At 61.6% G+C, this 56275-nt stretch carries 60 protein-coding genes and 1 tRNA gene (2 of these 61 running past the window's edge); 52 read left to right on the forward strand and 9 right to left on the reverse strand.

Features of this window, described 5'->3' with window-relative positions:
* The 31 genes from ACUIAH_RS08010 to ACUIAH_RS08160 all read left to right on the forward strand — a co-directional run.
* Positions 1 to 56, forward strand: the 3' end of a protein-coding gene (locus ACUIAH_RS08010; protein WP_445340924.1) for an AbrB family transcriptional regulator. Its footprint begins 577 nt before the window's first position; the window shows 56 of its 633 coding nt (coding positions 578-633); its start codon lies beyond the left edge, outside the window; it ends in the stop codon at positions 54 to 56.
* Between the two features lie 203 nt (positions 57 to 259).
* Positions 260 to 709, forward strand: coding sequence for a 50S ribosomal protein L13 (rplM, locus tag ACUIAH_RS08015; RefSeq protein WP_024626794.1), 450 nt, complete (start codon positions 260 to 262; stop codon positions 707 to 709).
* Positions 710 to 729: 20 nt separating this feature from the next.
* A complete protein-coding gene (rpsI, locus tag ACUIAH_RS08020; protein ID WP_015022361.1) occupies positions 730 to 1221 on the forward strand; it encodes a 30S ribosomal protein S9 in 492 nt (163 codons plus the stop codon).
* A 337-nt stretch (positions 1222 to 1558) separates the two neighbouring features.
* On the forward strand, positions 1559 to 4324 hold the full coding sequence (gene adhE / locus ACUIAH_RS08025; RefSeq protein WP_445340925.1) for a bifunctional acetaldehyde-CoA/alcohol dehydrogenase: 2766 nt from the start codon (positions 1559 to 1561) through the stop codon (positions 4322 to 4324).
* A 286-nt stretch (positions 4325 to 4610) separates the two neighbouring features.
* Positions 4611 to 4919 carry a 30S ribosomal protein S10 gene (gene rpsJ, locus ACUIAH_RS08030; RefSeq protein WP_006295278.1) on the forward strand — a complete coding sequence of 103 codons (309 nt, stop codon included), beginning with the start codon at positions 4611 to 4613 and terminating at the stop codon, positions 4917 to 4919.
* Between the two features lie 16 nt (positions 4920 to 4935).
* Positions 4936 to 5589: a 50S ribosomal protein L3 gene (gene rplC, locus ACUIAH_RS08035; protein WP_015022359.1), complete on the forward strand. Its 654-nt coding sequence runs from the start codon at positions 4936 to 4938 to the stop codon at positions 5587 to 5589.
* Between the two features lie 4 nt (positions 5590 to 5593).
* Positions 5594 to 6268 (forward strand): 50S ribosomal protein L4, encoded by a 675-nt coding sequence (gene rplD / locus ACUIAH_RS08040; protein ID WP_015022358.1) that lies wholly within the window; start codon positions 5594 to 5596, stop codon positions 6266 to 6268.
* A gap of 5 nt (positions 6269 to 6273) precedes the next feature.
* Positions 6274 to 6576 (forward strand): 50S ribosomal protein L23, encoded by a 303-nt coding sequence (gene rplW, locus ACUIAH_RS08045; protein ID WP_015022357.1) that lies wholly within the window; start codon positions 6274 to 6276, stop codon positions 6574 to 6576.
* 35 nt (positions 6577 to 6611) lie between these two features.
* Positions 6612 to 7442 (forward strand): 50S ribosomal protein L2, encoded by an 831-nt coding sequence (gene rplB, locus ACUIAH_RS08050; RefSeq protein ID WP_015022356.1) that lies wholly within the window; start codon positions 6612 to 6614, stop codon positions 7440 to 7442.
* 15 nt (positions 7443 to 7457) lie between these two features.
* Entirely contained in the window at positions 7458 to 7736 is a 279-nt protein-coding gene (gene rpsS / locus ACUIAH_RS08055; RefSeq protein ID WP_015022355.1) for a 30S ribosomal protein S19, read from the forward strand.
* A gap of 21 nt (positions 7737 to 7757) precedes the next feature.
* Positions 7758 to 8117 carry a 50S ribosomal protein L22 gene (rplV, locus tag ACUIAH_RS08060; protein ID WP_045924817.1) on the forward strand — a complete coding sequence of 120 codons (360 nt, stop codon included), beginning with the start codon at positions 7758 to 7760 and terminating at the stop codon, positions 8115 to 8117.
* Complete coding sequence (gene rpsC, locus ACUIAH_RS08065; RefSeq protein ID WP_029678066.1) at positions 8117 to 8962, forward strand: 30S ribosomal protein S3; 846 nt, start codon at positions 8117 to 8119, stop codon at positions 8960 to 8962. Before rplV ends, rpsC begins: the two co-directional genes overlap by 1 nt.
* Positions 8963 to 8965: 3 nt before the next feature.
* Complete coding sequence (gene rplP / locus ACUIAH_RS08070) at positions 8966 to 9385, forward strand: 50S ribosomal protein L16 (RefSeq protein WP_015022352.1); 420 nt, start codon at positions 8966 to 8968, stop codon at positions 9383 to 9385.
* The gene (gene rpmC / locus ACUIAH_RS08075; protein ID WP_015022351.1) at positions 9385 to 9648 is read left to right on the forward strand and encodes a 50S ribosomal protein L29; all 264 of its coding nucleotides are present in this window, start codon (positions 9385 to 9387) and stop codon (positions 9646 to 9648) included. Before rplP ends, rpmC begins: the two co-directional genes overlap by 1 nt.
* Before the next feature lie 2 nt (positions 9649 to 9650).
* On the forward strand, positions 9651 to 9917 hold the full coding sequence (rpsQ, locus tag ACUIAH_RS08080) for a 30S ribosomal protein S17 (RefSeq protein WP_015022350.1): 267 nt from the start codon (positions 9651 to 9653) through the stop codon (positions 9915 to 9917).
* Positions 9918 to 9996: 79 nt separating this feature from the next.
* Positions 9997 to 10365, forward strand: a complete 369-nt coding sequence (gene rplN / locus ACUIAH_RS08085; RefSeq protein WP_015022349.1) for a 50S ribosomal protein L14 — start codon at positions 9997 to 9999, stop codon at positions 10363 to 10365.
* Between the two features lies 1 nt (position 10366).
* Positions 10367 to 10702, forward strand: a complete 336-nt coding sequence (rplX, locus tag ACUIAH_RS08090) for a 50S ribosomal protein L24 (protein ID WP_015022348.1) — start codon at positions 10367 to 10369, stop codon at positions 10700 to 10702.
* Complete coding sequence (rplE, locus tag ACUIAH_RS08095) at positions 10699 to 11271, forward strand: 50S ribosomal protein L5 (RefSeq protein WP_024626788.1); 573 nt, start codon at positions 10699 to 10701, stop codon at positions 11269 to 11271. Before rplX ends, rplE begins: the two co-directional genes overlap by 4 nt.
* 1 nt (position 11272) lies before the next feature.
* Positions 11273 to 11458, forward strand: a complete 186-nt coding sequence (locus tag ACUIAH_RS08100; protein WP_015022346.1) for a type Z 30S ribosomal protein S14 — start codon at positions 11273 to 11275, stop codon at positions 11456 to 11458.
* An 80-nt stretch (positions 11459 to 11538) separates the two neighbouring features.
* Positions 11539 to 11937, forward strand: coding sequence for a 30S ribosomal protein S8 (gene rpsH / locus ACUIAH_RS08105; protein ID WP_024626787.1), 399 nt, complete (start codon positions 11539 to 11541; stop codon positions 11935 to 11937).
* A 16-nt stretch (positions 11938 to 11953) separates the two neighbouring features.
* Positions 11954 to 12493, forward strand: coding sequence for a 50S ribosomal protein L6 (gene rplF / locus ACUIAH_RS08110; RefSeq protein ID WP_045924816.1), 540 nt, complete (start codon positions 11954 to 11956; stop codon positions 12491 to 12493).
* A 1-nt stretch (position 12494) separates the two neighbouring features.
* The gene (rplR, locus tag ACUIAH_RS08115) at positions 12495 to 12866 is read left to right on the forward strand and encodes a 50S ribosomal protein L18 (RefSeq protein ID WP_015022343.1); all 372 of its coding nucleotides are present in this window, start codon (positions 12495 to 12497) and stop codon (positions 12864 to 12866) included.
* Entirely contained in the window at positions 12863 to 13624 is a 762-nt protein-coding gene (gene rpsE / locus ACUIAH_RS08120) for a 30S ribosomal protein S5 (RefSeq protein WP_045924815.1), read from the forward strand. The genes rplR and rpsE overlap by 4 nt, the downstream gene beginning before the upstream one ends.
* A complete protein-coding gene (gene rpmD, locus ACUIAH_RS08125; RefSeq protein WP_024626784.1) occupies positions 13624 to 13809 on the forward strand; it encodes a 50S ribosomal protein L30 in 186 nt (61 codons plus the stop codon). Before rpsE ends, rpmD begins: the two co-directional genes overlap by 1 nt.
* Positions 13810 to 13811: 2 nt before the next feature.
* Positions 13812 to 14276, forward strand: coding sequence for a 50S ribosomal protein L15 (gene rplO, locus ACUIAH_RS08130; RefSeq protein WP_029676013.1), 465 nt, complete (start codon positions 13812 to 13814; stop codon positions 14274 to 14276).
* Between the two features lie 185 nt (positions 14277 to 14461).
* Complete coding sequence (secY, locus tag ACUIAH_RS08135; RefSeq protein ID WP_024626782.1) at positions 14462 to 15790, forward strand: preprotein translocase subunit SecY; 1329 nt, start codon at positions 14462 to 14464, stop codon at positions 15788 to 15790.
* 241 nt (positions 15791 to 16031) lie between these two features.
* Positions 16032 to 16604 (forward strand): adenylate kinase, encoded by a 573-nt coding sequence (locus tag ACUIAH_RS08140; RefSeq protein ID WP_445340926.1) that lies wholly within the window; start codon positions 16032 to 16034, stop codon positions 16602 to 16604.
* Positions 16605 to 16893: 289 nt separating this feature from the next.
* Positions 16894 to 18699 (forward strand): ABC transporter ATP-binding protein, encoded by a 1806-nt coding sequence (locus ACUIAH_RS08145; RefSeq protein ID WP_445340927.1) that lies wholly within the window; start codon positions 16894 to 16896, stop codon positions 18697 to 18699.
* Positions 18692 to 20704 (forward strand): ABC transporter ATP-binding protein, encoded by a 2013-nt coding sequence (locus ACUIAH_RS08150; protein WP_198199763.1) that lies wholly within the window; start codon positions 18692 to 18694, stop codon positions 20702 to 20704. The genes ACUIAH_RS08145 and ACUIAH_RS08150 overlap by 8 nt, the downstream gene beginning before the upstream one ends.
* A gap of 294 nt (positions 20705 to 20998) precedes the next feature.
* Complete coding sequence (locus ACUIAH_RS08155; RefSeq protein WP_445340928.1) at positions 20999 to 24358, forward strand: DUF5107 domain-containing protein; 3360 nt, start codon at positions 20999 to 21001, stop codon at positions 24356 to 24358.
* Entirely contained in the window at positions 24355 to 27033 is a 2679-nt protein-coding gene (locus ACUIAH_RS08160; RefSeq protein WP_445340929.1) for a hypothetical protein, read from the forward strand. The genes ACUIAH_RS08155 and ACUIAH_RS08160 overlap by 4 nt, the downstream gene beginning before the upstream one ends.
* 89 nt (positions 27034 to 27122) lie before the next feature.
* Here ACUIAH_RS08160 and gdhA read toward each other — a convergent pair whose 3' ends face one another.
* Entirely contained in the window at positions 27123 to 28469 is a 1347-nt protein-coding gene (gene gdhA, locus ACUIAH_RS08165) for an NADP-specific glutamate dehydrogenase (RefSeq protein ID WP_045924809.1), read from the reverse strand.
* 384 nt (positions 28470 to 28853) lie between these two features.
* Between gdhA and ACUIAH_RS08170 the strand changes: the two genes are divergently transcribed.
* The 14 genes from ACUIAH_RS08170 to yicI all read left to right on the forward strand — a co-directional run bounded on the left by ACUIAH_RS08170 (position 28854) and on the right by yicI (position 40925).
* Positions 28854 to 29315, forward strand: a complete 462-nt coding sequence (locus ACUIAH_RS08170; RefSeq protein WP_029678055.1) for an Hsp20/alpha crystallin family protein — start codon at positions 28854 to 28856, stop codon at positions 29313 to 29315.
* Between the two features lie 184 nt (positions 29316 to 29499).
* Positions 29500 to 29718, forward strand: coding sequence for a translation initiation factor IF-1 (gene infA, locus ACUIAH_RS08175; protein WP_015022331.1), 219 nt, complete (start codon positions 29500 to 29502; stop codon positions 29716 to 29718).
* 25 nt (positions 29719 to 29743) lie between these two features.
* Positions 29744 to 29857, forward strand: a complete 114-nt coding sequence (rpmJ, locus tag ACUIAH_RS08180; RefSeq protein ID WP_015022330.1) for a 50S ribosomal protein L36 — start codon at positions 29744 to 29746, stop codon at positions 29855 to 29857.
* A 132-nt stretch (positions 29858 to 29989) separates the two neighbouring features.
* Positions 29990 to 30367 carry a 30S ribosomal protein S13 gene (rpsM, locus tag ACUIAH_RS08185; protein WP_015022329.1) on the forward strand — a complete coding sequence of 126 codons (378 nt, stop codon included), beginning with the start codon at positions 29990 to 29992 and terminating at the stop codon, positions 30365 to 30367.
* An 80-nt stretch (positions 30368 to 30447) separates the two neighbouring features.
* Positions 30448 to 30846, forward strand: a complete 399-nt coding sequence (rpsK, locus tag ACUIAH_RS08190) for a 30S ribosomal protein S11 (protein ID WP_015022328.1) — start codon at positions 30448 to 30450, stop codon at positions 30844 to 30846.
* Between the two features lie 75 nt (positions 30847 to 30921).
* Positions 30922 to 31917, forward strand: coding sequence for a DNA-directed RNA polymerase subunit alpha (locus ACUIAH_RS08195; protein ID WP_445340930.1), 996 nt, complete (start codon positions 30922 to 30924; stop codon positions 31915 to 31917).
* 125 nt (positions 31918 to 32042) lie between these two features.
* Positions 32043 to 32687 carry a 50S ribosomal protein L17 gene (gene rplQ / locus ACUIAH_RS08200; RefSeq protein ID WP_045924807.1) on the forward strand — a complete coding sequence of 215 codons (645 nt, stop codon included), beginning with the start codon at positions 32043 to 32045 and terminating at the stop codon, positions 32685 to 32687.
* Between the two features lie 78 nt (positions 32688 to 32765).
* Positions 32766 to 33728 carry a tRNA pseudouridine synthase A gene (locus tag ACUIAH_RS08205; RefSeq protein ID WP_445340931.1) on the forward strand — a complete coding sequence of 321 codons (963 nt, stop codon included), beginning with the start codon at positions 32766 to 32768 and terminating at the stop codon, positions 33726 to 33728.
* Between the two features lie 108 nt (positions 33729 to 33836).
* Positions 33837 to 33922: transfer RNA gene (locus tag ACUIAH_RS08210), tRNA-Ser, on the forward strand.
* 111 nt (positions 33923 to 34033) lie between these two features.
* The gene (locus tag ACUIAH_RS08215; protein WP_445340932.1) at positions 34034 to 35062 is read left to right on the forward strand and encodes a LacI family DNA-binding transcriptional regulator; all 1029 of its coding nucleotides are present in this window, start codon (positions 34034 to 34036) and stop codon (positions 35060 to 35062) included.
* Between the two features lie 204 nt (positions 35063 to 35266).
* Positions 35267 to 36559 (forward strand): ABC transporter substrate-binding protein, encoded by a 1293-nt coding sequence (locus ACUIAH_RS08220; protein ID WP_257468522.1) that lies wholly within the window; start codon positions 35267 to 35269, stop codon positions 36557 to 36559.
* A gap of 113 nt (positions 36560 to 36672) precedes the next feature.
* Entirely contained in the window at positions 36673 to 37641 is a 969-nt protein-coding gene (locus ACUIAH_RS08225) for a carbohydrate ABC transporter permease (RefSeq protein ID WP_445340933.1), read from the forward strand.
* 4 nt (positions 37642 to 37645) lie between these two features.
* Complete coding sequence (locus ACUIAH_RS08230) at positions 37646 to 38503, forward strand: carbohydrate ABC transporter permease (RefSeq protein WP_045924802.1); 858 nt, start codon at positions 37646 to 37648, stop codon at positions 38501 to 38503.
* A gap of 1 nt (position 38504) precedes the next feature.
* Positions 38505 to 40925 carry an alpha-xylosidase gene (gene yicI / locus ACUIAH_RS08235; RefSeq protein WP_445340934.1) on the forward strand — a complete coding sequence of 807 codons (2421 nt, stop codon included), beginning with the start codon at positions 38505 to 38507 and terminating at the stop codon, positions 40923 to 40925.
* 431 nt (positions 40926 to 41356) lie between these two features.
* On the opposite strand, the gene ACUIAH_RS08240 is transcribed toward yicI, so the two are convergent.
* Positions 41357 to 42169, reverse strand: coding sequence for a hypothetical protein (locus ACUIAH_RS08240; protein WP_445340935.1), 813 nt, complete (start codon positions 42167 to 42169; stop codon positions 41357 to 41359).
* A gap of 140 nt (positions 42170 to 42309) precedes the next feature.
* Between ACUIAH_RS08240 and nusA the strand changes: the two genes are divergently transcribed.
* The 5 genes from nusA (at position 42310) to ribF (ending at position 49248) form a co-directional block, all read left to right on the forward strand.
* The gene (nusA, locus tag ACUIAH_RS08245) at positions 42310 to 43368 is read left to right on the forward strand and encodes a transcription termination factor NusA (protein WP_121914088.1); all 1059 of its coding nucleotides are present in this window, start codon (positions 42310 to 42312) and stop codon (positions 43366 to 43368) included.
* A 183-nt stretch (positions 43369 to 43551) separates the two neighbouring features.
* Entirely contained in the window at positions 43552 to 46320 is a 2769-nt protein-coding gene (infB, locus tag ACUIAH_RS08250) for a translation initiation factor IF-2 (protein ID WP_445340936.1), read from the forward strand.
* A gap of 129 nt (positions 46321 to 46449) precedes the next feature.
* On the forward strand, positions 46450 to 46953 hold the full coding sequence (rbfA, locus tag ACUIAH_RS08255; RefSeq protein ID WP_045925129.1) for a 30S ribosome-binding factor RbfA: 504 nt from the start codon (positions 46450 to 46452) through the stop codon (positions 46951 to 46953).
* Complete coding sequence (gene truB, locus ACUIAH_RS08260; RefSeq protein WP_445340937.1) at positions 46937 to 47995, forward strand: tRNA pseudouridine(55) synthase TruB; 1059 nt, start codon at positions 46937 to 46939, stop codon at positions 47993 to 47995. Before rbfA ends, truB begins: the two co-directional genes overlap by 17 nt.
* A 119-nt stretch (positions 47996 to 48114) precedes the next feature.
* On the forward strand, positions 48115 to 49248 hold the full coding sequence (gene ribF, locus ACUIAH_RS08265) for a bifunctional riboflavin kinase/FMN adenylyltransferase (RefSeq protein WP_445340938.1): 1134 nt from the start codon (positions 48115 to 48117) through the stop codon (positions 49246 to 49248).
* 21 nt (positions 49249 to 49269) lie between these two features.
* On the opposite strand, the gene ACUIAH_RS08270 is transcribed toward ribF, so the two are convergent.
* The 4 genes from ACUIAH_RS08270 to radA all read right to left on the reverse strand — a co-directional run bounded on the left by ACUIAH_RS08270 (position 49270) and on the right by radA (position 53310).
* Positions 49270 to 50037 (reverse strand): amino acid ABC transporter ATP-binding protein, encoded by a 768-nt coding sequence (locus ACUIAH_RS08270; protein ID WP_445340939.1) that lies wholly within the window; start codon positions 50035 to 50037, stop codon positions 49270 to 49272.
* Positions 50034 to 50891: an amino acid ABC transporter permease gene (locus ACUIAH_RS08275; protein WP_045924795.1), complete on the reverse strand. Its 858-nt coding sequence runs from the start codon at positions 50889 to 50891 to the stop codon at positions 50034 to 50036. Before ACUIAH_RS08275 ends, ACUIAH_RS08270 begins: the two co-directional genes overlap by 4 nt.
* A 25-nt stretch (positions 50892 to 50916) precedes the next feature.
* Positions 50917 to 51780: an ABC transporter substrate-binding protein gene (locus ACUIAH_RS08280; RefSeq protein WP_445340940.1), complete on the reverse strand. Its 864-nt coding sequence runs from the start codon at positions 51778 to 51780 to the stop codon at positions 50917 to 50919.
* A 123-nt stretch (positions 51781 to 51903) separates the two neighbouring features.
* A complete protein-coding gene (gene radA / locus ACUIAH_RS08285; RefSeq protein ID WP_445340941.1) occupies positions 51904 to 53310 on the reverse strand; it encodes a DNA repair protein RadA in 1407 nt (468 codons plus the stop codon).
* A 90-nt stretch (positions 53311 to 53400) separates the two neighbouring features.
* Here radA and ACUIAH_RS08290 point away from each other — a divergent pair, with 90 nt between their 5' ends.
* The gene (locus ACUIAH_RS08290) at positions 53401 to 54051 is read left to right on the forward strand and encodes a hypothetical protein (protein ID WP_045924792.1); all 651 of its coding nucleotides are present in this window, start codon (positions 53401 to 53403) and stop codon (positions 54049 to 54051) included.
* 67 nt (positions 54052 to 54118) lie between these two features.
* Positions 54119 to 54208, forward strand: coding sequence for a 30S ribosomal protein bS22 (locus ACUIAH_RS08295; protein ID WP_004268639.1), 90 nt, complete (start codon positions 54119 to 54121; stop codon positions 54206 to 54208).
* A gap of 86 nt (positions 54209 to 54294) precedes the next feature.
* Here ACUIAH_RS08295 and rpiA read toward each other — a convergent pair whose 3' ends face one another.
* From rpiA to pgm, 3 genes are all read right to left on the reverse strand, one after another.
* Positions 54295 to 54993, reverse strand: coding sequence for a ribose-5-phosphate isomerase RpiA (gene rpiA, locus ACUIAH_RS08300; protein WP_445340942.1), 699 nt, complete (start codon positions 54991 to 54993; stop codon positions 54295 to 54297).
* A 106-nt stretch (positions 54994 to 55099) separates the two neighbouring features.
* A complete protein-coding gene (locus tag ACUIAH_RS08305; RefSeq protein ID WP_445340943.1) occupies positions 55100 to 56143 on the reverse strand; it encodes a ribonuclease H family protein in 1044 nt (347 codons plus the stop codon).
* A 60-nt stretch (positions 56144 to 56203) separates the two neighbouring features.
* Positions 56204 to 56275: the 3' portion of a phosphoglucomutase (alpha-D-glucose-1,6-bisphosphate-dependent) gene (gene pgm / locus ACUIAH_RS08310; RefSeq protein WP_445340944.1), read on the reverse strand. It continues 1602 nt past the right edge of the window; 72 of the gene's 1674 nt are visible here — the last part of the coding sequence; its start codon lies off the right edge, out of view — the gene reads right to left on this strand; it ends in the stop codon at positions 56204 to 56206.

A 56275-nucleotide genomic window follows, 5' to 3' on the forward strand; every position in this document is an offset into this window, starting at 1 on the left:
AGGCCCTGCGCAAGGACCCGGACGGGCAGGTGGCACGGGCAGCCGCCTCGCGCTGAGACCGGTGCCGACGCGAATTTTGACGAACGGCCCACAGGCGTTACAATAATGGATTGTTGTGTTTCCCTAAGGGGTCCTCAAAGCGCTTTTCCCACTCGCCGTCTAGGACTTTCAGGGAGCCCACGGAATACATGGCTTTCGGCCAGCATGGCAGCATGCGGCGCGGAGAGCCCGAAACACAATGCAAGGAAAAGGTTGAATCGTGAAGACTTTCACCCCGAAACCAGCCGATCTGACACATGACTGGTATATCGTCGATGCCTCCGGTGTGGTGCTGGGGCGTCTGGCAGCCCAGGTGGCCGATCTGCTGCGCGGCAAGAACAAGCCCACCTATGCGCCATACGCCGACTCCGGCAACAACGTCATCGTCATCAACGCGTCCAAGATGGTGCTGACGGGCAACAAGAACGACAAGGTGCTCTACACCCACTCCGGCCGCCCTGGCGGTCTGCGTCGCGACTCCTACGGGCAGTTGATGGAGCACAACCCCGAGCGCATCATCACGACGGCGGTCAAGGGCATGCTGCCCAAGAACAAGCTGGCCAAGGTCCAGCTGACCAGGCTGCGGGTCTTCGCAGGCGAGGAGCATCCTCACACCTCGCAGCAGCCCATTGAGTACAAGATCCATCAGGTCGCCCAGCAGGCCAAGTAGGACCAGAGGAGATAATCACCATGGCTGACAACAACAACAGCTCCGCGGTTCTTGAGGCCGAGGAGACCAGCGCTTCCTACACTTCCGAGACCAACGCCGGCGCAGGCACCGGCACCTCCGCCATCGAGCCGGGCTACGGCACCGGCCGCCGCAAGGAGGCAGTCGCCCGCGTCCGTCTGATTCCGGGCTCTGGCAAGTGGAGCATCAACGGACACACCCTGGAGGAGTACTTCCCCAGCAAGCTGCACCAGCGCGAGGTCAACTCGCCTATCGTGCTGCTCAAGCTTGAGAACAAATTCGACGTGGTTGTGCGCGTCGAGGGCGGCGGTGTGACCGGCCAGGCCGGCGCAGTCCGTCTGGGCGTAGCACGCGCCCTGAACGCCATCGACCGGGACGCCAACCGTCCTGCCCTGAAGAAGGCCGGATTCCTGACCCGTGACGCCCGCGTGGTGGAGCGCAAGAAGGCCGGTCTGCACAAGGCCCGTCGCGCCCCGCAGTTCTCCAAGCGCTGACGTCTGCAGTTTCTTCCATCCCCGAGGTTCCCCCGGACCTTGGGGATTTTTCATGCCTGGATTCATGCCTGTTCATACCTGGACGGCCCAGTCTGAAGCGAACGGCAAAGTGCACGTTCGGGTGCGGAAAATGACCAGAAAAACCACGAATTCCCACACGACACGCTTCAAGCGAACGTTCGCTCATCCTGGGGCTCAATGGTGCCCCCTCTGGTCTATATTGTGACTTTCGTCACGTTATGACGGATGCCTTTCGTGGACCGGCGCGGTCTGAGACCGCCTCAGACTTTCTGCTGGCCCTCATCGGTATTCGCGGAACATGAGGAGGGCCAATATCTTGGCTGGAACGCAGAAGCAGAAGCATGACCATCAAGTGAAGGAGCCGGCAGCTGGCAGGGAAGGCGGCCAGCCCGACAGCAGTGAGCTGGCCCGCAGGGAGGTTGATGCCCTGGTCGTCCGCGCGCAGTCGGCTTTACGCGCCTTTGAAGAGCTCGACCAGGAGCATGTCGATCGGATCGTGGCCAAGGCCTCGATCGCGGCCCTGAACAAGCACCTTCCCCTGGCGCAGATGGCCGTGGAGGAGACCGGGCGCGGCCTGGTGGAGGACAAGGCCACCAAGAACATCTTCGCCTGCGAGCATGTGACCAATTACCTGGCCAAGCAGCGCACCGTGGGCATCATCAACGAAAACGACGTGGACGGCATCATCGAGGTGGCCGAGCCGGTGGGAGTCGTAGCCGGCGTGACCCCGGTGACCAATCCCACCTCGACTGCCATCTTCAAGTCGCTGCTGGCTTTGAAGACCCGCTGTCCCATCGTCTTCGGATTCCACCCATACGCCCAGCGCTGCTCGGTGGAGGCGGCCCGGATCGTCCGCGACGCAGCCATCGAGGCGGGCGCTCCGCACGATTGCATCCAGTGGATCGAGCACCCCTCAGTCGAGGCCACCGGCGCGCTCATGCAGCACCCCGGCGTGGCCACCATACTGGCCACCGGCGGTCCTGGCATGGTCAAGGCCGCCTACTCTTCGGGCAAGCCTGCCCTGGGTGTAGGAGCCGGCAATGCTCCGGCATATGTGGATCGCAGGGTCAACGTTCCCCGGGCCGTCAACGACCTGATCCTGTCCAAGCATTTCGACTACGGCATGATCTGCGCCACGGAGCAGGCCATCATCGCCCATCAGGATGTGCATGACCGGGTGATCGAGGAGATGAAGCGGCGCAAGGCTTACTTCGTCAATCCCGAGGAGAAGGCCAAGCTGGAGGAGTACATGTTCGGCGTGCGGGCCCATGCTGGTGACGACGCTCCCGCTCCCAGGCTCAACTCCGAGGTTCCGGGCAAGTCTCCACAGTTCATCGCCCGTCAAGCCGGGTTCGAGATCCCCGAGGACGCGACCATCCTGGCAGCCCAATGCGACCAGGTGGGCCCCGTGGAACCCCTGACCTTGGAGAAGCTGGCTCCGGTGCAGGCCGTGCTCAAGGCCCGCAACAAGGAAGAGGGCTTCGCCCTTTGCGAGCAGATGCTGCGCTACGGCGCCGGGCACACGGCAGCCATCCACACCGATGACGAGAGGCTGGTGCGCGAGTACGGGCAGCGCATGCACGCCTGCCGGATTGTCTGGAACCAGCCCAGCTCCCTGGGCGGCATCGGTGACATCTACAATGCCATCGCCCCCTCCCTGACCCTGGGCTGCGGTTCCTACGGCGGCAATTCCGTCTCGGGCAACGTCCAGGCGGTCAACCTGATCAACATCAAGCGGATCGCGCGGAGGAACAACAACATGCAGTGGTTCAAGGTGCCGGCCAAGACCTACTTCGAGCCCAACTCCGTCCGCTACCTGCGCGACATGTTCGGCATCCGCCGGGCCGTCATCGTATGCGACAAGGTCATGGAGCAGCTGGGGATCGTCGACAAGATCATCGATCAGCTGCGGGCCCGGCCCGAGCCGGTCACCTTCCGCATCATCGACTATGTAGAGCCCGAGCCCAGCGTTGAGACGGTGGAGCGCGGTGCGGCCATGATGCGCGAAGAGTTCGGCCCCGACACCATCATCGCCGTGGGCGGTGGCAGTCCCATGGACGCGGCCAAGATCATGTGGCTGCTCTATGAGCATCCGGAGATCTCCTTTGCCGATGTTCGCGAGAAGTTCTTCGACATCCGCAAGCGGGCCTTCAAGATTCCGCCCCTGGGCACCAAGGCCAGGCTGGTCTGCATTCCCACCTCCTCGGGCACGGGTTCGGAGGTCACCCCATTCGCGGTCATCACCGACCATAAGACCGGATACAAGTACCCCATCACCGACTACGCCCTGACCCCCAGCGTGGCCATCGTGGATCCGGTTCTGGCCCGCACCCAGCCCAAGCAGCTGGCCTGCGACTCGGGCTTCGATGCCCTGACCCACTGCATGGAGGCCTTCGTCTCGGTCTACGCCAATGACTACACCGACGCCATGGCCCTGCATGCGGCCAAGCTGATCTGGGACAACCTGGAGCCTGCCGTGGGCACCGCCGGCGGCGAGGCCAAGGTGCGGGCCCAGGAGAAGATGCACAATGCGGCGACCATGGCCGGCATGGCCTTCGGCTCGGCCTTCCTGGGCATGTGCCACGGCATGGCGCACACCATCGGAGCCCTCTGCCATGTGGCCCATGGGCGGGCCAACTCCATCCTCCTGCCCTATGTGATCCGCTACAACGGACGGGTCCCGGACGAGCCTACCAGCTGGCCCAAGTACAGCGAGTATGTGGCCCCGGAGCGCTACAGGCAGATGGCCCATGTGCTGGGCATCGAATCCGCTGCACCAGAGGAGGGCGTGGAGCTCCTGGCCCGTGCTGTGGAATCCTACAGGGACGAGCGCCTGGGCATGGATGCCTCCTTCCAGGCAGCCGGAGTGGACGAGGAGCTCTACTGGCAGTCCCTGGATCAGATCGGCATGCGCGCCTATGAGGACCAGTGCACGCCGGCCAACCCCCGCATTCCGCTGATTGAGGATATGAAGGACATCGCCGTGGCAGCCTACTACGGGGTCAGCCAGGAGGAGGGCCACCGGATGAGGGTTGCCCGCCAGGATGAGGATGTGGTCCAGGAGGCCTCCCAGCGGGCCTGACAGGGCCATAATCGAGTCGTGGGTTCCCCAGGAATCGGTGCGACACGCCCGGATTCTTCTAGGGGAACCCTCGTGCTTTAATAAGAAAGTTGCCTGTTTTGGGCTCGCATTTTGTCAATCACAATAGCGGGTGCAGCGAGGAGTCCCATCCCCACGGGATTCTCCACGGCTGCGCATGGATCCGGCTGAGGCCTGTCGGGAGGAATGTCTCCTTGCGGCCGTCGTTCCGTGCCCTCGAAACAGACTGGGTAATCAGTTCATAGATCGCTAGAAAGGGCGGACGGCAATGGCGGGACAGAAAATCCGCATCAGGCTAAAGTCCTATGACCATGAGGTCATCGACCAATCGGCGAAGAAGATCGTCGAGACGGTGACGAACGCGGGCGCAACTGTGGTTGGCCCCGTTCCGTTGCCGACTGAGAAGAACGTGTATGTCGTCATCCGTTCTCCTCATAAGTACAAGGACTCCCGCGAGCACTTCGAGATGCGCACCCACAAGCGCCTGATCGACATCGTGGATCCCACGCCCAAGGCTGTGGATTCGCTGATGCACATCGATCTGCCGGCGGACGTCAACATTGAGATCAAGCTGTAGGGGAGGAGGAAACCGCATGGCTGAAGAGCAGAGGAACCGCAAGGCTCTCCTGGGCCGCAAGCTGGGCATGTCCCAGGTCTGGGACGAGAACGGCTTCTTCGTCCCGGTGACCCTGGTGGACGTGTCCACCAACGTGGTGACCGCGGTCAAGAACCAGGAGAAGGACGGCTACCAGGCCATCCAGATCGGCTACGGGCAGATCGACCCCACCAAGGTGACCAAGCCGCTGGCTGGCCACTTCGCCAAGGCCGGAGTGACCCCGCGTCGTCACCTGGTCGAGGTCCGCACCGCCGATGCCGACAGCTACCAGCCCGGCCAGGAGCTGGGCTTGGACCTGTTGCCCGAGGGCAGCGAGGTCGATGTGACCGGCACCACCAAGGGCAAGGGCTTTGCCGGCACCATCAAGCGCTGGGGCTTCAAGTCCTACCGCCGCACCCACGGCTCGCACAAGAACGAGCGCCGCCCCGGTTCAGTGGGCGCCTGCGCAACGCCCAGCCGCATCCTTAAGGGCAAGCGGATGGCCGGCCGCATGGGTCATGACACCTCGACCGTCCAGAACCTGACCATCGTCTCCGCAGATGCCGAGAAGGGCGTCATCGCCATCAAGGGTGCCCTGCCCGGGCCCCGCGGCGCCATCGTCCTGGTTCGTTCGGCAGTGAAGGGAGCCTGAAACCATGGCTAAGTTGACTCTGAACATCACCGACGCCCAGGGCAAGAACACCGGGACCGTGGATGCGCCCGAGCAGATCTTCGGCATTGCCGAGGAGGATGTCCGCTCGCATGTGCCGCTGATCCATCAGGTGGTCGTCGCCCAGCTGGCTGCTGCCCGCCAGGGCACGCACTCGGTCAAGACCCGGTCCACCGTCTCCGGCGGCGGCCGCAAGCCTTGGAAGCAGAAGGGCACCGGTCGTGCTCGTCAGGGCTCCATCCGCGCTCCCCAGTGGACCGGTGGCGCCATTGTCCACGGCCCCCAGCCGCGCGACTACTCCCAGCGCACCCCCAAGAAGATGAAGGCCGCAGCCCTGCGCTACGTCCTGTCCGACCGGGTCAACGCCGGACGCGTGCACGTGGTCGATTTCGGCATTGGCGAGACCCCGTCCACCAAGGCCGCCAAGGCAGCCCTGCTGCCCCTGGTCGACAACAGATTCACCACCGTCGTGCTGTCCCGTGAGAACATCAACGAGTGGCTCTCCGTCAGGAACCTGCCCACCGTCCATGTCCTCTTCGCCGATCAGCTCAACACCTACGATGTGGTCACGGCCGAGGATGTCGTCTTCAGCAAGGATGGCTTCGACGCCTTCCTGGCTGTCAAGGGCGGCGCCAAGTCCGAGACCGTCAAGGAGGCCTGATTTTCATGGCAGCTATTCACAAGCCAGCGCACGACATCATTCTGCGTCCGGTCGTCTCCGAGAAGAGCTACGCCAACTCGGACCGCGGCCAGTACACATTCGTGGTGGATCCTGATGCCAACAAGGTCGCCATCAAGCAGGCCATCGAGCAGATCTTCAACGTGAAGGTCACATCGGTCAACACCCTCAATCGTCAGGGCAAGCGGACCCGGACCCGTACGGGCTGGGGTCGCCGCGCCGCCGAGAAGCGCGCCATCGTCAAGGTGGCCGAGGGCCAGTCGATCGATGTCTTCGGTACCAACAACTGAAGGCTAGCCGAGAAAAGTTAAGGAAGAACTAGATTATGGCTATCCGTACATACAAGCCGACGACCGCGGGCCGTCGCAACGCCTCGGTTTCGGACTTCGCCGAAATCACGCGCTCCAAGCCCGAGAAGTCGCTGGTTCGCAAGCTGAGCAAGACCGGCGGACGCAACTCCTATGGCCGCGTCACCAGCCGCCACCGCGGCGGCGGGCACAAGCGCCAGTACCGTCTCATCGACTTCCGCCGCTGGGACAAGGACGGCGTGCCAGCCAAGGTGGCTGAGATCGAATACGATCCCAACCGTTCGGCCCGCATTGCCCTTCTGCACTTCGCAGACGGCGAGAAGCGCTATATCATCGCCCCGCAGGGCATCAAGCAGGGTGACGTCATCGAGACCGGCCCCCAGGCCGATATCAAGCCTGGCAACAACCTGCCTCTGCGCAACATCCCGACCGGCACCATCGTCCACGCCATTGAGCTGCGGCCCCTGGGCGGCGCCAAGATCGCCCGCTCGGCTGGTGCTGCCGTCCAGCTGGTGGCCAAGGACGGGGCCTACGCCCAGCTGCGTATGCCCTCCGGCGAGATCCGCAACGTCGACTCCCGTTGCCGTGCAACCGTGGGCGAGGTCGGCAACAACGACCACGCCAACGTCCAGCTCGGCAAGGCAGGACGTGCCCGCTGGATGGGACGCAGGCCCATCACCCGCGGTGAATCCATGAACCCGGTCGACCACCCGCATGGCGGACGCACTCGTGGCGGCAAGCCGCCAGTGTCTCCCTGGGGCAAGGGCGAGGTCCGCACCCGCAGGCCCAAGAAGGCCTCCAACAAGATGATCGTGCGTCGTCGTCCAAATGGTAAGAACCGCAAGTAAGGGAGTGTCGGAAAGATGACTCGTAGCATCAAGAAGGGCCCATTCGTCGACGCCCACTTGCAGAAGAAAGTCGACGAGCAGAACGAGAAGGGCACCAAGAACGTCATCAAGACCTGGTCCCGTCGTTCCATGATCACCCCGGACTTCATCGGGCACACTTTCGCTGTGCACGATGGCCGCAAGCATGTCCCGGTCTTCGTCACCGAGGCCATGGTCGGCCATAAGCTCGGCGAATTCGCCCCCACCAGGACCTTCCGGGGTCACGTGAAGGACGACAAGAAAGCACGCCGCTGAGGCGAGGGAGAGTAGAGACACATGGAAGCTAAGGCAATTGCACGTCACGTTCGCGTGACGCCTCGCAAGGCTCGCCGCGTCGTCGACCTCATCCGAGGCAAGCAGGCGACCGAGGCCGTGACCATTCTGAAGTTCGCCCCCCAGGACGCGGCCGTTCCGGTCCGCAAGTGCCTGGAGAGCGCCATCGCCAACGCGCGTGTCAAGGCGGACAAGGCCAACCAGCCCTTCCGCGAGAACGAGCTGATGGTTCGTGAGACCTACGTGGACGAGGGCACCACCCTGAGGCGGTTCCGCGCCCGCGCCCAAGGTCGTGCGGCCCGCATCAACAAGCGGACCAGCCACATCACCGTCGTGGTGGCCGACAAGGAAGGAGCCCGATAATGGGGCAGAAGATCAACCCGTTTGGGTACCGACTCGGCATCACCGAGGAGCACCGCAGCAAGTGGTACTCCGACTCCAACAAGGCGGGGGAGCGTTACAGCGACTTCGTTCTTGAGGACGACAAGATCCGCAAGGAGATGAACAAGGATCTGGAACGCGCAGGCGTCTCCAAGATCGTCATCGAGCGGACCCGCGACCGTGTGCGCGTCGACATCCACACCGCCCGGCCGGGCATCGTCATCGGCCGTCGCGGCGCCGAGGCCGAGCGCGTGCGCGCCAAGCTGGAGAAGATCACCGGCAAGCAGGTCCAGCTGAACATCTTCGAGGTCAAGAACGCCTCCATCGATGCCCAGCTTGTTGCTCAGGGCATCGCCGAGCAGCTGACCAACCGCGTCACCTTCCGCCGGGCCATGCGCAAGGCTCAGCAGGATGCCATGCGGGCCGGCGCCAAGGGCATCAGGATCAAGCTGTCCGGCCGCCTGGGCGGAGCCGAGATGAGCCGTTCGGAGTTCTACCGCGAGGGTCGTGTGCCCCTGCAGACGCTCCGCGCCCTGATCGATTACGGCTTCTTCGAGGCCAGGACCACCTACGGCCGCATCGGCGTCAAGGTCTGGATCTACAAGGGCGACATGACCGAGCGTCAGTTCGAGGAGCAGCAGGCTCAGCAGAACAACCGCCCCGGTCGTCGTGGCGATCGTCGTCCCCGTCGTGGCGTCCGTCCCTCCGAGGGACGCACCCGCCGCGAGCAGGATGCAGCCAAGCAGAACAGCGGTGTGGCCGCGCCGCCGGCGGCGGCTCAGGAGCAGACCGCCTCGGCCCCCGTCGCAACCGAAGCAAAGGAGTGAGCCGTGCTTATCCCAAAGAGGACTAAATACCGCAAGCAGCATCGTCCGGGTCGTTCGGGCATGTCCAAGGGCGGCAACGAGATCGCTTTCGGCGATTACGGCATCCAGGCCCTGGCTCCGGCCTACCTGACCAACCGGCAGATCGAGGCGGCCCGTATCGCCATGACCCGGTACATCAAGCGTGGTGGCCGCGTCTGGATCACGGTCTTCCCGGATCGCCCCCTGACCAAGCACGCTCTGGGATCCCGAATGGGCTCCGGCAAGGGTGCGCCCGAGTTCTGGGTGGCCAACGTCCGTCCCGGCCGGGTGCTCTTCGAGATCGGCGGCGTGAGCGAGGATGTGGCCCGCGAGGCCCTTCGCCGCGCTACTGACAAGCTTCCCATGAAGTGCCGGATTATTGCACGTGAAGGCGGTGACATCTGATGTCAGTCGGAACAGCCGAATATTCCATCAAGAATCTGAATGAAAAGACCAATGCGGAGATCGAGGATTTCCTGAAGAAGTCCAAGGAAGAGCTGTTCAACCTGCGCTTCCAGTCGGCCACCGGTCAGCTGGAGAACACCTCCCGCCTCAAGGCCGTCAAGCACGACATCGCCAGGATGTACACCGTCCTGCGTGAGCGCGAGCTGGGCATCAGCCAGGAGCCCGCCGAAGCAAAGGCCGAGAGCAAAGCTGAGGAGAAGTAAGCATGGCTGACAAGCAGGAGCGCAACTTCCGCAAGGTTCGCAGCGGCTACGTCGTGTCCGACAAGATGGACAAGACCATCACCGTAGAGCTGGAGCAGCGTTCGACCCACCCCCTGTACGGCAAGGTCGTCCGCAGCAACCGCAAGGTCAAGGCCCATGATGAGAAGAACGAGGCCCATGTGGGCGACTTCGTGAGTATCATGGAGACCCGTCCTCTGAGCAAGACCAAGCGCTGGCGTCTCGACTCCATCGTCGAGCGCGCCAAGTAACAAGTTCGGCCAGGCTCCGCATTTCATCCCGCCCTGGTGCGGGGTGTCTGCGGAGAACCAGCGCGGCTAAGGAGAATCAATGATTCAGCAGGAATCGCGGCTTCAGGTCGCCGACAACACGGGTGCCAAGGAGATCCTGGCCATCCGCGTGCTCGGCGGGTCGAAGCGACGCTATGCCGGCATTGGCGATGTGATCGTCGCCACCGTCAAGGATGCCATTCCCGGCGGGTCGGTCAAGAAGGGCGAGGTCGTCAAGGCGGTCGTCGTCCGCACGGTCAAGGAGCACCGTCGTCATGACGGCTCTTACATCAAGTTCGACGAGAACGCGGCGGTCATCCTCGGCACCGGCCGTGAGCCCCGCGGCACTCGTATCTTCGGACCGGTCGGTCGTGAGCTGCGCGACAAGCGCTTCATGAAGATCGTGTCCCTGGCACCGGAGGTGATCTGAAGTGGTAGCCAAGATCAAGACAGGCGACCAGGTCAAGGTCATCCGCGGCAAGGATCGCGGCAAGGAGGGCAAGGTTCTGCGGATTCTGCCCAATGACCGTCTGATCGTCGAGGGTATTCAGATCGTCAAGAAGCATGTGCGCGCCACCCAGCAGGGTCAGGAGTCGGGCATCGTCCCGACCGAGGCGCCCATCCATCGCTCAAACGTGATGGTCATCGACCCGGAGACCAAGAAGCCGACTCGCATCGGCGTAAACATCAAGGAGGAGGCGCGTGACGGCAAGGTCAAGGTCGTGCGCACCCGCTTCGCCAAGAAGTCAGGCAAGGAGCTGTCATGAGCGATACCACCGTTGAAGCACCGGCAGTCCCTCGTTTGCTGCAGCAGTACCGCGAGAGCATCGTGCCCGAGCTGGAGAAGGAGTTCAAGTTCTCCAACCCCATGCAGGTGCCCAGGATCGAGAAGGTCGTGGTCTCCATGGGCGTGGGGGCCGCGGCACGCGACTCCAAGCTGATCGAGGGTGCGGTCAAGGACCTGACGGCCATCACCGGCCAGAAGCCCAAGATCACCAAGGCCAAGAAGTCCGTGGCGCAGTTCCACCTGCGCGAGGGACAGGCCATCGGCGCCTTCGCCACCCTGCGCGGCGTGCGCATGTGGGAGTTCCTGGATCGCCTGCTGACCCTGGCTCTGCCCCGCATCCGCGACTTCCGCGGCATCAGCGACCGTCAGTTCGACGGCCAGGGCAACTACAACTTCGGTCTCACGGAGCAGTCCATGTTCCACGAGATCGATCCTGATCAGATCGATCACCAGCGTGGTATGGATATCACCGTGGTGACCTCCACCAAGAACGATCAGGAGGCCCGGGCGCTGCTCAAGCAGCTGGGCTTCCCCTTCAAGGAGAACTGATATGGCAAAAACCGCTCTGAGAAACAAGGCGGCACGCAAGCCGAAGTTCAAGGTGCGTGGCTACACGCGCTGCCAGGTCTGCGGTCGTCCCCATTCCGTCTATCGCAAGTTCGGCCTGTGCCGCATCTGCCTTCGCGAGAAGGCCCATCGCGGCGAGCTGCCGGGTGTGACGAAGTCCAGTTGGTAAAGATCGACGCTGAAGGTCCGCGGTCGCGGCAGTTTGCTGCCCGGCGGCGGAAACCACGGCGAGGAAGGGCATAAGCCCACATGACAATGACAGATCCCATCGCAGACATGCTGACACGTCTGCGTAATGCGAGTGCGGCCAAGCATGAAACAGTCGACATGCCGTACTCCAAGTTCAAGGCGAACATCGCGCAGATCCTCAAGCGCGAAGGCTTCATCGCCGATTACCGGGCCAAGGAAGCGCGCGTCGGGCAGGATCTGGAGATCACGCTCAAGTACGGTCCCGATGGACGTCAGTCCATTCAGGGCATCAAGCGCGTCTCCAAGCCCGGTCTGCGCCGCTACGCCAAGTCGGATTCCCTGCCCATGCCCCTGGGCGGTCTGGGAATCGCCATTATCTCGACCAGCTCGGGACTGATGACCCAGAAGGAATGCCTCGACAGGGGCATCGGCGGCGAAATCGTCGCCTACGTATGGTGAGAAAGGAGAGCTGAACATGGCATCGCATATTGGCAAGCTCCCCATCGCCGTTCCGGCAGGTGTGGAGGTGGCCTTCAATGGCCAGGAATTCACCGCCAAGGGTCCCAAGGGCTCCGACGGGTACACGCTGCCCGAGGGCATCACCGGCAAGGTCGAGGGCAATCAGATCATCATGACCCCCGCCGACGAGGACCGCACCACCAAGGCCAAGCATGGACTGAGCCGCTCCATTGTGGCATCCATGGTCGAGGGCGTCTCCAAGGGCTACAGCAAGCACCTGCAGATCGTCGGCACCGGCTACCGCGTGGTCGCCAAGGGCAAGTCCCTGGAGTTCTCGCTGGGCTACTCGCACACCATCACTGTCGACCCCCCGGAGGGCATCACCTTCGAGACGCCGAACGCCAACGAAGTGGTCGTCTCCGGCATCGACAAGCAGGCTGTCGGCCAGGCTGCGGCAAACATCCGCGCCCTGCGTGCACCCGAGCCTTACAAGGGCAAGGGCATCAAGTACGCCGACGAGCACATCCTGCGCAAGGCTGGAAAGGCTGGTAAGTGATATGACGGTCTCGATACTAGGCAAAGGCAAGAAGATCGCCCGTCTGCGCCGCCATGCCCGTCTGCGCAAGCACGTCTCCGGCACGGCAGAGCGTCCCCGTCTGGTGGTTACACGGACCAACCGCAACATGATCGCCCAGATCGTCGACGACACCAGGGGCGTCACCCTGGTCAGCGAGTCGACCATGGCTTCGGACTACGGCTCCTTCAAGGGCACCAAGACCGAGGCTGCCCGCAAGGTGGGCGAGCAGATCGCGGCCAAGGCCAAGAAGGCCGGCATCACCACCGTGGTCTTCGACCGTGGTGGCAACAAGTACCACGGAAGGGTCGCAGCGGTTGCGGAAGGCGCCCGTGAGGGAGGTTTGGCACTGTGAGCGACAACGAAACGACAAAGGAAACAACCCAGGTGACTGAAGATTCCACAAACGCTCAGTCCAGCCAGGGTGGCAGAAGAGACCGGAACGACCGGAACGATGATCGCCGCGGTGGTCGTCGTGGCGGTTCCCGTGACGGCCGCAGGGATGGTCGTCGTGGCCGTCGCGATCGCGACGACCGTGACGACATGCTCGACAGGGTCGTGACCATCAACCGTGTGTCCAAGGTCCACAAGGGCGGTCGAACCTTCAGCTTCGCGGCTCTGGTGGTCGTGGGCGACGGCAAGGGCACTGTGGGCGTTGGCTACGGCAAGTCCCGCGAGGTTCCGGCAGCCATCTCCAAGGGTCAGCTGGACGCTAAGAAGCACATGTTCACTGTTCCCCGCATCCGCGGCACTGTCACCCACCCGGTGATCGGCCACGATGCGGCCGGCACTGTCCTCCTGCGGCCTGCGGCCCCCGGAACCGGCGTTATCGCCGGCGGTCCGGTCCGCGCCGTCCTGGAGTGCGCCGGCATCACCGACATCCTGAGCAAGTCCATGGGATCGGCCACGGCCGTCAACATGGTGCGGGCCACTGTGGCTGCCCTGAAGCAGCTGGAGGAGCCCGAGGAGATCGCGGCACGCCGTGGTCTGCCTCTGGAGGAGGTCGCCCCCGACTCCCTCCTGCGCGCACGTGCCGCCGGCATCGCCGACGAGCGCAAGGAGCGCGAAGAGGCCAAGGCCAAGGCTGACGAGCAGTCGAAGGCAGGTGAGTGATGACCAAGCAGATCAAGATCACCCTGGTCAAGGGCGTGGCTCATGCCACCGACCGCCAGAAGGAGAACGTCAGGTCGCTGGGCCTTCACAAGATCGGCCAGACCGTCCTGCGTGAGGACACCCCCGTCTACCGGGGGATGGCCAACAAGGTCCGCCACCTGGTGAACGTAGAGGAGGCAGACTGATTATGGCCAGCGACAAGCAAGAGCCCACCATCCTGCAGATGCATGACCTGCGTCCGGCTCCGGGCGCCAAGCGCGACCGCATCCGTGTAGGTCGCGGTGAGGGGTCCAAGGGCAAGACCTCCGGTCGTGGCACCAAGGGCACCAAGGCACGCTATCAGGTCCGTCCGGGCTTTGAAGGCGGCCAGCTGCCCCTGTACATGCGGCTGCCCAAGCTGCGCGGGTTCAGGAGCCCCTTCAAGAAGGAGTACCAGGTGGTCAACCTGGGTGCCCTGGAAGGACTCTTCCCCAAGGGCGGCGAGGTCACCGTCGAGGATCTGGTCAACAAGGGAGCCGTTCGCAAGGGCCGCCCTGTCAAGGTCCTGGGTGACGGCGACGTCAAGGCCGCCTTCACCCTCAAGGGCGTCAAGGCCTCGGCCTCGGCCAGAAGCAAGATAGAAGCCGCAGGCGGGTCCGTCTCCGAGAACTGATACTCGCAGGGGACAGACCGCAAGGCAGATGATTCCGGCCCTCCCCGCTCCAAGCGGGCGGGGGCCGGAATTCGTTTCCGACCCGGTTGCCATCATGATTTGACGGAACCATCGGTTAAGCTGGTCGGAGCAAGAAGGTGCGATGCACCGAGACCAACGCGCGGTCGCGTAGGGAGGGAACTTAGGTGAGGACGTTAATCCAGGCCTTCAAGACCAAGGAGCTGAGGAAGAAAATCTTCTTCGTTCTTGGCATCATCATCATCTATCGCATTGGGTCGTTCATACCTACCCCAGGCGTGGATTATCCTTCCGTGCAGAAGTGCATCACCACGGCCGGCAATGAGGACTTCATCGGTCTGGTAAACCTGTTCTCCGGCGGAGCTCTGCTGCAGCTGTCCATCTTCGCACTGGGCATTATGCCCTACATCACCGCATCCATCGTGGTGCAGTTGCTGCGCGTGGTCATTCCCCGCTTCGAGGCTCTGCACAAGGAGGGTCAGTCCGGCGAGGCCAAGCTGACCGAATATACTAGGTATCTGACCATCGGTCTGGCCGTGCTGCAGTCCACGACCATTCTGGTCACAGCCCGCAACGGCGCGCTTTTCAACGGGGCCTGCCAGCAACAGGTCATTCCTGACAGCTCCGTTTGGAATCTGGTGGTCATGGTCCTGATCATGACCGGCGGCACCGGTCTGATCATGTGGATGGCCGAGTTGATCACCGACAAGGGCATCGGCAACGGCATGTCCGTCCTGATCTTCATCTCCATCTGCTCCGGCTTCCTGCCCCAGCTCTGGAACATCGGCTGGGGAACCAACGGCAAGAACGGCGACTGGGTCAAATTCGGCATTGTGGTGACCGTCCTGGTGGTCATCCTGATTCTGGTCGACTACGTGGAGCTGGCGCAGCGCCGCATTCCCGTCCAGTACACCCGTAGGATGATCGGCCGCAAGATGTACGGCGGGTCCTCCACCTATCTGCCGCTCAAGATCAATATGTCAGGCGTGATTCCCCCCATCTTCGCCTCCTCCATTCTGGCTATTCCCACCCTTATCGCCCAGTTCGGCAAGTCCGATCAGAACTGGGTCAAGTGGATCAACGCCAACATGGCCAATACGACCTCGGTCTGGTACATCGTGCTCTACTCGGTCATGATCGTCTTCTTCTGCTTCTTCTACACTTCAATCACTTTCAACCCTGACGAGACTGCCGACAACATGAAGGAGTACGGCGGCTTCATCCCGGGCATCAGGGCCGGACGGGCCACCAGCCGGTACCTGTCATATGTAATGAACCGGCTGAACACGGTGGGAGCAATCTACCTGCTCTTTGTGGCCCTGATTCCCACGGTGCTGATCATGCTGCTGAAGATCAACTCCAAGCTGCCTTTCGGCGGTACAACCATACTGATCATCGCCGGCGTCGGCCTGGACACCCTGCGTCAGGCCAGGGCGCAGACCGAGCAGTTCCAGTACACCGGCTTCCTGCTGGAGGGCGACCACAAGGAGGGCTGACCCTTCGGTCAAACATCTGCTGGTGGTATCAATCCAAACAGATTAAGGTCCGGCCCTGTCACTTGTTGGCATGGAGCCGGACCATTTTTGTGTCAGGCCTGTGCCAGGAAGACCGTTCGTGTGAGTTTGGGAGCGGAACCTGCTCTTGGACCGGGCAGCCGCTAGCATACGTTAAAGAGGGTCCTGCGCGGTTTGGTCCGCCTGGGACTGCAGACCAAGAACATCAAGCAAAGGACAGGGAATGGCACAGCGACTGTTGATCATGGGACCTCAAGGTGTAGGCAAGGGCACGCAGGCGGCCTTGCTCAGCAAGCATTACGGGATTCCGGCCATATCCACTGGTGACATTTTCCGCTACAACCTGAAGAACGGAACCGAGCTGGGCAAACAGGCCAAGTCCTACACCGACAAGGGCGAGCTGGTTCCAGACGAGCTGACCAACAAGATTGTCAAGGACCGCTTGGGCATGGATGATGCGGCCCAGGGCTGGATTCTGGACGGCTACCCCCGTTCGGCATCCCAGGTCGAGGCGCTGGACAAGATGCTCAAGGAGCTGGGCACTCCGCTGACGGCTGTGGTGGCCCTGGACGCCGACCATGACGTGCTCATGCAGCGCATCGCCAAGCGGGCCAAGGAGGAGGGGCGAGCAGACGATACCCCCGAGGCCATAGCCAAGCGGCTGGATATCTATGCCAAGGAGACTGCCCCCCTGCTGAATACCTATAAGTCCCGTGGCCTTCTGGTCGCAGTGGACGGCCGGGGCGAGGTCGACCAGATATCCAAGGAGATTGTCGCTCAGCTGGACAAGCGCTGATTCATAGCTTGTCAATTCATAGCTTGTCAGTCGAGAGGCCGGTCGCCGGCAAGACTCGCAGATAAGACGACCTGGAGCATAGAAGCTGCATGACCCCAAGGGGCGTGACAGCTTCTTTTTGTGCAGGGCGGAAAACCCGCGAGTCCGCCCAACTCTGGCGAACAGGATGATAGCCTTGGTGCATTCAGGCCCTCTTGCGAGGGATATTGCATGTCGGTGATCGGCCGTAAAAGATAGAGCAATCAGTACAGAAACAGAAGAGGTCCACTTGAAGGGGTCTACGGTATCCGTGGTCAGATCGGATAAGCAGGAACCAGCGCGTCCAAAGCACACCATCCGAACCATTCTGCGCTCCCTGCGCGAGTACCGGAAGGCCAGTTTTCTGGCTCCGGCTTTCGTCTTTTTGGAGAGCGTCCTTGAGATTGTGATCCCGACCATCATGGCCTCCCTGATTGACCAAGGGGTCTCGGGGAGGTCCATGCCGGCCATCTTCAAATTCGGGCTGATCCTGCTGGCCTGCTCGGCCGTCTCCCTGTTCTCCGGATTCATGTCCGGGCGGTATGCGGCCATCGCCTCTTCCGGCCTGGCCAAGAATGTCCGCAGCGATCTGTTCGCCAAGGTGCAGTCCTTCAGCTTCACCAACATCGACCGCTTCTCAACCGGGTCCATCATCACCAGGCTGACCACCGATGTGACCAACCTGCAGAATGCCTATCAGATGGTTATCAGAGTGGGGGTCAGGGCGCCGATCATGGTCATTGTGGCCTGGCTCTTTTCCTATAGGATTTCCAGACCCATATCCCTGGTCTTCCTGGTCGCCATCCCCATCCTGGGCTTCGGTCTGATCGGTCTGTCCCTGCTGGTTCATCCCATCTTCGAGCGGGTCTTCCACACCTACGACCACCTCAACAACGTGGTGGACGAGAACCTTCAGGGCATCAGAGTGGTCAAGTCCTACAACCGTGAGGACTACGAGGAGCGCAAATTCAACGGTATTTCCTCGGCCATCTACCGGGCCTTCTGCAAGGCCGAGCGGATCATGAGCCTGAACCCGGCATTGCTGAACTTCTGTATTTACGCCTCTCTGCTGGTCATATCCTGGATGGGCGCCTCCCAGATTGTGGCATCCGGGAACAATGCCGCCCTGGGGCTTACCACAGGAGATCTGACCGCCCTGGTCACCTATGCCATCCAGATCATGATGGCCATGAACATGGTCTCCATGATCGTGGTCATGGTCGTCATCTCCCAGGCCTCGGCCGAGCGCATCTGCCAGGTGCTCAACGAGGTCAGCACCGTGCATGATCCCGCCAAGCCGGTCACGAAGGTGGCCGACGGCTCCATCAGCTTCCAGGATGTGACCTTCCGCTACTCGGAGCGATCCGAACGTCCCGTTCTGAGCCACATCAACCTGCAGGTTCCCTCGGGCTCCACCCTGGGCATCGTGGGCGGGACCGGCTCCTCCAAGTCCAGCCTGGTCCAGCTCATCCCCCGTCTCTACGACGTGACAGAGGGGTCCCTCCAGGTGGGCGGCGTGGACGTGCGCCAGTACGACCTGACCGTCCTGCGCGACCAGGTGGCCATGGTGCTCCAGAAGAATGTCCTGTTCACCGGGACCATCGCCGAGAACCTGCGTTGGGGCAACCCTGAGGCCACGGACGAAGATCTGGCGCGCGCCTGCACCCTGGCCCAGGCCGACGATTTCGTACGGGAGTTTCCTGATGGCTATCAGACCTATCTGGACGAGGGCGGCACCAACCTTTCTGGCGGCCAGCGACAGCGTCTGTGCATAGCGCGGGCCCTGCTGAAGAAGCCCGACATTCTGATTCTGGACGACTCGACCAGCGCTGTGGATACCAAAACCGACCAGCTGATCCGCCGCGCCTTCAGCCAGGAAATCCCTGACACCACCAAGATCATCATCTCCCAGCGTCTGGCCTCTGTGGAGGACGCCGACATGATCGTGGTCCTGGAGGAGGGCAGGATTCTCGACAAGGGCACCCACCAGGAACTCCTGCGAACATGTCAGGAGTACCGATCCATCTATGAATCACAGACCAGGAACCAGAGCGAGGAGGACAAGGACCATGAGTGACGGATCATTCAAGGACCGCAAGCCCCGCCTGGACAAGGCCGCGCCGGGAACGACCCGTCGCATCCTGAGCTACCTGCTTGCCTACCGCTGGCAGCTGGCGGTGATCGTGGTCTGCATCATCATCAGCGCCGGGGCCCAGGCGGCATCGGCCTTCTTCCTCCAGCCGCTGATCGACCACTACATCCTGCCGCTGGTCGGGGCCGCCGACCCTGACTGGGGACCGCTGATGAGGACCTTGATCCTGATGGGCTGCCTCTATGCAGTAGGGACCTTCTGCTCCTGGTTCTGGAACTGGCTGATCGTCAAGGTGGAGCAGGGCACCCTGAAGACCATCCGCGACCAGATGTTCGCCCACCAGCAGGAGCTGCCCATCGGCTTCTTCGACACCCATGAGCATGGCGACACCATGAGCCGCTACACCAACGACACGGATACCCTCCGTCAGGCCATCTCCCAGTCCTTCCCGCAGATGGTCTCCTCGGTCCTGTCCGCCCTGGCAGCCCTGATCTCCATGCTCTGGCTTTCCATCCCCTTCACCGTCCTGACCCTGGTTTTCGCGGCGGTCCTTATTGTGGTGGTCCGGGTTCTGGTCACCCGAAGCGGCCGGTACTTCGTTCACCAGCAGCGCTATCTGGGCCAGGTGAACGCCTTTGTGGAAGAGGCCGTCAACGGGCAGAAGGTCATCAAGGTCTTCAACCATGAGGATGCCACCGCCAAGGTCTTCGAGGAGAGGAACGAGGAGCTCTTCCAGGCCTCGGCCCAGGCCAACACCTACGGCAACGTCACCATGCCGGTCGTGGGCAACATGGGCTACCTGCTCTATGTCATCCTGGCCATCGTGGGCGGTCTGGCCGGCATCGCGGGCATGGGCAATGTAGGACTTACCGGGGCTGGGCCGCTGACCCTGGGAACCATCGTCTCCCTTCTGACCCTCTCCCGCTCCTTCATCAACCCCATCGGCCAGGTCTCCATGCAGTTCAACATGGTCATGATGGCCCTGGCAGGCGCCTCCCGGATCTTCGACCTGATGGACCAGCCCGTCGAGTCCGACCAGGGCACGGTCAGATTGGTCAGCGTCGAACTGGCCTCGGACGGCCGGACCATGACCCCAGTCGACCATGAGACAGGGCACTGGGCCTGGAAGCGCGAGGCGGATGACGACGGCAGGCGCTCGCTGGAGGCCGCCATGAAGCTTCCCGGCGATGCCCGTGATGTGGCCCTGAAGGCCAAGGATCAGGCCATCACCTCCCCGGATGGGCGATACACCCTCCTCCAGGGGGATGTGCGATTCACCGACGTCAGCTTCGGATACGACCCGGGCAAGCCTGTCCTGCACGACATCACCTGGTTCGCCAAGCCCGGGCAGAAGGTGGCGCTGGTCGGTGCCACTGGTGCCGGCAAGACCACGATCACCAACCTGATCAACCGCTTCTATGACATCCAGCAGGGCCAGATCCTCTATGACGGGATCGATGTGAGGAATATCCGCAAGCCTGACCTCCGCCGCTCCCTGGGCATCGTCCTTCAGGATGTCAACCTCTTCACAGGCACCGTCCTGGACAACATCCGCTACGGGCGCCTGGATGCCACGGACGAGGAGTGCATCGAGGCTGCCAGGATGACCAACGCCGACAGCTTCATCCGCATGCTTCCCCAGGGCTACCAGACCGTTCTTGAGGGGGATGGAAGCGGACTGTCCCAGGGTCAGCGGCAGCTGATCTCGATTGCCCGGGCGGCGGTGGCCGATCCTCCGGCCATGATCCTGGACGAAGCCACTTCCTCAATCGACACCAGGACCGAGGAGGTGGTCCAGCAGGGCATGGACGCATTGATGCGCGGCCGGACGGTCTTCGTGATCGCCCATAGGCTCTCCACGGTTCGCAACTCCGATGTGATCATGGTCCTGGACCACGGGCGGATCATCGAGCGCGGCAATCACGATGAGCTGATGACCAGACACGGCGAATACTACCAGCTCTACACCGGCGCCCTGGAACTGGAGTAGGGCTCTCCGGGATTGCCGAAGTCGGAGGAAGATGCCGAAAGGCTTGATCCGGCATTAAGTGAACGCCAGCCTAGGGGGTCGGTCCTTGACGGGCCGACCCCCCGCCCTCATGTGTATGCATCCGTTCATTTTCGCCAGTTGTCCCGAGCGCAGCAAGTGCTTTATCGGTTAAGCCGACATGGTAGCAATTTTTTAATATTTTCAAACAATTTATGCAGTTCTGAGGGCCGATTCCGACTATAGACTGAGAGCAAATATATACAGTTTTGCTGAGCAGACAAGGGGCTGATGACCATGGGCGTCACAGTGAAGGTCACAGAGCTTACGATCCCCACCTACGGGATCGGAAAACCGGACAAAAATCCGCAATTTATTGAAAATCGAGTCTACCAGGGCTCTTCGGGACGGGTCTATCCTTACCCGGTCATCGAGACCATCTCGGACGAATGCAAGGATCGGGACTACAAGGCGGTCATTCTGGAGAACGAATACCTGGAGGTGACCGTCCTGCCTGAGCTAGGCGGACGCATCCAGTATGCCCGGGACAAGACCAACGGCTACGACTTCGTCTACCGCAACCGGGTCATCAAACCTGCCCTGGTAGGCCTGACCGGCCCTTGGATCTCCGGGGGTATCGAGTTCAACTGGCCACAGCACCATCGGCCCAGCACCTTCCTTCCGGTGGACTGCACGCTCAAGGACCTGCCGGACGGTGGCAAGGCTGTGGTCTGCCACGATACCGACCGCATCTACGGCACCCAGGTCACCACCACCATCGCCCTGCATCCCGGAGTCAGCGTCATCGAAATCTCGGCCAGGCTCTACAACGGCACGCCTTTGCCCCAGTCCTTCCTCTGGTGGGCCAATCCGGCCGTGGCGGTCAACGAGCACACCAGGACCGTCATGCCACCCGATGTCACTGCGGTCATGGACCACGGCAAGCGCGACGTCTCCCGCTATCCCATCGCCACGGGAACCTACTACAAGCACGACTACTCCCAGGGAGTGGACATCAGCCGTTATAAGAACGTGCCGGTGCCCACCTCTTATATGGCCGCCCATTCGGACTATGACTTCGTCGGCGGCTACGATTTTTCCCGACAGGCAGGCATTCTGCATGTGGCTGACCATCACATCTCCCCGGGCAAGAAGCAGTGGACCTGGGGATGCGGGGACTTCGGCCATGCCTGGGATCGCAATCTGACCGATGCCGACGGCCCCTACGTGGAGCTGATGACCGGGGTCTTCACCGACAACCAGCCTGACTTCACCTGGCTCAAGCCATACGAAGGCAAGACCTTCACCCAGTACTTCATGCCCTACAAGCAGGTGGGTCTGGTCAAGAACGCCAGCGTTGATGCGGCCCTCAACCTGGAGGTTGGCCCCGAGCAGACCTTCGGAGCTGCCGGCGAGCATGAGGGGATCGAGGCCCAGGGGCTGAAGGCCGGGCAAGGGCGAGTCACCGTCTACGCTACAAGGGTTCAGAAGGATGCGCGCGTCCAGGTCGTGGCAGATGACGGATCCATCCTCTACCAGTGGCAGGGCATCCTCGGCCCCGACAATCAGGTCAGGGCCGAATTCGAGACAGGCGACCGTCCGGCCACTGCACTGACAGCCCGGGTGGAGGACGCTCAAGGGCGGCTCCTGGTCAGCTATCGTCCACAGCCGCCCGCCGATGGAAAGATTCCCGAGCCGGCACAGGCCGCCGATCGGCCGGAACGTATCGCCACCAACGAGGAACTGCTGCTGACCGGTCTGCACCTGGAACAATACCGCCATGCCACCTACCGGCCTGATCCCTACTATCTGGAGGGGCTCAAGCGTGACCCGGGCGATGCGCGCATCAACAACGCCTACGGCCGACTCCTGCTTCGACGTGGCGACTTCGCCGGAGCCGAGCAGCACTTCCGCACGGCCATCAAGCGGCTGACCTGGCGCAACAGCCAACCCTATGATTCCGAGGCTCATTACAATCTGGGTCTCGCCTTGAGCTATCAGGGACGAATGGACAAGGCCTACGACGCCTTCTACAAGGCCACCTGGGACGATGCCCAAAAGGAACGGGCCTTCTTCTGCCTGGCCTGCATTGCGGCATGTCGTGGCCAGCTGGAGCAGGCTTTGGATTTCGTCCAGCGTGCCCTGACCCGCAACACCGACAACATCAGGGCCCGAGGGCTCAAGGCCTATCTGCTGCGTCAGCTGGGCAGGCAGGATCAGGCGGACCAGGCGGTTCGCGAGAACCTGGCCCTGGATCGTTTCGACTTCGTATCCGGCTACGAGCGGGTTCTGGCAGGCGGTGATCCGGACGAGCTGTCCAGACTGATGCGCGGGGATTACCTCAACCTGCTGCGGACGGCACGAGACTATGCCGCATTCGGCGCCTATGAGGAGGCGCTGCAACTACTGGACCAGGCCGATCAGCATCAACCCATGGTCCGGTATTATCAAGGCTGGTATCTGCACCTGCTGGGTCGGAAGGACCAGGCCCTGCAGGCCTTCCAGGCGGCCGAGGCGGCGCCTTCGGACTATTGCTTCCCCAATAGCCTCGATGATATCGCCCCCCTGCGAATGGCCATGGACATGGTTGATGGTCCCAAGGCAGCCTATTATCTGGGCTGCCTCTACTACGACAAGTCGCTGACGGATCGGGCCATCAAGCTTTGGGAGCACTCCCGGCAATTGGACCCCGACTTCGCCACTGTCCACCGCAACCTGGCCATCGCCTACGGCAACAAGAGACACGATTGGCAGGCCGCCGATCAGGAAATCGAGACCGCCTGCCGGTTGGATCCCGAAGACGCCCGGGTCTTTTTGGAGCGGGATCAGCTCCATAGGCTGATGGGCTGGAGCTTTGCCCGTCGACTGACGGAATTTGAAAAGCATCCAGCGGTTGTGGCCCGCAGGGATGATCTCTATATCGAATACCTGAGTCTGCTCAACCAGACCGGCAGCTACGAACGCGCCTATCGGCTGATGAGCGGCCGGCACTTCCACCCATGGGAGGGTGGTGAGGGCAAGATCACCGCCCAATACCGAATCTCCCTGACGCTGATGGCCAAGGACGCCATGGCGGTCCAGGACTGGGATCGTGCTGCGGGCCTGCTGGAGCGGGCCATGACCTATCCGGAGAACCTGGGCGAAGGCAAACTGGAAGGTCAGAAGGACAACGATCTGCACTACTACCTGGGGCTGGTCAGACGATCAGCAGGTGACGAGGAAGCTGCGGATCAGGAGTTCCGTCTGGCCTGCCTGGGTTCAGGGCAGGTGGGGGAGTCGCTCTATTACAACGATCAGCCCGCCGAGATGGTCCTCTTCCAGGGGCTGGCCCATCAGGCCCTGGGCGAGCAGGGTCCGGCCAACGCCTGCTACTACCGGCTGCTGGACTTCGGCGAGCAGCACTTGGACGACCATGTGGAAAAGGACTATTTCGCGGTCTCCCTGCCCGATTTCCTGACCTTCGATGCGGACTATACCCGCATGAACCGGGTCCACTGCCTTTACCTGATGGGCCTGGCACGCATCGGTACAGGGCAGATCGATCAGGCTCGGGAGTGCCTGAAGCAGGTGCTGGAACTGGATGCCGGCCATATTCAGGCCGGGTTGTTCGCTGATGAATTGGACCACAGGGCAATTCTTACCGGGAGGAAGGCATGACCAAGGTGGCATTGACCGGAGCCTGGCGGGTTGATTCCCCGCCTGAACTGCAGGGAACCGTCCTGATGCCGGGCACGCTGGACACCAACGGACTCGGACATGATGATCAGGAGCTGTCCGCTGACTATGGCAGTGGCAAGCCCGGCCCCATCGGCTCTCGGCTGACCAGGCGGCACGCCTTCGAGGGGACTGTCAGGCTGTCCCGGCAGATTCGATGGACCCCGCAGCCGGGTCGGAGGATCTTCTTCGAGGTGGAGCGCGCTCGCCGCCTGGAGGTGAGGGTGGGCGAACGCCTGGCTGAGCCATATCGGCCTCAGACCTTGAACACGCCGCATGTCTTCGAGCTGACCGGGCTACTGACGGGCGATGACCTGCTGCAGGTGGATTCCGACAACGCCTACCAGGGCATGCCCCACGACGCCATTCTGGATTCCTCGACAGCCACTGACCATACCCAGACCAACTGGAACGGGCTTCTGGGGAACATCGGCCTGCGTGTGGAGGAGGACACCTTCCTGGATAGGGTTCGTGTCTACCCCCATGGCGATGCGCTGAGCGTAGAGGCTGATGTAGATTCGCGCCAAGGATTCCATGGTCGCCTGAGGCTCTCTTCCGATGCACTGGCCCAGCCTCTGGAGGTCACTGCAGACCTGGAACCTGGGCGGCGAACACTGACCTGGCCCGATCTGCCGCTTGACGTCCATGCGGATCGCTGGGACGAATACCAGGGCTGTCTGCATGGCATGACAATCGAGCTCCTGCCGCCGGACGGTTCCAGGGTGCTTTCGCGGGTCAGCACGGATTTCGGCATCCGTGACTTCGCAGCCGATGAGCGGGGGAGGCTGGCTCTGAACGGCAGGGCCTTCTTCCTGCGTGGCGAGGCCAATTGTGCTGAGTTTCCGCAGACCGGCTTCCCGCCCATGGACGTGGGCTCCTGGATTCGTATTCTGGAGGCCTACCGGTCATACGGAGTGAATGTGGTCCGCTTCCATTCGCACTGCCCGCCCGAAGCGGCCTTTATCGCGGCGGATCGGATGGGGATGATGATGCAGCCCGAGCTCTCCCACTGGGACCATTATCATGCCTTCCAAGAGGATGTCAGTTACCGCTACTATCGCATCGAACTGGAACAGACACTGCTCTTCCTGGCCAACCACCCCTCCTTTGTCATGCTCACCCTGGGCAACGAGCTGTCTGCGGATGCGACCGGCCACCAGCGCATGGCTCAGCTTATCGAGGATGCCCGGAGCATCGATGACACCCGGCTCTATGCCAACTCCTCCAACCCGCACTATGGTCAGCTGGGCAGTGACGACTGCAACGAGGTCTACACCTCAGAGTCCTACAAGGGCCATGACCTGCGCTGCTGCTTCGCCAACATGCGTGGGTCCACCAATGCGGTTCATCCGGGCACTGCCCACAGTTTTGAGGACTCCATGCTGGCAGTCCGCAAAGAGTGCACGGTTCCGGTCTATGGTTTCGAGGTCGGCCAGTATGAGGTGCTGCCGGACTTTCGAGAGATCGAGGAGTTCACCGGGGTCACCCGTCCCGACAATTACGCAATGATTCGTGACAGGGTCCGTGAATCTGGCCTGGACCAGAGCACCTGGCAGGACTGGGTGGCCGCTACAGGCGAACTGTCGCGGATCTGCTACCGGGAGGAGGTGGAGTCCGTCCTGCGAACCCCCTCCATGTCCGGGCTTTCGCTGCTGGGTCTTCAGGACTTTCCTGGACAAGGCACGGCTTTGGTGGGCATGATGGATGCCCATCTACACCCCAAGCGCTTTCCCTTCGCCCGCCCTGAACGCTTCCGGTCCTTCTTCACCGACCAGTTGCCGCTGGCAGTCGTGGACCGCTATGCCTATACCAGCCTGGAGAAGCTCTCAGGGACGGTCAAGGTGGCCAACTACGGTCGACGTACACTGCAGGGTGATCTGCGGCTGCGGTTGCAGGGCCAGGGGGTTGATCTGGAACATGTCTTCCGTCGGGTCACCTGTCCGGTGGGCAAGTTGACCGATCTGGGAACCTTCGAACTGCCTCTGGACGGCATTCATGGCAACCAACGCTGCCGTCTGAGTCTGGAGATCGACGGTGTGGCCAACGTCTATCCGGTCTGGGTCTACCAGGACAGCCAGCCAGAACGGCCAGACGGTCTGTACGAGGCTAGGAGGTTCGACCAACAGGCGCGTCGGGTCCTGGACCAGGGGGGCACAGTCTATCTGAGTCCCGACTCCACGGCCCAGTCCCTGCCCGGATCCGTTCAGGCCCACTTCTCCACGGACTTCTGGTCAGTGGGGACATTCAAGGACCAGAGCGGCACCATGGGGCAGTTCATTCAGGCCGACCATCCTGTTTTCGCAGATTTTCCGACCGATTCGCACACTGACTGGCAGTGGTGGCCCATGGCCACCCAGCGGGCCATCATCCTGCCCGAGCGCTACCAGTCCATCATCACCGAGATGGACAGCTACGCCTACCTGCGACCCATGACCCAGCTACTGGAATGCCGCTGCGGGAAGGGCCGGCTTCTGCTCTCCTCCATGGGTCTGCAGAATCTGACCGAATATCCCGAGGCGCGGGCCCTTCAGGCCAGCATCTACCGGTATCTGGGCTCCAAGGACTTCGACCCGCATCAGCGGATCGATCCCGAGGTCATCGACCAGCTGGTCGCATGAGTTCGGCAGCCCGCTAAAGCGCAATAAGGGGTCCGACCCGTAATTTCTGCAGGTCGGACCCCTTCTGTTCAGATTGGCTAGGTCCTGGCTCAGAGGATGCCCTGGGCGACCATGGCATCGGCCACCTTGGTGAAGCCGGCCACGTTGGCGCCCAGCATCAGGTCGCCCTCATGCCCGTATTCCTTGGAAGCCTGGTAGGACTTCTGGAAGATCCCCGTCATAATGTCCTTGAGCCGCTGATCCACCTCGTCGAAGGTCCACTGCAGGCGCAGGGAGTTCTGGCTCATCTCCAGGCCGGAGACGGCCACGCCGCCGGCATTGGCGGCCTTGGCGGGTCCGTAGAGCACCTTGTTGTCCTGGTAGACCTGGATGGCCTCGGGGGTGGAGGGCATGTTGGCGCCTTCGCATACCACGGTGCATCCGTTGGCGACCAGGGTCTTTGCTGATTCCTCGTCGATTTCGTTCTGCGTGGCGCAGGGAAGGGCGATGTCGCAGGGCACAGTCCAGACGCCCTTGCAGCCCTCGTGGTACTCAGCGGAGTCCACACGGTCCGCATACTCGCGAATTCGGCCGCGGTGACCCAGCTTGATGTCCTTGACGACATCCAGGTCAATCCCCTTGGGATCGTAGACGTATCCGTTGGAGTCGGATGCCGTTACCACCTTGGCGCCCAGCTGCTGGGCCTTTTCGGTGGCGAAGATGGCCACGTTGCCCGAACCGGAGATGACGACGGTCTTGCCCTGGAAGGAATCCTTGCGCAGCGTCTGCAGGGCCTCCTGGGTGTAGTAGCACAGGCCGTAACCCGTGGCCTCGGTCCTGGCCAGGGAGCCGCCGAAGGTCAGGTCCTTGCCGGTCAGCACGCCCGAGTACTCGTCGCGCATTCTCTTGTACTGGCCGAACAGGTAGCCGATCTCGCGGGATCCCACGTTGATGTCGCCGGCGGGCACATCGGTGAACTGGCCGATGTGGCGCTGCAGCTCAGTCATGAAGGCCTGGCAGAAGCGCATGACCTCGGCATCCGAGCGGCCCTTGGGGTCGAAGTCGGATCCTCCCTTGGCGCCGCCCATCGGCAGCCCGGTCAGCGAATTCTTCAGAATCTGTTCGAAGCCCAGGAACTTGATGACCGACTCGGTCACGGTCGGGTGGAAGCGAAGGCCGCCCTTGTAGGGGCCGATGGCCGAATTGAATTGGATCCGGTAGCCGCGGTTGACCTGCACATGGCCTTGGTCATCGGTCCAGGCCACACGGAACTTGACTGCACGCTCGGGCTCGACCAGACGTTCCAGCACGCCGTTGGCCTCATACTCTGGATGCCGTTCCACCACGGGTTCCAGGCTGGAGAAAACTTCACGAACAGCCTGCAGGAATTCCGGCTGGTCGCCGTCGCGCTTCTCAACCTGCTGGTATACGCGCTTAATGTATTCGTTGGTGAGCATCTGAGCTCCTTTGACTAGGAATGGCCGGTCCGTCCGGTCCACATGCGATTGGGTCCGCCCTCAAGAGCCTGCGGGGGCTGGCGGAATCTTATCCTATGGTAAATGCCCCAAAGTTACGTCACAAGAATTCTGGCCCGTAATGTCTGACATGTGGTCATTCAAGGCCCGAAGAATGAGAGAACAAGGGAGGGCAGACAAGGCTGATAACGAAAGTTGAGTCTCCTAGACTCAACTTTTATTCCTTGGGTGAACATCGGGTATGGAACCTGGCTCCCGCGGTTTGGACAAAGTGAAGGGCAGGGAGCCCGGGAGGACAGGTCAGGATGTCCACCCGGGGTTCCGGTCCGCAAAAACTATTGACTTAGAGAATCAGGAGATGCGATTATGGCTATGTTTCCCGCATTGATGAACAATTCGATCTTCGGCGACTTCTTCGACGATCCCTTCTTCAACAACTGGCGTGACGGGCGTCGGCAGGGCCAGGGCGCCAAGAACGCGCTGAACAGCCCCTTGATGAACACGGATGTGCGCGAGAAGGACGGGCAGTACCAGCTCTCCATCGACATGCCCGGCTTCGACAAGAAAGACATCGGCCTGCGTCTGGAGGACGGCTACCTGATCGTCTCCGCCCAGAAGAACGGTGACCAGGGCGACAAGGATGACCAGGGCCGGTGGATTCGGCGTGAGCGCTACACCGGGTCCTGCTCCCGCAGCTTCTATGTAGGCGACAAGGTTCGTCAGGAGGACATTCATGCCCACTATGCCAACGGCACCCTGGAGGTGACCCTGCCCAAGACCAGCATCGAACCGGCTGACAACACGCAGAACATCGCCATCGAGGACTGAGGGGTTCGGGTCCTTATCGGACCGTCTGAATGACTGCTATACTGATTGAGCGACAGCCGTTCAGACGGCCCTTTTGTCGTGTCAACACGCTATTGCCCAATTTTGGGCCCATCAATGCTATACTTACCATTTGGCGTGTCTTTCGGCGCGCTGTGTAACCGGCCGAGGATCGGATAGAAGGCTTATGGCAAAAGATGGTGTGATCGAGGTGGAAGGGCGTGTGGTCGAGGCCCTCCCCAATGCGATGTTCCGCGTCGAGCTCGAGAACAAGCACCTGGTGCTGGCCACCATTTCCGGCAAAATGCGCAAGAACTACATCCGCATTCTGCCCCAGGATCGGGTGGTGCTCGAAATGAGTCCCTACGATCTGAACCGCGGACGGATTACGTACCGGTACAAGTAACAAGGTACACAAGCAAAGGAAAACCATGAAGGTCAGCCCTAGTGTGAAGAGAATCTGCGAGAACTGCCGCGTGATTCGTCGTCACGGCCGCGTCATGGTGATCTGCAAAAACCCACGCCACAAGCAGCGCCAGGGCTGAGCGGATTCCCAGCGGCAACGAACACCAAAGGCGCTGAGTCACAGCCGACAGGCTGAACCCCGGGTGCGCAGGCCCGGGCCGGGAGACCGGAAGACTCGGTGCACGACCTGCGTAGAACAAAAAGGAATCGCAATGGCACGTCTTGCCGGAGTCGACATCCCCAACGAGAAGCGCATAGAGATAGCCCTCACCTACATCTTCGGTGTGGGGCGTACTCGCGCCAAGGAAACACTTGCCGCGACCGGAGTGAATCCGGACACCCGCGTCAAGGATCTCACGGACGAGCAGCTCATTACGCTGCGTGATTACCTCGAGGGAAACTACAAGATCGAGGGTGATCTGCGTCGTGAGATCGACGCCGATATTCGCCGTAAGATCCAGATCAATTGCTATCAGGGCCAGCGCCACCGCAGGGGCCTGCCCGTGCGTGGCCAGCGGACCAAGACCAACGCCCGCACCCGCAAGGGGCCCAAGCGCACCGTCGCCGGAAAGAAGAAGGCGACCAAGTAAGGCCGAATGCGAAGCGGGGATGAGGGTTCCCGGTGATTCGCACTAGCAATCAGTTATTCGTGACAAGGAAACGAGGATCAATGGCAGCAGCAAAGCAGGCCGCGCGCAAGCCTCGTCGTCGGGATCGCAAGTCGGTTCCGGTCGGGCAGGCGCATATCAAGTCAACATTCAACAACACCATCATCTCCATCACCGATCCTTCCGGTGCTGTAGTGGCCTGGGCTTCAGGCGGCGACGTAGGCTTCAAGGGCTCCCGCAAGTCCACCCCTTACGCAGCGGGAATGGCCGCCGAATCCGCAGCCCGCAAGGCCATGGAGCATGGGGTCAAGAAGGTGGATGTCTTCGTCAAGGGCCCGGGTTCGGGCCGCGAGACCGCCATCCGCTCCCTGCAGTCCGCAGGCCTGGAGGTCGGTTCCATCTCTGATGTGACCCCACAGGCACACAATGGCGTTCGTCCTCCCAAGCGCCGTCGCGTCTGAGCACTAAAAAACCCATGAATCCACCCGCGAAGACCGGTGAGTGCACCACCGGTCGGAGCTGAAAGGATAGCAACAGTGCTTATTGCACAGCGTCCGACTCTTACTGAAGAAGTCGTCAATGCCCAGCGCTCCCGTTTCACCATCGAGCCGCTGGAGCCCGGATTCGGGTACACCTTGGGCAACTCCCTGCGTCGTACCCTGCTGAGCTCCATACCGGGAGCGGCTGTGACCTCGGTCCGCATCTCGGGTGCCCTGCACGAGTTCACCACGCTGCCTGGTGTGGAGGAGGACGTCACTGAGATCCTGCTCAACATCAAGGGCATCGTGCTGACCAGCGAGTACGACGAGCCTGTGGTCATGTATTTGCGCAAGAACGGCAAGGGCGAGGCCACCGCCGGGGACATCACCCCGCCGGCCGGCGTCACCGTGGCCAATCCTGATCTGCATATCGCGACCCTGGCCGAGGATGGCGAGCTGGAGATCGAGTTCACGGTGGAGCGTGGGCGTGGATACGTCCAGGCCCAGCTCAACAAGCAGGACAACGATGAGATCGGCCGCATCCCGGTCGATTCCATCTACTCTCCCGTGCTCAAGGTCAGCTACAAGGTCGAGGCCACCCGTGTCGAGCAGCGCACGGATTTCGACAAGCTGATCCTGGATGTGGAGACCAAGCCTGCCATCTCGCCGCGTGATGCGGTGGCCTCCGCTGGGTCGACCCTGGTCGAGCTCTTCGGCCTCTGCCGCGAGCTCAACACTCAGGCTGAGGGTGTGGAAGTCGGACCCGAACCGGTGGTGGAAGAGGCGGATCCGCAGATGTCCGTGCCGATTGAGGACCTGAACCTGACGCAGCGTTCCTACAACTGCCTCAAGCGCGAAGGAATCCACACCATCGGCGAGCTGGTCTCGCATACCGAGCAGGATCTGCTTGACATCCGCAACTTCGGCATGAAGTCCATCGACGAGGTCAAGGAGAAGCTTGAGGGCATGGGGCTGTCGCTGAAGGCCTCCCCGCTGGGCTTCGACACCAATAATCTCGAGGGAGGCACCTTCTTCTCGCCTGACGACGAGTGAAGTGCAGCAGCCTTCGTATGAGCGGGCGAGGGGAAGGGTTCCGTCGCCTGCTGACAGCAATTCCGGGAAGTCGGATGTTCGGGCGTATGCCCACCTGTCCTCCCGGGCCGTAAGGAGATAATCCAATGCCAAAACCTAGCAAGGGCCCACGTCTGGCCTCCAGCCCGGCGCACGAGCGGCTGATGCTGGCCAACATGGCCACCAGCCTCTTTGCCAACGGCCGTATCACGACCACTCTGCCCAAGGCCAAGCGCCTGCGTCCGCTGGCCGAGCGGCTGATCACCTTCGCCAAGCGTGGGGATCTGCCTGCCCGCCGTCGTGTCATGCGCGTCATCCGCGACAAGTCTGTGGTCCACATCCTGTTCACGCAGATCGCCGAGCAGATGCAGCAGCGTGAGGGCGGCTACACCCGCATCACCAAGATCGCGCCCCGCCGCGGAGACAACTCCCCCCAGGCCGTGATCGAGCTGGTCACCGAGCCCCTGTCGGCCAAGAAGGCCGTCGTCAAGGAGGCTGAGTCCGCAGCCAAGGTGGCCGCCAAGGACGACAATGCCGAGGTGGCTGCGGCCACTGACGCCGCCGTCGCCGAAGGCGCTGCCAAGGATGCCGTCGACCAGGCCGTCGAGGCCAACGAGTCCGATCAGGACGTGTCCCAGGCCGACCAGGCCGCAGAGGATCTGGAACAGACCGCTGAGAAGGCGGATCAGGCCGAAGCCCAGGCTGAGGAAGATGCCGACGTGGCTGAGGATGCCGAGAAGACTGCCGAGTAATCGGTTATTGCATTCGATGACGGGGTCGGGGAGCATGGCTCTCCGGCCCCGTTTGTCATTGCTGCCAGGGAGGTCTTGATGGAAGGTCAGGAAGGGAAGATGTCCCTTGTCAGGCTGCGCATGGATCTGGCCTATGACGGTGGCGGCTTCCATGGCTGGGCCCGGCAGCCAGGGCTTCGTACGGTCCAAGGTTGCATTGAGCAGGCTCTGTCTCTGATCACTGGAGCCCGCAGCTCACAAGGCGGAGTTCCTCATAACCATGACGTCTGGGAACCAAGACTGGTCGTGGCTGGCAGAACCGACACCGGGGTCCACGCATCTCATCAGGTGGCGCACCTGGACATTCCCGATGTTGTGCTCGAGTCCTGCAGGGGCCATATGGAGGTCAATGGTGTTGTGGCCCTGGAACGCCGTCTCCGGCACCTGCTGCCTGCCGACATCGTTCTGCTCGGTCTTAGATTGGCCCCTGCGGGATTCGATGCCCGCTTCTCTGCTATGGAACGCACCTACCTGTATCGGGTCAGCCAGGGGGGCCAGCCAGGGGATCCCCGCATGCGGGGCTATGTGCTGGATCTGGAGGGGAGCCTGGATCTGCAAGCTATGAACGAGGCCGCAAGAGCGTGTATCGGCCTGCATGACTTCGGATCCTTCGCCAGGCCAAACCCTGGCGGCACGACCATCCGCAAGGTCCTGGCCGCACACTGGGATCTGGTCCCGGCCGTGAATCTGTTCGGTGCGGCTCCGGACCAGAGTGTTGTCGGGTACCTTCCGACTTTCATGGAATCCGGGCTGACCGTCTTTCGGATCGTCGCTGACGCATTTGCCCATAATATGGTTCGCTCACTGGTAGCAGCATGCATTCAGGTGGGCCTGGGGCGCCGGTCCGTGCCATGGTTTGCCGACAAGGTGGCCAACCCCTTGCGCGAAGGTTCCACCGGTCCCATAGATGCCCGGGGTCTGACCCTGGAGCATGTGGCCTACCCGCCTGATGACCAGCTGGCTGAACGGGCTCAGGCCATCCGAGCCCGCCGTACACTATGACCCTCTGCCTGTTCATGGCAACCGTTGCCTGCGCCACGCCGCTTGCCTAGTAGGGACTCTGTGGCATAATAGAAAAGTTGTTGTTCGGCAGTGTCGGGCAACGACCATGGTTGAGTGTCCGAGCGGTCTAAGGAGCACGCCTCGAAAGCGTGTGAGGGCAACTCCCTCCGCGAGTTCGAATCTCGCCTCAACCGCCCCCACTGGTCCCGGCCCGACGGTCGGGGCCTTTTTTCGTATACTGTCTGGTGATGGCATGTGCACGATTGAGATAAAGGGGCTCATGCCTTCCTGCTGAAGGAGGTCCTTTGGTCGGCATCAAAGACGTGGCCGCTCTGGCGGGAGTTTCCATAAGTACTGTTTCCTATGTATTCTCGGGCAAGCGACCGGTAAGCGACGCGACGAAGATCAGGGTTCTCAAGGCAGTCCAGCAATTGGATTACCACCCTAGGTCAGGTGCCGCCATGCTCCGAAGGGACCGCAGAACCCATCTGATCGTGCTGAGCTCGCCAATGCATCCCTATACCGACTATTCGAACTACGCCACCTTTTTCTTCGCCGTAGTTGCCAGGGCCAGACACTACCACTACAACGTGGTCCTTTTGATGGATGAGGACGATACGGACGAACTCCTGAGAATGTCATACAGTGGCATGATCGATGGCGTCCTCCTCTTGGATGTGACCATGGAAGATCCGCGGGTAGCCCAGGCACATACCTCCTTGGTGCCCTATGTCTCCATTGGATATGCCAGAGATTCGTCCAAACTGCTTTCCGTTGACGTGGATTTTCATGCCATGGGCCGACGTGCTGTCGATGAGTTCTATCGGATGGGCCATCGGCATATGCTCATGATCGGATCCAACAGTCAGTCCTACGAGGAAGGTTCCAATTTCCTGGTTCGGACCAAAAAGGCCGCCATAGACAGGGCCCGGGTGCTGGGTATAAAGACGACTTTCCTGTGTTCCACCGGCGACGATGCCAGGCATGTCAGTCAATTGATCGATCAGGCTTTCCGGTTGGACCCTGAGATAACGGCGATAATGGCCCAGACCAGCATCAGCCACATGAACAACACCATTGTTGCGTTGTCAAAACGAGGGCTTTCGATCCCGAAGAATATTTCCATGCTGGCTTTAAGCACTTTTGGCAATGCTTCCGTTCTCGAGCGTCCTCTTGATGAGATTCCCATGATGCCGCATGAAACTTGTTCCCGCGGGGTGGACATGCTGATGGAGTGTTTGGAAGGCATTGGGAAAAAGCCGGGAACAGTGGAGCTGATGCGTTCCGACTACAAGCGCAGGGGATCTGTGGGCCCGGTTCGGCCACATGACTGAGGCCCGTAAGCGATTGCGATGGCGCCCAGGCCGTCACAATGGCGGAAAACTTGAGCCCCGGTAGTGTCATAGGTTATCGAAAAACGTCGAAATACTATGTCAATTATAGTCAAATCATTAAATTATCAAATGGTTGTCCAATAAGGAGAATCATCAAGCGATGAAGCTAGGAAAAGAGGAGCGATGAAGTTTCCCCGGAGAATCATGGCAGCTGTTACGGCTGTGGCAAGTCTGGCGGGCATCATGGCCTTATCCGGATGCGGCGGCAGTGACAGCGCCCAAGAGGAGCATCCTGATTCCATCAAGATCTGGTATTACGAGGAGGATAACGGCGCCCAGGGCAAGGCCTGGAAGCAGGCCATTGCTGATTTCCAGAAGAAGACCGGCATCAAGGTCAACTTCGAGAAGAAGACCTTCGAGCAAATCAGGCAAAACGCCAGCCAGATCCTCAACTCTGATGACGCCCCGGATGTGATGGAGTACAACAAAGGCAACGCTACTGCGGGCCTGCTTTCAAGCCAGGGCCTGCTGTCCAACCTCAACGACTATGTCAAGAAATACCAATGGAACAAGAAGATCACTGGATCCTTGGCGGTCCCGGGCCGGTATGACGAGAAGGGCGTTATGGGATCCGGCGACTGGTACGGCATCACCACCTATGGCGAGGAGGTGATCATGTACTACAACAAGGACATGTTCGACAAGTACGGCATAGCCATACCCAAGACCATGTCCGAATTGGAGCAGGCCATGCAAAAGTTCAAGGACAACGGCGTCACAGCCTTGTCTGAGGGTGTGGCTGAATACCCGCTTCAACATCTCTGGTGGCAGTTGGTCCTGCAAAAAGCCGATCAGCGCTTGATCAACGCCTATCAGCGCTACGACGGCAAGGTGGACTGGCAAGGCCCGGCCATGACCTATGCCACTGATACCATCAAGGACTGGGTCAACAAGGGGTACATCAGCAAAGACTCTACGGGTCTCAAAGCCGAGGATGCCGGACAGAACTTCATGAAGGGGACCTACCCCATGCTCTTCTCGGGCTCTTGGTGGTTCGGACGTTTCCAAAGCGACATCCCCAATGTCAATTGGGAGGTCGGCCTCTTCCCCGAGACCAAGAAGATTCCCGGCGGATCGGGCAACATCTGGGTGATTCCCGAGCGTTCCAAGAAAAAGGACGCTGCAGCGAAGTTCATCGACATGACGCTGAGCAAAGAGAATCAGAACCTGATGGGCAACTCCGGCGGATTGCCCATTGCAGCAGATCCTGCCCAGATAAGCGATCCCAAGAGCAAGGAGCTGATCGCCGGTTTCAACCAGGTCATCAAGGATGATCGTCTGGGCTACTATCCGGACTGGCCTACCTCAACCTTCTATGACGAGCTCAATGCGGGTCTGCAGGAGTTGGTCAACGGGACCAAGGACACCAAGGCCGTGCTGACGGAGCTCCAGGGCAAGTATGACAAAGGCGTCGAGACATCGGGGCTGAAAAAGTAGTCAAACCATAGGCCGGCGGGTGCGCTCTTGATCAGGCAGCCGCCGGCCTCCGCCCCGCTGCAATCTGCGGCGGGCCCTGATAGACACATTTTCAGGCTGAGGAGAAACGAACAATGGGATCTCGAAGTGCAAATCCTGCACCGGTCGCTGCCAAGACCGATGAGGAACGCGGGATGTCCAGGATACCGGGCAATCCCTCCAATCGATTCTGGTGGTATCTGATACCGGGGCTGCTGGTTCTTTTATGGATCATCATCGTGCCGGCAATCTGGAATATTTATTTAAGCTTTACCAACTACCGTGGGATACGACCTCCGCGGTGGATCGGGATTGACAACTGGTCGCGGCTGATCAGGGATGCTACATTCTGGGCTTCTTTCCGCAACTCCATCTGGATGATCGTGGCCATGGTCGTCATTCCCATTCTTATCGGCCTGCTTCTGGCCTCGCTGGTTTTCGATGTGGTCCAAAAACGGTTCGGAGCCAAGACCGCTTCAACCATGCGCGCTGTTTACTACTTCCCTCAGCTCCTGCCTATCTCGGTGGCGGCGCTGGTCATGGGCTGGATCTTCCGACCCGAGAACGGCGCTCTGAATGCCATACTCAAAGGCATGGGGTTGGGACGTTTTCAGCACAACTGGCTGGGATCGCCCGACACCGCCTTGATATTCCTGATGATCATCATGATTTGGATCCAGCTGGGTTATCCCCTGGTCATATTCATGTCCGGTCTGCAGCGTGTCGATCCTGAGCTCTACGAGGCAGCGAGTCTGGACGGGGCCAACTGGTGGCAGCGGTTCAAAGTCATTACCCTGCCGGCAATCAAGCCGGAAATCTTCGTGGTGGCCCTGACCTGCACCATCGCAGCCTTGAAGGTTTTCGCTCCGGTGTACATGCTGACTAAGGGAGGGCCGGGCGACAGCACCATTGTGCCCTCATACTATTCGTACACACAGTTCTTCCAATCGCAACAGGTCGGCTATGGCGCCGCCATATCCACGGCTCTGACCATCGTCATCATCGTGATCTCTGTCGTTTTCACCAACGTCCAGCAGCGGGTCGAGCAAGAGGACGAGGAGTAGCATCATGACAGCTGTAAGCAAGATTCCCAAAGCACGGAAAAATAGGACGACAGGAGATTGGCTGATCCTGGCCTTGCTGATCGTCGGCGGACTGATCATGCTCTTTCCGTTTTTTGTTCTTCTGCTGAACGCCTTCAAAACCACGGCGGACTACAACGCCTCGGGTCCTCTTTCCTGGCCGCACGAATTCAGTGCCGCTGGACTGGTGAAATTCTGGACCAGAGTTCGATTCCCTCAGAAAGTCTGGAACAGCGTATGGATTTGTGCGTTGGTGTCATTCCTGGCTGTCGGGCTGTCGGTGCTCAACTCCTTCGCTCTGGGCATCGGCCGCGTCAAGGGCAGGCGCTGGATCGTCCTGCTGATTATGCTGGCTAACATGATGCCGCAGGAAGCTCTGCTCTATCCGCTCTATATCATGTTCAAGGCCATGGGCCTATACAACTCACAATGGTCGATCGTCATCATATTCACGGTCATCCAGAGCGCATTCGGCACCTATCTTCTGTCCAGCGTCTACGGAACCTTCCCCAAGGCCATTTTGGAAGCTGCCACAATCGACGGGGCCAGCCGGTGGAGGATTCTCAAAGACATCGTCTTCCCCATCTCCAAGCCGACGCTGAGCGTCATGCTGGTCTTCTTCTTCATCTGGACCTGGAATGAGTACATGATTCCCATGGCCTTCCTAATTGATAATTCCAAGCAGACGGTGCCCATTGCCATAGCGTCGTTGACTGGAGACAGGCTGATGGATGTGACCACCACGGCTGCGGCCTCGCTTATCAGCATTGTGCCCACGCTGATCTTCTATCTGATCTTCCAAAGGACCCTTTCCAAGGGCATTACTACAGGAGCTGTGAAATAACATGAAGTTCACCAATGGATATTGGCTGACCCGGCCCGGCGTCGAGGCTCTCTACGCACGTTCTCCCTATGAATTGTCGGTAGGGCCAGATGGGAGGAGCATCGATGTCCTGGCTACGACAAGGGTCGTGACCGGCAGGGCCGACACTCTGAACCTGCCGACCTTCCGGATCCATGCCACCTCGCCGGCTGAAGGGATCATCCGGGTGCAGGCAACCCATTGGAAGGGGACCAGGACCTGTCCGGGCTTCCCTGTGCACGAGCAGGATCCTGATTCCGGATTCGTCAAGGCCAGCGCTCAAGGTGCTGGCGACGGCGAGGTCGGAGAGGATGGGGCTTCGGTGACTCTGACATCGGGCAACCTGAGCCTGACCATGACCAAGGGGCCCGTCTTCGACATGGCTTTTGCCTGCGAGGGCAAGGAGCTCACCCATGCCAGGGGCAAGTCTCTGGCAAGGTTCGCTTTGGCTCCCGACGCCGCCGTAAGTACGCAACCGGTGGGGGAGTTCGGCGTAGCGCCCACGGCCAGGGCCTATGATGAGTCTCCGGTCTTCACTGCCATTCAACTTGGCTTGTCAGTCGGGGAAAGGGTCTACGGCTTTGGCGAAAGGTTCGGCCCATATCTGAAGAACGGGCAGAGCATAGACATCTGGAACGAAGATGGCGGCACAGCCAGCGAGCAAGGCTATAAGGACATTCCCTTCTATATGACCAGCAAGGGCTACGGTGTTCTGGTCAACAACCGCGGGCATGTCTCCTTCGAGGTGGCTACGGAGAACACCGAGACCGTCCAGTTCAGCGTACCCGGCGAAGTTCTGGACTTCTATCTGATCGCCGGACCGAATCCTGAACGAATCCTGGAGCGATACACGGCTCTGGTGGGTCGTCCGGCCAAGGTCCCCGCCTGGTCATACGGTCTCTGGCTGACCACATCCTTCACCACGAAATATGACGAGAAGACCGTGACATCCATGATCGATGGCATGGCTCGACGGCATATTCCCCTGAGCGTTTTTCACTACGACTGCTATTGGATGAGGGAATTCCACTGGACCGACTTCCAATGGGATCGACGCTTCTTCCCTGATATAGAGGGGACCCTGGGACGCCTCCACCGTGAGAAGGGGCTGCATGTCTGCGCCTGGATCAATCCGTATATCGGGCAGGAAAGCGCCCTCTTTGACCAGGCTGCAGACCAGGGCTACCTGGTTCGCAAGCCCAATGGAGACATATGGCAGACCGATCTTTGGCAGGCCGGCATGGGGTTGGTGGATTTCACTAATCCGGACGCTTGCAAGTGGTTCAAAGAGCACGTCAAGCATCTCCTCAAGCAAGGAGTGGACGCCATCAAGACCGATTTCGGTGAGCGCATCCCTGCCGATGTGGTCTGGTTCGACGGCTCGGATCCTGCGAGCATGCATAACTGGTATACGCAACTGTACAATCAGACCGTCTTCGAGGCCATCGAAGAGGTGTGCGGAAAAGGGCAGGCTTGCCTGTATGCCCGATCGGCCACGGTGGGAGGCCAGCAGCAGCCTGTCCACTGGGGCGGCGACTGCGAATCCACCTTCAACGGCATGGCGCAGACCTTGCGGGCCGGCCTGTCGCTGGTAAGTTCCGGTTTTGGTTTCTGGAGCCACGATATCGGCGGTTTCGAAGGAGCAAGACCCGACCCTGCCGTTTACAAACGCTGGATAGCGTTCGGACTGCTCTCCTCTCACTCCAGGCTGCACGGCTCCACTGTCTACCGAGTCCCCTGGCTCTTCGATGAGGAGGATCAGCGCAGGGGAGTGGTCAATCCTCCTGAGCAGACCGCAGTGAGCGTGCTGCGAAAGTTCACCAGGTTGAAGATATCCATGATGCCCTACCTCTACCAGGTCGGACTTGGTGCACACGAGCGCGGCCTCCCGGTCATGCGTTCCATGTTCATGGAGTTCCCTGACGACAGGACGGCGCTGGATTGCGACCGCCAGTATATGCTGGGGCCGTCGCTGTTGGTGGCGCCGGTCTTCTCCTACACGGGTGATGTGGAATACTACCTGCCCAAGGGGGTATGGACGGATTGGTTCACCGGCCGCCAGGTGGACTGCCGACAGTCCGGCCAGTGGATGCATGAAAAGCATGGCTTCGATACGGTTCCGCTCTGGGTGCGCGACGGGACTGTTTTGGTCACCCGCCAGGGACAGGACTCAACAGAATATGCTTATGGAACCGATTCTACGGTCTCGGTCTTCCTGGCTCACGATGGAAGAGCCAGTGCGACGGTGACCGAGGAAGATGGAAGCAGCCTGGTTTTCCAGGCGGAACGCTCAGGAAGCACAGTAACCATCACTTCTTCGGACGGTCGGGAATTCACCGGTTGCCTGGGGATGGGTGAGGGGAAGCCTTCTCGGAACGGGCGTCTGGTTCTGTCAGCTGATTGAACAAGGGCGGCCGCATCCTTATAGATCACTGTCGGTTTGCCGACTGGGTCGGATGCTGGCGTAATGCCGCAGGCAGTCTGAAACGGATCTGAGCTTCGATGCTGAGCAAATAAAAGACCGTCCAATGCAGAAGGCGATGCGATGGCCTGCACCGGGTCGCCCCCTGCATTGTACGGGTTCATACCCCCCGCGTTCCTAGGGAATGCTCCTGTGGAACACGTTCTATAATATCACTGCCTGCACCTTTAACGCCACCCGCAAAGTTTCGTGAAATCTGCAGTAAGAGATGGTTAGTTTAGTGTGTTTGACGATCGATCTTCATTATGAATCAGGTTTTGCGCACGCATTGGCAGGGTTTGCTCGCATATACGGATGAGGAGACCTGAGAGTGTGATCAGAGCAGCCTGCTGCTGGAGGGTCCGTCCCAGACGTCAGCGCTTTGGTGCCTGCAGCAGGGCTGACGAAGTGGCCGGGTAGCCGAGGTTCATGGCCATGGACAAGTGGGCTACGATCATGTTGACCAGGGCCGATGTGGCCTCTTGGCGGCTTTTCGCGTTCTGGCTGGCGTCAGTTCGTATGGTGCCTGAGGAGCCGTTCAGCTTCCTCCCCACAGCCAGAAGGGCCCGGGCCGTATCCATCTCGATCAGGGCAGGGGTAGGGGCCTGTATGCCGTTGGCAGGATCGGTGCACTCGTCGGGGTGCGCCAGCAGATCAGTGGTGGGATAGACCCCCTGCCTGGGATCGTGCTTGGCCTGGCCGACCAGGACCTGCGCAGCTGCAGTGTGCGCATCGGCTAGGGTCAGCATCCATGCAGCATCCGTCTTGCGGGCCGCAAGGACCGAGAGTTCGAATCCGGAACGGTCTTCGCCGGTGATGGCCTGATCAGCTAATTCGGCGGGCAGCGCCTTGGCCAGCGGATCCAGCCGCTGTGCAGCCTGGACCAGCCTCAACGTAGCTGTTCGACGATCACCCTGCCCGCTCTGGGCAGTCGCCAAAGCCTGGGCTGCGTGTACCGTAGCTTCGTCCAGGCGAGCAGGGCACTCGCGAGCCGCTTGAACCCAAGCTTGGGATCGGCTGTCTGGCTGATCCTTTTGAAGCCGTTCCGATTGCCGAGCCCGCGTCCATGCCTGTTCGCAGGCGGTGGGGCGGAGGTTGTCGGGGTCGTGCTGGCTGATGTGCACCGCCGAGGGTGCGCATCCTGAGATGGTGACGGCCAGCAGAAGTGCTGCGATGCCGGTCCTCATCCGTCGTGCCAGGATCGCTGGCCGACGACTCGCCCACCCGTAGTATTCAGGAACCGGCTGTGTCTGCATGAAAGGCTAGAATAGTAGGCATTGCAGACTAAAAGAAGCACGGTCTGAATAACTTCATAGGAGGTCTTGACATGGAACTGGACCTGGCTGAAATTCATCAGCTGGCACACGAACAAGGGATTGATGCCGAGACCTTGGATCAAGCACTGAGCGAGGCTCTTCTTCTGGCCTACCAGAAGTCGCCTCACGCAGCCAAGCACGCACGGGTGGAGCTGGACGAACGTGCGGGGACTTTTACCATTTGGGCACAGGACGAGATCGCTCGCGAGCCCACGCCAGAAGAGCCTGAACCGGGATATGACCTGGGCGAGGAATACGACGACACACCGAAGGATTTCGATCGGCTGGCAGCCTCCACAGCCCGCCAGGTCATCCGCCAGCTCTTCCGTCAGGCTGATGACGAGCGTGTCTTCGGAGCTTTCTCGGGCCAGAAGGGCCATCTGATCACTGGGGTTGTACAGCAGGATGCCAGCGATCCCGGCAATGTGCATGTGGCCGTGGACAATGTCGAGGCCATTCTGCCCCGCCGCGAGCAGGTGCCTGGAGAGCATTACCGGCACGGCCAGCGGATCCGCGTCTACGTGGTCAATGTCTCCCGTGGGCTCAAGGGGCCGGAAATCATCGTGTCGCGTTCCCACCCGGAGCTGGTTCGCCGCCTCTTTGAGCGGGAGGTGCCCGAGCTGGTCTCCGGTGCAGTCTCCATCATGGCCATTGCCCGTGAGGCCGGGGCCAGAACCAAGATCGCGGTCCGCGCCAACACCAAGGGGGTCAATCCCAAGGGTGCGCTGATCGGTCCGGCTGGCGCTCGCGTGCGTGCCGTCATGGAGAATCTGGGACCTGAGAAGATCGACATTGTGGACTGGTCCAAGGATCCCGCCGAATTCGTGGCGGCGGCCCTGTCCCCGGCCGTGGTCCGCCAGGTGCAGATCGTCAGCGAGTCCAACCGCACCGCCATTGCCTTCATCAAGGACGCCCAGCTTTCCCTGGCCATTGGCAAAGAGGGACAGAATGCCCGTCTGGCCGCCAAGCTGACCGGATGGAAGATCGGCATCGAATCCGAGGAGGCCCACCAGCAAAAATTGCGTGAGCTGCAGGCGCAATCGGCTTCGGCTGCTGGTGAAGACGCCTGAGAGCAAACATCCGACGACACGAGTATGCTGGATCCGGTATCCCGAGTCCGGTGGTTCATGCCGTCGGCCCCGGCACAGAGACGAGGTAACACGATCATGGTCGCACGATGAGACAGGATATGTTCGCCGTCATCAAAGAGTGATCGCGCCGGTCATATGCGCGGTCCGGTAAGGAGAAAGTAAGTGCCCAAAGCACGCGTGTATGAGCTGGCCAAGGAATTTGGCGTAGACAGCAAGACTGTTCTGGCGAAATTGAAAGACATGGGCGAGTTCGTCAAATCCGCATCCTCCACGGTCGAGGCCCCTGTGGTTCGTCGACTCAAGAACGCTTTCCCTCAGAAGGGACAGGGCGACGCTGGCCAGGCCGCTGCACGAAATGCCCGGCCAGGCAGCCCTAATCATGGAAGCGGCCAGGGTCAGCATGGCCGCCCGCAGTCCGGCGGCACCCACCAGTCCACGCCTGGGCCCAAGCCCGGACAGGGCCATCGGCCTTCGGCCGGTGGCGACGCGCCACGGGGTCAGCAGCGTCCCGGTGGCCACTTCCCCAAGCCCGGTGCCCCCCAGGGCAACCGCCATGAGCATGAGCAGCGCAACCAGTCCCGTGGGCCCAAGCCTTCAGCCATGGGCAGGCCCGGACCCCAGGGGTCGCGCAACAACGGTCGTCCCGGCGGATCCAACGCTGCAGCAGCGCGTCATGGTGCACGGCCGGGAGCATCCACGCCTCGTCCAGGCAACAATCCTTTCAGCCGCAAGCAGGGGATGAAGGCTCCCATGCCTTCGGACATCCCCAGGCCGCATCCTATGGCCAGGCCCACCGTCAACGACTCCCGAAGGGGCCGGAGCGGATTCCGCAATGGTCGTGGCGGTCGTTCCGGGCAGGGCGCCCGTCCAGGTCAGTGGGGCCATAACCGTCCAGGCCAGCAGACGCATCAGGGCGGCAGCCGTTTCGGCGGCGCTTCGTCGGCACCCTCAGGCGGCTTCCGCGGCGGTTCAGGTCGCGGCGGTCGTGGTCGCGGCGGCGCTGCCGGAGCCTTTGGCCGCCAGGGAGGCAAGTCCTCCAAGGCCCGCAAGAACCGGATGGCCAAGAGGCATGAATTCCAGGAGATGAAGGCACCCGTCATCGGCGGCGTGCGCATCCCCGCTGGCAATGGGCGTACCGTCAAGCTGCGCCAGGGCGCCACCCTGGCCGACCTGGCTGACAAGATCAACGTCAACCCCGCTGCCCTGGTCACGGTGCTCTTCCACCTGGGCGAGATGGCTACGGCCACCCAGTCCCTGGATGAGGCAACCTTCCAGATTCTGGGCGACGAGATCGGCTGGAAGATTCGCATCGTCTCCGCCGAGGAGGAGGACAAGGAGCTCCTTCAGCAGTTCGACATCAACCTGGACGAAGAACGCGAGGACCAGGATGACAAGAACCTGCAGCCCAGGCCTCCGGTGGTTACGGTCATGGGCCATGTCGACCACGGCAAGACCCGGTTGCTGGACACCATCCGCAAGACCAACACGACCACCCAGGAGGCTGGCGGCATCACCCAGCGCATCGGAGCCTACCAGGCCACGGTCACCCTGGACGGGGAGGATCGCAAGATCACCTTCCTGGACACCCCTGGTCACGAGGCCTTTACGGCCATGCGTGCCCGTGGTGCCGAGCTGACGGATGTGGCTGTCCTGGTGGTGGCCGCGGACGACGGCGTCATGCCGCAGACCGTGGAGGCCATCAACCACGCCCAGGCCGCCCATGTGCCCATCGTGGTGGCTGTCAACAAGATCGACGTCGAGGGAGCCAATCCCCAGAAGGTGCGCGGTCAGCTGACCGAGTTCGGCCTGGTATCCGAAGAGTATGGCGGCGACACCATGTTCGTCGACATCTCCGCCAAGCTGGGCACCAACGTGGACAAGCTCCTGGAGGCCGTCCTGCTGACTGCCGACGCCGATCTTGACCTTCGGGCCAACCCCGACATGGACGCTCGCGGCGCCACGGTCGAGGCCCGCTTGGACAAGGGTCGCGGAGCTGTGGCCACTGTGCTGGTCCAGCAGGGGACCCTGCATGTGGGCGATGCCATCGTGGCTGGATCGGCCTATGGCCGTGTGCGCGCCATGCTGGACGAGAACGGCCGGCAGATGGATGCCGCAGGCCCGTCCACGCCCGTGCAGGTGCTGGGGCTCACCTCGGTGCCCACCGCCGGCGACCTCTTCCTGGTCGCGCCCGACGATCGCACCGCCCGTCAGATCGCCGAGAAGCGCGAGGCTTCGGCCCGTGCCGCTCAGCTGGCCAAGCGCCGCAAGGTGGTCTCCCTGGAGAGCCTGAAGGAGCAGTTCGCCAAGTCCGAGGTGGACATGCTCAACATCGTCATCAAGGGCGATTCCTCCGGCTCGGTGGAGGCCTTGGAGGACTCCTTGATGAAGATCGAGGTATCCGACGAGGTCGGTATCCAGGTCATCCACCGGGGCGTTGGAGCCATCACCCAGAACGACGTCAACCTGGCCACGGTCGACAAGGCCGTCATCATCGGCTTCAATGTCCGGCCCAACCGGCAGGTCCAGGATCTGGCCGACCGCGAGGGTGTGGAGATCAAGTACTACTCGGTCATCTACAACGCCATCGAGGACATCGAGGCGGCGCTCAAGGGCATGCTCAAGCCGGAGTACGAGGAGGTCACCACCTCCCACTCCGAGATCCGCGAGATCTTCCGTTCCTCCAAGTTCGGCAACATCGCGGGCGTCATGGTCCAGGACGGCACCGTCAAGCGGGGCACCAAGGCTCGCATCGCCCGCAACGGGGTGGTCACCATCAACGACCTGGAGATCTCCTCCCTGCGCCGGTTCAAGGACGATGTCAACGAGGTGTCCGAAGGCTACGAGGCTGGCATCAACCTGGGCTCCTTCAACGACATCGAGGTCGGCGATATCATCGAGACCTACGAGATGCAGGAAGTGGAACGCAAGTAGAGCCTGTCGGCCATCCGACTGTGCGTCGGAGGGTTCGTGGCGATCCGCCCCGGTCCGGGTACTCCCTGGCCGGGGCGGATGTCCATGAATGCGACGAATAGTCGCAGACGGTTCGAGAAAGGAATCATGATGGCTGGAAATCCCCGCGCTGTACGCATAGCGGCCCTGATACAACGGGTCGTGGCCTCTGCGCTGGAGTCCCAGATGCACGACAAGCGCCTGGCAGGGGTCACCGTCACTGAGGTTCGGGTCACCAACGACCTGCAGATAGCCAAGATCTACTGGACCCAGCTGGGTCGGTCCGGTCATGAGGCCGGGGAACGCAAGCGCGCCCAGCAGGCCCTGCGGCAGGCCTCCGGCAGGCTGCGCACCCTAGTCGGCGCCCGGGCCGGTCTGCGGCTGACGCCTACGCTGCGCTTCATCTACGACGAGGTGCCTGCCGAGGCGACCGAGATCGAGGATGTGCTGACTGCGGCCCGTCACCGGGACGAGGCCATGGCCAAGGCCCGGGTCAATGCCAGCTATGCCGGCGACCCCGACCCGTACCGGCATGACGACGAGGAAGAGTCCGATGGGTCGGGCTCCGCCCCTGACGAACCTGCGGCGGAGGATACGGATGAGGCCGACCGCTGAGCCGTCGGACGGCATAAAGTCCGGCGCCGGTGAACCGACCTCGGGCATCATCCTTGTTGACAAGCCGAGCGGTGTGACCAGCCATGACGTGGTGGCAGCCGTCCGCTCTGGTCTCGGCATGCGCCGCGTAGGCCACGCTGGGACACTGGATCCCATGGCCACCGGCCTGTTGGTTATTGGATTTGGTCAGGCCACGCGCTTGCTGACGGTCATCGTCGGTCATGACAAAACCTACCGGGCCACCATGCGTCTGGGGCTGGGCACCACCACGGATGATGCGGACGGAAATTTGTTGCCGGTGCGTCCTGGGGCTGCGCAGAGGGTAAACGAGCTGACAGCCCGGGGTCTGCAGAATCTGATTGATCGCTGCTTCACCGGCTGGATCGACCAGGTACCCGATGCCTTTTCCGCCATCAAGGTCAAGGGCAGGCGGGCCTATGACCTGGCTCGGGCAGGCCAGGAGGTCAAGCTGGAACCCCGCCGCATTCGGATTGCATCCTTCCGTCTGCTGGACTTGCGCCGTGTGGACCTGCCCGACCAGGGCACCAGGGTGGTCGATGCGGATGTGGAGGTGACCTGCTCCAGCGGCACCTACATCCGTGCCCTGGCTCGCGACCTGGGCGAGCGACTGGATCTGGGCGGCCACCTGACTGCCCTAAGAAGGATTCGTGTGGGTCCATTCGACCTGGAGGATTCCGACCTGGCATCCAAGGTAGTGGGCGGTCATGTGGCTCCTCACACCTACCGGAACCGGCAAGGTCAGACGGTTGTCCGCAGTCGTATGGTCCTGGACCGCGACCGGCAGGCGATCCTGGATGGTTCGCTGAGTTTGGCACAGGCGGCACGTATGAGCATGCCCGTCCTGAGCCTGGATGCCGATCAGGCTGCCAGAGTGGGCAATGGCGGATTCTTGGATCTGCCGGTTGCTGGGCCCACGGCCGCCCTGGCCGGACCTGAGGGCAGGCAGCGTCTGGCTGCTATCCTAGTGCCCAGTACACGAGGCGGGGCCAAACCGGATGTGGTCTTCCACCCCGAGTCCTGAGTGTGCAGGCTCGGGTTGAGCCCCAGGGTCTTGCCAGGGTGCGACGGTGGGCATACAGTGCTTAAGGAATTTTCGGCGCCCGTGTTCGGGGGCCGCCATGACTAAGTGATGGGAAGCGGATGAAGGTCAGCCAGGTCAGCCCGGATGAGTCGGGCATTGTCAGGTGGCCGGGAACCTTGGGGGCCCGGTCCAGTGTGGTCACCATCGGTGTCTTCGATGGCATGCATCGGGGTCATCAGGCCCTCCTGCGCCGGGTGGTCGAGCTCGCGGCCAAGGGCCAGGATCGGCCCATGGCCCTGGTCTTCGACCCCAGTCCCAAACTGGTCCACAGCTACGCCGACAGCCATGACATGGTTGAACCGCCCTCGGATCTGATTCGCCATGACCCTGATCAGATCATGCCGATGGAGGAGCGCTTGCGGCTCATGGCCCAGCTGGGGCTGGAACAGGTTGTGGTGGTGCGATACACACTGGCCTTTGCGGCCAAATCCTATCGGTTCTTCCTCAAGCAGCTTACCGAACGGCTGGCCATGCGAACCCTGGTCTTGGGCCGCGATGCGCGAATGGGCGCAGGGCGAAGCGGCGACATCGGAGCCATCGGCGCCCTAGCAGACACCGGACTGTTCAACCTGGAAGTCGTGGACGACCAGGGCCCCGGCGACTGCACGCTGCCTGACGCTGACGGCCTGGAGCGACATCAGGTCAGGGCTTGGAGCAGTACCCACCTTCGGCAACTGATCCAGGACGGTGACGTGGACACGGCCTTGGATATTCTGGGTCGGCCTCACATGGTTCAAGGCACAGTGGTCCATGGGGAGCAGCGGGGACGCCGCTTGGGATTTCCGACTGCCAATCTTGCACCCGACAGCCAGGGGATGATGCCCGCAGATGGGGTCTATGCGGGCTGGCTGGTTGACCTGGGTCTGCCTACGGATCCCATGGCCACGCCGGAGGGCCGGGAGGGTCGTCTGGCTCAGGGATCGCCCTGGCGGATGCCTGCCGCCATCTCCATCGGCACCAAGGAGACCTTCCTGGCCCCGGGTGAGCATATGCCACAAGTCCTGGAAGCCAACGCCGTGCGGCCGGATTGGGTGGACCTGTATGGCCACCGGGTTCGCGTGGAGTTTCTCAGCCGTCTGCGCAGTCAGAAGCGGTATGCGGGCGAGGAGCCCCTCAAACGACAGCTGGCCTTGGACGCCGATCGCACCTTGGAGCTGACCAAGGCGGCAGAAAGAGCGTTTTCCGCCGACTGAAGACTGTAGGAATCTGGGAGCTCACAGCCCTCGGAAATGGCTGAAGAACTCCCTGGTGCGAGGATTCTCAGACTCGTCCATGACCTCTTGCGGCGTTCCGTTCTCGGCGATGACTCCGTCCAGCAGCAGAACGACCCGGTTGGCTGCATGATGGGCGAAACTCATTTCGTGGGTGGCCATGAGGATGGTGGTGCCTCCGGCAGTCAGCTCGGAGACCATGGCCAGAACCTCGCCCACCAGCATGGGGTCCAGGGCTGAGGTGATCTCATCCAGCAAGAGCAGTTCCGGGTCCGTCATCAGAGCCCGGGCGATGGCCACCCGCTGCTGCTGGCCGCCGGAGAGCTGGTCGGGGTATGCTCCGGCTTTCTTCCTCATGCCGATCCGGTCCAGCAGTTCCAGGGCCCGCTCTCTGGCTTCTTCCTTGGGCATGCCATGAACCTTGATGGCCCCCAGGGTCACGTTTTTCAGGACGTTCATGTGGGGGAAGAGGTTGAACTGCTGGAAGACCACGCCGATTCTGGCCCGGCAGGCATCCTGGTTGATCCGGGGGTCGGTAATATCGGTGCCGCCCAGCCAGATCCTTCCGTCGTTGACGGTCTCCAGCAGGTTGATGCACTTCATCAAGGTGGACTTGCCCGACCCGGATGGGCCCAGCAGGGCCACGGTCTCATGGGGCATGATGGTCATGGAGATGCCGCGCAGGACCTTGTTGCCACCAGGGTAGGTCTTTCGAACATTCTCCAGACGGAGCACCGGCTGGTCCTGTTCGGCGCCTGCCTGTTCGCTCATACCATGCCTCCGCTCTGTTCGCGCTTGCGCAGCCGGTTGGAATACCAGTCGTTGAGAAGAATGAAGGGGACCGAGGTGGCGATGAAGAGCACCGAGGCCACCACGTATGGAGTGAAGTTGTAGGAGGTGGCCACGATGATCTGGGCCGCTCTGACCGCGTCCACAGCCCCTAGAACCGAGATCAGTCCCACGTCCTTCTGCATGGAGATGAAGTCGTTCATCAGTGCCGGAGCCACCTTGCGCAGGGCCTGGGGGATGACGACCAGACGCATGGTCTGCCCCGAGGTCAGGCCCAGTGAACGTGCCGACGCCCTCTGTGAGGGGCCGACGTCCTGGAAGCCGGCCCTCAGCACCTCGGCGATGTAGGCCGAATAGGAGAGGATGATCGCCACAGTGCCCAGCAGGGCTGCCGGAATCCGGTTGAAGATGGCCAGCCCGGGAATGCCGAAGCCGATCAGGTAGAGAACCACGATCATGGGGATGCCTCTCATGATCGTGGTGTAGACCTGGGCCAGCACCCGCAGGGGGAAGAGCAGCGGGTTCCGGCTGGTGCGGATCATGGCCAGCAGGGTGCCCAGCAGTGCCACGCCGATGACTGCAAAGAAGAGGACCTCCAGATTGAGCCAGAGTCCCTGGAGGACCTTGGGGAAGGCTTGGGCGAAGTAGGCACCGGAGAAAAACGACTGCTTGACCCGGGGCCAGCCAGGTGAGGCGTGCAGACCCAGGGCGATCAGCAGGGCCAACACCAGCGTGCTGGCGATGCTGATCGCCACAGAGCGCAGATTCTGTCGACGCCCGTAGCGTTCCCGTTCCCGTTGGATATCGCTGACCGCGTCCTGTGCCGAGGTGGCCATGAACGACAAGGTTTCCTTTCTTCTCTCAGCCCAGCATGGGCAGGGAGGTGTAGACGTGCAGCCACTGCTTCTGCAGCTTGTCCAAGGTTCCATCCTTCTTCAGGGCCGTGACAGCCGTGGAAGCGGCAGGGGTCAGCTTGGAGCCCTTGGGCAGGACTATGCCCATGCCCTCCGGGTCCTGAGAGCCCTTGATCTGCCCGAGGATTTTGGCGTTCTTGACCTGCCCGGAATCGACCATGGTCACGGCTGACGGGGTGTCCACGACCAGCGCGTCGATCTGATTGGCATCCAAGGCCTGGGATGAAGCCACGTCGTCGTTGAAGGTGTCGATATCAGGCTTGACCAGCTTGTGGGCCATCTCGTAGGAGGTAGAGCCGACCATGGCTCCTATCTTGGCGTTCTTGATCTGGGCAAGGGAGGTGGCGGAAGCATATGGGGAGTTTTTTCTGACGACCAGCGACTGGGTGGAGTTGTAGTAGCTGGGCGTGAAGTCCACAGCCTGACGGCGCTCCGAGGTGATGGAGAACTGCTGGATGTTCAGATCGTAGTCCTTGCTGCCCGGGGCGATGGCGGCATCAAAGGTGGTCCGGGTCCAAGTGACGTGTGCCTTGTCGAAGCCCATTTTCTCTGCCACTGCATAGGCCACGGCCGCCTCGTAGCCCTTGCCGGATTCGGGCTTGTTGTCCTGCACGTATGGGGCGTAGGCCGGATCTCCGGTGGCAATGGTCAGGGTGCCGGGTTTGATGGTCTGCTGGGTGATGTCCTGCTTGTCTGCTGACTGCCCGCTATTGCCCGATGAGGAGCCACAGGCCGCGCCGGCCATGAGCGTGACTGTCGTGAGTGCGGCCGCCGTCAGCCTGCGTATGGTTTTCCTGGTGAAGATGGTCATGCTGATCTGCTCCTCGCGATGATGATGGGTGTCGGTCTTCCGGCGACTCCATCCTAGTCCGGCAGGTTAACGAGTAGGCAGGTGAGCGCCATGGGGTGCGATAGGGAACCAGCGGCCACCGGCTCAGACCAGTCCCAAGGCCTCCAGGGCCTCGGCCAGATAGGTGACCTCGACCACTTCCAGTCCCTGAATGGACTTGCGACCTCTTGAATGCCTGTCGGGCGGGACCAGCGCTCGTGTAAATCCCAGCCGAGCGGCCTCCTGTAGCCGGTGGTTGAGCTGAGGAACAGGCCTGACTTGCCCTGTCAACGAAATCTCGCCCATGGCACAGGTCGTGCGCAGGATGGGCCGGGACTTGGCTGCACTGGCCAGGGCGGCCACAATGGCCAGGTCGCATCCGGGCTCCTTGGCCAGCCCGCCGGCGATGGTGGACACATACAGGTCCCTCGTCAGCAGGTTGACCCGGCCGTGACGGTAGAGCACAGCAGCCAGCATGGCCAGGCGGTTGGCATCGATCCCGTTGGTGTTGCGTCTGGGCGTGGGCAGAACCGAGGAGGTGACCAGGGCCTGGATCTCGATGGGCAGGCTGCGGTGGCCGTCCAAGGTGAAGGTCACACAGGTGCCCTCAACCTCCTGCCCGGCCGTGGACAGGAAGAGCCCGGTGGGATCGCTGACCTCCTCGATACCCTGTTCGCTCATGTCGAAGCAGCCCACCTCGTCGGTGGGGCCGAACCGGTTCTTGACAGCTCTCAGCAGGCGCAGGGCGGTCTGGGAGTCGCCCTCGAACTGGCAGACCACATCGACCAGATGCTCCAGGGTCCGCGGCCCGGCTATGGAGCCGTCCTTGGTCACGTGGCCGACCAAGAGGATAGGGATGTCGTGCGACTTGGCCATGTCGATCAGGCTGATGGCCACCTCACGCACCTGTGTGGAGCCTCCGGAAATGCCGTCAACCTGGTTGGAGACGATGGTCTGGGCGGAGTCCACAATGGCCAGCGCCGGCTTCTCACGCTCGATCAGCCCCAGCACCGTGGCCAGGTCGGTTGTGGAAGCCAGCAGCAGCGAGTCCTTGAGGGCCCCCACCCGGCTAGCCCGCATCCGTACCTGGGCTTGGGACTCCTCGCCCGACAGGTAGAGCACCTTGCCTCCCTGGCCGCCCCGGCCGGCTACGCGGCCGGCTGTCTCCAGCAGGAGGGTGGACTTGCCTATTCCCGGCTCGCCGGCAAGGAGGATGACCGACCCGGGTACGATGCCTCCGCCCAGCACTCGGTCGAACTCCTCGAATCCTGTGGGGATGCGCTTGACCTGGTCCGTGCCCACCCTGGTGATGGGCCGGGCCAGGCCGGTCTTTGGAGGCGCAGGCGCCGTATGGCTGCCTCCTGAGGAGGACAAGCCGCCTCCTGCACCCACGCGGGCTTCGTGGAACTCTTCGATGGTTCCCCACTGGCCGCATTCCGGGCAGCGTCCGAACCACTTGCCGCCGGTCCATCCGCACTCCGTGCACACGTATTGCGTCGTCGTCTTGGCCATACCTGCACGCTATCGGGATTCAGGGACGAGGGCCCGGGCTTTCACGTCATCTTCGCAGTGCCGACACCCCTCCCATGAGAGAATGGAGGCATGGCTGACAATCCTTCTGCACCTCTGTCCTCTTCGCCCGATTCCTCTGCGCATGCCCGGCAACGCCGTCGACGTATAGGCGTGGTCATCGCCCTGGCTGCGGTAGTGGTTCTGGTGCTCCTGTCGGCCTTCGTATGGCCGCACTGGGCGGTGCGCAGCCAACAACCAGACGCACAGGCTCAGACCTCCGCTTCTTCCCGTCCCTCCCAGGCCAGTCCAAAGGCCAAGGCGGCGCCCCTGCCGGACTCTGCCTCGGAGCTGCTCAAGGCCATGCCTGACACAGTGGGCGGCTTCGCCCGAGTCAAGGCTGATTCCGACAGCGAGTGGAGCACCCGTACGCCTATAGAGGAGTACAGCCTGGTCTACTCCACCGGCAGATCGGGCGGGGACGTGACCCTCCACCTGGCCCAGTGGTCCAGGAGCGAGGATGCCAAGGCCCTCTACGACAGCCAGTCCACAGGCATGTCCGGCAAGGAGCTGGCCTCGGGCAAGGTTCGCAGCGGCGGCACGGTCACCGGATCCTACCTGGAGAAGGCGGATGGTGACGACGAGCACAAGGCGCTGGTCATCTGGCAGAACGACACGGTGGTCTTCCGCGCTCAGGGTCAGAGGACGGCGCTGGAGGCTTTCTATAAGGCCTTCCCGCTCTGATCGTCCCCCAAACGGTGTACGATAAGCAAGTTGGACACTTCCAGGTAACTAAGGATCGGAGGCTCGGATGGGTTCTGTCATCAAGAAGCGCCGCAAGCGGATGAGCAAGAAGAAGCACCGCAAACTGCTGCGCAAGACTCGTCACCAGCGCAAGTAGCTCTTTATGGCTTATGGCCCGCTAGGGCCGACGAAGCCCCCCGCATCGATTGGACGCGGGGGGCTTCGTGTATATCCGTCTATTTTTCACTTGTTGGCGTTGGTCATGACCCGGGGCCCGTTGGGGTCACCCACGATGACTGTGTCAACCATGTTGAGGAAGAGACCATGTTCCACGACGCCCACGGTGGTGATCAGGTCCTGGGCCAGGTCCTGCGGGTGCTCGATCCGATCCAGATGCAGGTCGATGATGTGGTTGTGTTCGTCGGTCAGGACCGGCTGTCCCTGGCCGTCCAGCCTCAGTACCGGGTTGTAGCCGCGCTCCTTGAAGCGGTCCAGGACGTGGCGCTCGCCGAAGGGAATGACCTCCACTGGCAGGGGGAAGCGGCCGATGGTGTCGACCACCTTGGACTCGTCCACGATCCAGACGATCTTTCGAGAGTTGGTGGCTACAATTTTCTCCCAGAGCAGGGCTGCGCCGCCGCCCTTGATGCCGTTGAAGTCCTTGTCGACCTCGTCGGCACCGTCGATGGTGACATCGATGTGGTCCACCTGGTCGATGTCGACGATGCGGATTCCGTAGCCTTCAGCCTGCTCCTTGGTACGCCGAGAGGTGGTCACGCCGGTGAACTCCAGGCCCTCTTCCTTGACGCGCCGTCCCAGCTCATCCACGAAGAACCGGACCGTGGATCCGGTGCCCAGCCCGGCGGTCATGCCGTTCTCGACCAGCTTGGCTGCCTCGATGCCGGCGGCCTTCTTCAGTCTGTCCTGCTCGGTCTTGTCCATAGACGCTCCTTCATGCCCGTCATGCCTTAACGGCTGATATCTGCGGGTCTTGTTCGTTCAGGTTCACTCCAGTGTAGACGATGGCCCTTGACGGTCCATGAACGGCTCAATCCTTGACTTCGATGGCGTGCAGGCGGAAGGGGGCCTCCTGAATGTTCACGTAGCCGTCAGGGTCGATGGCGGCGTCCAGATCAATGCTGCCGACTATATGCAGGTCCTGTCCGGTGAACATGCTGCTGCCAGAGGGAGGAGGCGTGATGCGGATCTGGCCGCTGGCTCTCAGCCCTCGAGCGCCGGAATTCTTGGTCTCTTGATCAACCGTGTCGGTGTCCGAAGTATCGTTGAAAGCCGGCGAGGGGTCGTCTTTTTGATCATCAGCTATGTCAGAAGCGGGCGTGTCATTGATGGCTTCAGACGGCACGTCGTCCCGCTCGTCTGCTGCTGCGGCCGGCGACCCTGAGAATGTTGCGGCTACGGACTCGGCTTGCTCGGCATCCACGGCCTCGGATTCGACGGCGGTTTCGGCCAGGTCTTTCTGCTCTTTCTGGTCCAGGCGAACCTTTTTGCGGCCAAGATCGTCCAGAACCTGGGGTCCTCCGTCCAGCTCCTCCTTGACTGCGGACGGCACCTGCGTGCCCTTGGCGTAGGGGGAGGCCAGCAGTGATCGCCAGCCCTCAACGGGCAGGCAGCCTTCCCGATCGCCTTTGCCTGCAGCGGTAGCGTAGCCGCGGGCCAGCGTGTCCACTTTCTCGTTGAAGGTGTCGCCGGCGTGGCCCTTGACCCAGACAAACCTGACTGATCCCGGCCGTGCCTGGATCTCACGATCGATAGCCTCGATCAGAGGGCGGTTCTTGACCGGCTTACCCTGGGAGTTCTTCCAGCCCTTCTTCTTCCACCCGGGCACCCAGGTGGTGGAGCAGTTGATGGCGTATTGGGAGTCGGTTTCGATGACCAGCGGGCGCTCGCCTGGGTGGGCGCGCAGCGCCTGCAGCACGGCGCATAGCTCACCGATCTGATTGGTGCCGTTGCTTGCGCCGCCTGCATCCGCGTCGCCGCCTTCATGGTCGGCCCAGGCCCAGCCCATGGGGCCGTTGGGATTGCTCAGTGCGCTGCCGTCGGTGGAGACGACCAGATTCTTGTCATTGGTCATGGTTCCAGCCTAGACAAATAGATAGAGAACCCCTGCGCCAGCGATGGTCTTGTCCGCAGCTCAGCCCAGGGCCTTGGCTACTACCTGGTCGGCATCGTCCAGAACCTGATCCAGGGCCTCGGGGGAAACGAA

This window comes from Bifidobacterium sp. ESL0820 (assembly GCF_052606235.1).

What these genes read in the sequence shown, in the direction of transcription:
- ACUIAH_RS08295 (WP_004268639.1), top strand. Translation starts at nt 54,119, where the DNA reads ATGGGTTCTGTCATCAAGAAGCGCCGCAAGCGGATGAGCAAGAAGAAG.
- ACUIAH_RS08150 (WP_198199763.1), top strand. Translation starts at nt 18,692, where the DNA reads ATGAGTGACGGATCATTCAAGGACCGCAAGCCCCGCCTGGACAAGGCC.
- ACUIAH_RS08225 (WP_445340933.1), top strand. Translation starts at nt 36,673, where the DNA reads ATGGGATCTCGAAGTGCAAATCCTGCACCGGTCGCTGCCAAGACCGAT.
- rpsK (WP_015022328.1), top strand. Translation starts at nt 30,448, where the DNA reads ATGGCAGCAGCAAAGCAGGCCGCGCGCAAGCCTCGTCGTCGGGATCGC.
- ACUIAH_RS08205 (WP_445340931.1), top strand. Translation starts at nt 32,766, where the DNA reads ATGGAAGGTCAGGAAGGGAAGATGTCCCTTGTCAGGCTGCGCATGGAT.
- ACUIAH_RS08280 (WP_445340940.1), bottom strand. Translation starts at nt 51,780, where the DNA reads ATGACCATCTTCACCAGGAAAACCATACGCAGGCTGACGGCGGCCGCA.
- rplB (WP_015022356.1), top strand. Translation starts at nt 6,612, where the DNA reads ATGGCTATCCGTACATACAAGCCGACGACCGCGGGCCGTCGCAACGCC.
- rplE (WP_024626788.1), top strand. Translation starts at nt 10,699, where the DNA reads ATGAGCGATACCACCGTTGAAGCACCGGCAGTCCCTCGTTTGCTGCAG.
- rpsI (WP_015022361.1), top strand. Translation starts at nt 730, where the DNA reads ATGGCTGACAACAACAACAGCTCCGCGGTTCTTGAGGCCGAGGAGACC.
- ACUIAH_RS08160 (WP_445340929.1), top strand. Translation starts at nt 24,355, where the DNA reads ATGACCAAGGTGGCATTGACCGGAGCCTGGCGGGTTGATTCCCCGCCT.
- rpsH (WP_024626787.1), top strand. Translation starts at nt 11,539, where the DNA reads ATGACAATGACAGATCCCATCGCAGACATGCTGACACGTCTGCGTAAT.
- rplD (WP_015022358.1), top strand. Translation starts at nt 5,594, where the DNA reads ATGGCTAAGTTGACTCTGAACATCACCGACGCCCAGGGCAAGAACACC.
- ACUIAH_RS08220 (WP_257468522.1), top strand. Translation starts at nt 35,267, where the DNA reads ATGGCAGCTGTTACGGCTGTGGCAAGTCTGGCGGGCATCATGGCCTTA.
- rpmJ (WP_015022330.1), top strand. Translation starts at nt 29,744, where the DNA reads ATGAAGGTCAGCCCTAGTGTGAAGAGAATCTGCGAGAACTGCCGCGTG.
- rplW (WP_015022357.1), top strand. Translation starts at nt 6,274, where the DNA reads ATGGCAGCTATTCACAAGCCAGCGCACGACATCATTCTGCGTCCGGTC.
- rpmC (WP_015022351.1), top strand. Translation starts at nt 9,385, where the DNA reads ATGTCAGTCGGAACAGCCGAATATTCCATCAAGAATCTGAATGAAAAG.
- rpsQ (WP_015022350.1), top strand. Translation starts at nt 9,651, where the DNA reads ATGGCTGACAAGCAGGAGCGCAACTTCCGCAAGGTTCGCAGCGGCTAC.
- infA (WP_015022331.1), top strand. Translation starts at nt 29,500, where the DNA reads ATGGCAAAAGATGGTGTGATCGAGGTGGAAGGGCGTGTGGTCGAGGCC.
- rplN (WP_015022349.1), top strand. Translation starts at nt 9,997, where the DNA reads ATGATTCAGCAGGAATCGCGGCTTCAGGTCGCCGACAACACGGGTGCC.
- ACUIAH_RS08100 (WP_015022346.1), top strand. Translation starts at nt 11,273, where the DNA reads ATGGCAAAAACCGCTCTGAGAAACAAGGCGGCACGCAAGCCGAAGTTC.
- rpiA (WP_445340942.1), bottom strand. Translation starts at nt 54,993, where the DNA reads ATGGACAAGACCGAGCAGGACAGACTGAAGAAGGCCGCCGGCATCGAG.
- rplQ (WP_045924807.1), top strand. Translation starts at nt 32,043, where the DNA reads ATGCCAAAACCTAGCAAGGGCCCACGTCTGGCCTCCAGCCCGGCGCAC.
- truB (WP_445340937.1), top strand. Translation starts at nt 46,937, where the DNA reads ATGAGGCCGACCGCTGAGCCGTCGGACGGCATAAAGTCCGGCGCCGGT.
- rplC (WP_015022359.1), top strand. Translation starts at nt 4,936, where the DNA reads ATGGCTGAAGAGCAGAGGAACCGCAAGGCTCTCCTGGGCCGCAAGCTG.
- rplF (WP_045924816.1), top strand. Translation starts at nt 11,954, where the DNA reads ATGGCATCGCATATTGGCAAGCTCCCCATCGCCGTTCCGGCAGGTGTG.
- ACUIAH_RS08290 (WP_045924792.1), top strand. Translation starts at nt 53,401, where the DNA reads ATGGCTGACAATCCTTCTGCACCTCTGTCCTCTTCGCCCGATTCCTCT.
- rpsM (WP_015022329.1), top strand. Translation starts at nt 29,990, where the DNA reads ATGGCACGTCTTGCCGGAGTCGACATCCCCAACGAGAAGCGCATAGAG.
- rpsC (WP_029678066.1), top strand. Translation starts at nt 8,117, where the DNA reads ATGGGGCAGAAGATCAACCCGTTTGGGTACCGACTCGGCATCACCGAG.
- ACUIAH_RS08275 (WP_045924795.1), bottom strand. Translation starts at nt 50,891, where the DNA reads ATGGCCACCTCGGCACAGGACGCGGTCAGCGATATCCAACGGGAACGG.
- ACUIAH_RS08305 (WP_445340943.1), bottom strand. Translation starts at nt 56,143, where the DNA reads ATGACCAATGACAAGAATCTGGTCGTCTCCACCGACGGCAGCGCACTG.
- ACUIAH_RS08270 (WP_445340939.1), bottom strand. Translation starts at nt 50,037, where the DNA reads ATGAGCGAACAGGCAGGCGCCGAACAGGACCAGCCGGTGCTCCGTCTG.
- ACUIAH_RS08240 (WP_445340935.1), bottom strand. Translation starts at nt 42,169, where the DNA reads ATGAGGACCGGCATCGCAGCACTTCTGCTGGCCGTCACCATCTCAGGA.
- rpsJ (WP_006295278.1), top strand. Translation starts at nt 4,611, where the DNA reads ATGGCGGGACAGAAAATCCGCATCAGGCTAAAGTCCTATGACCATGAG.
- ACUIAH_RS08140 (WP_445340926.1), top strand. Translation starts at nt 16,032, where the DNA reads ATGGCACAGCGACTGTTGATCATGGGACCTCAAGGTGTAGGCAAGGGC.
- ACUIAH_RS08170 (WP_029678055.1), top strand. Translation starts at nt 28,854, where the DNA reads ATGGCTATGTTTCCCGCATTGATGAACAATTCGATCTTCGGCGACTTC.
- rpsS (WP_015022355.1), top strand. Translation starts at nt 7,458, where the DNA reads ATGACTCGTAGCATCAAGAAGGGCCCATTCGTCGACGCCCACTTGCAG.
- rplR (WP_015022343.1), top strand. Translation starts at nt 12,495, where the DNA reads ATGACGGTCTCGATACTAGGCAAAGGCAAGAAGATCGCCCGTCTGCGC.
- rpmD (WP_024626784.1), top strand. Translation starts at nt 13,624, where the DNA reads ATGACCAAGCAGATCAAGATCACCCTGGTCAAGGGCGTGGCTCATGCC.
- gdhA (WP_045924809.1), bottom strand. Translation starts at nt 28,469, where the DNA reads ATGCTCACCAACGAATACATTAAGCGCGTATACCAGCAGGTTGAGAAG.
- ribF (WP_445340938.1), top strand. Translation starts at nt 48,115, where the DNA reads ATGAAGGTCAGCCAGGTCAGCCCGGATGAGTCGGGCATTGTCAGGTGG.
- radA (WP_445340941.1), bottom strand. Translation starts at nt 53,310, where the DNA reads ATGGCCAAGACGACGACGCAATACGTGTGCACGGAGTGCGGATGGACC.
- rplO (WP_029676013.1), top strand. Translation starts at nt 13,812, where the DNA reads ATGGCCAGCGACAAGCAAGAGCCCACCATCCTGCAGATGCATGACCTG.
- ACUIAH_RS08230 (WP_045924802.1), top strand. Translation starts at nt 37,646, where the DNA reads ATGACAGCTGTAAGCAAGATTCCCAAAGCACGGAAAAATAGGACGACA.
- nusA (WP_121914088.1), top strand. Translation starts at nt 42,310, where the DNA reads ATGGAACTGGACCTGGCTGAAATTCATCAGCTGGCACACGAACAAGGG.
- ACUIAH_RS08155 (WP_445340928.1), top strand. Translation starts at nt 20,999, where the DNA reads ATGGGCGTCACAGTGAAGGTCACAGAGCTTACGATCCCCACCTACGGG.
- rplV (WP_045924817.1), top strand. Translation starts at nt 7,758, where the DNA reads ATGGAAGCTAAGGCAATTGCACGTCACGTTCGCGTGACGCCTCGCAAG.
- rbfA (WP_045925129.1), top strand. Translation starts at nt 46,450, where the DNA reads ATGGCTGGAAATCCCCGCGCTGTACGCATAGCGGCCCTGATACAACGG.
- yicI (WP_445340934.1), top strand. Translation starts at nt 38,505, where the DNA reads ATGAAGTTCACCAATGGATATTGGCTGACCCGGCCCGGCGTCGAGGCT.